The following is a 53,327-nucleotide window of genomic DNA, read 5'->3' on the forward strand; positions in this document are numbered from 1 at the left end:
AGGGCGGACGGTGCCGATCCAAACGGCGTCCTGCGCAACGCTTTGAAACTGGTGTGGGGGTGGCCCCGCCCGTAGCGTGCCGGTGATCAACGATCATCGGGAGATTTCATGCGCCTGCTTTGCGCCACCATGCCGTTTGCCCTGCTGGCCGGCACCGCTCAATCTGAAACCTACCCGGACATCCCGGAGCCGATGATCTTCGACATGGTCCGCCCGCTCGGCGCGAAGCGGGGCGAGTTGGAGGCCAATGTGCTGGCGCAGACGGGTTCGCCATTCCGCGCGTCCGAGACCGAATGGGCGCCCGAGGTCGAATATGCCTATGCCAACGGCCATGCGGTCGAACTGGAGCTGCCGTTCGATGGGCGGCGGGTGGCAGCGTACAAACTGGGCCTGCAATCGTCGCTGGGCGCTTCGGCTGACGGGCGCAGCGCGCATGGGGTGCAATATCTTGGCGTCTATCACCGCGAGACTGGCCGCTACACCAACACGCTGCTGTATCTGGCCGGGCACCGAATGAGCGAACGATGGAGCACGATGAACATGATCGGGCTGGACGACATTCGACCCGACGGCGGGGAGGGCAGCAACGCGCTGCTGCTGAACCATGCCTTATTCTATGATGCCAAGCCGGGCACGGTGCTGGGCGCGGAACTGAACGTTGCGGGTGGTGCCGAACGCAGCGTGAAGCTTAGCCCGCAGGTGCACCAGCAGGTGTCGCCGTCCGCCAATCTGCAATTTTCGATCGGGGTCGAGAAGCTGCGCGAACAGCGCGCGCGCCCGACGGCCGGACTGCGCGTCGTTCGCGAGTTCTGACGGGAAGGGCAGGCGGGTTCAGCCCAGCCCGCCGAGCTCCATCAGCACCGCCCATTCCGCGTCGCGCACCGGCGTGACCGACAGGCGGCTCTGGCGCAGCACCTCCAGCGTGGCGAGGCGCGGTTCGGCCTTGATCGTGGCGAGCGGGACGGGGGTGGGGAGCTTCTCGATCGGACGCACCGCGACCGAGGCCCAGGTGCCGTTCTCGCCATCAGGCTTCCAGGCGCGGGTGATCTCCATCACCCCGACAGCCGCTTTCTCCTTGTTGGAATGGTAGAAGATCGCGCGGTCGCCGGGGGTCATCTCCTTCAGGAAATTGCGCGCGGTATAGTTGCGGATGCCGTCCCACTCTGTCTCGCCATCGCGGATCAGATGATCCCAGCCGTAAACATCGGGTTCGGACCGCAACAACCAGAAACGCATCAATCACTCCATAAACAAAAGATGAACACACCATTCCGGGTGGGTTCAGCGCGACTCGGCCATAACATTGAACACGCTCACGGTATCGTGCGTTTACACCCTCAGAGCGGACCGAGCGTTTTGTATGAGGAGGTTCGAGATGAATGGATTTTTGATGAAGGCAGGACTGGGGTCGGCGCTCGCCGCGTCGGCGCTTGCCACTGCTACCCCGGCCACGGCGCAACGCTGGCATCGCGGCTATGATCGCGGCGGCGACGCGGCGGCCGGCGCGCTGATCGGCGGCGTGATCGGCCTCGGCCTTGGCGCGGCGATCGCGTCGAGCAACCGCGGCCCCTATTACGGTTATCGGGGCGGGTATCGCGGCTACAATGGCTATGACGGCTATTATCCGCGCAACTATTACAATCCCAATCGCCGGGCTTGGCGCGGACCGCGCTGTTTCCAGCAGTGGCGGTGGGATCCCTATTACGGCCAGCAGGTGCCGGTGCGCGTCTGCCGCTGAGCGGCTGACGGGCCGACGACGAGGTCACGCAGGGGGCGGCGCGGGAGACTCGATCTTCCGCGCCGCTTTTTTTGTGTTTTGCGCAGCGCGGCGATCGGTTAGGCGCGCAGGCCATGACCGACACACCGCCAGACCATCTCTCGATCGACCCTTCCAGCCCCTATTTCGACCAGCCGACGCTGGAGCGGGGCATCGGCATCCGGTTCAAGGGTGTCGAGCGGAACGACGTGGAGGAATATTCCATCTCCGAGGGGTGGATCCGCGTGGCGCTGGGCAAGAAGGTCGATCGGCGTGGGCGGCCACTGACGATCAAGCTGACCGGCCCGGTGGAGGCGTATTTCCAGCGGCCTGCGGACAACGAGGGCGACGATAGCGCCGACGAGGCGGGCGGCGACGAATAAGCGGGTCCGGCAGCGTGCCTGAGGTGCGCTGGTCTTCCGAAGTAGCCACATGAAAACGCGCCGCCGGAATGATCCGACGGCGCGTTGTTGTTTGCGATCGCTGCAGACGTGGCCGCAGCGGATGCCGTTAGGCGGCGAGGCCGATCCGGGCCTTGGCCGCGTTATACTCGCGCTCCATGCGATCGATCCGGTCGGCGACCGACTCGACCTTTTGCACCGCGCCGATGCCCTGGCCCGAGCCCCAGATGTCGCGCCATGCCTTGGCTTTGGCCGGCTCACCATTGGAGTTCTGGCCGAAGTTCATGGTCTTGTAGTCGCCCTCGGGCAGATTGTCGGGGTCCAGCCCGGCCGCGACGATCGAGCCGCGCAGGTAGTTGCCGTGCACGCCGGTGAAGAGGTTGGAATAGACGATGTCGGAGGCGCGGCCCTCGACGATGCCGTTCTTGTATCCCTCGTCGGCATTCGCTTCCTCGGTGGCGATGAAGGGCGAGCCGATATAGGCGAAATCGGCGCCCATCGCCTGCGCGGCGAGCACGGCGTCGCCGGTGGCGATCGACCCCGACAGCGCGACGGGGCCGTCGAACCACTGACGGATCTCGCTGATAAGCGCGAAGGGCGACAGGCGACCGGCGTGACCGCCTGCACCGGCTGCGACGGGGATCAGGCCATCGGCGCCCTTTTCGATCGCCTTGCGTGCGAAGCGATCGTCGATCACGTCGTGCATGGTGATGCCGCCCCAATTGTGGACGGCCTGGTTGAGCTCCTCACGCGCGCCGAGCGAGGTAATGGTGATCGGCACCTGCCACTTTTCACAGGTGGCGAGGTCCGCGTCGAGGCGATCGTTCGACTTGTGGACGATCTGGTTGACGGCGAAGGGGGCGGCGGGGCGATCGGGATTGTCGCGGTTGTGCGCTGCCAGTTCCTCGGTGATCCGGTGCAGCCACTCGTCCAGCAATCCCTGCGGACGGGCATTGAGCGCCGGGAAGGAGCCGACCACGCCCGCCTTGCATTGCGCAATGACGAGATCCGGGCCGGAAATGATGAACAGCGGCGAGCCGATAACCGGCAGGCGCAAGCGGGACAGGATGGCTGGCACTGACATAAGGATTGTTATGTCGGGTGAGTAATCACCTGTCCAGCACCTGCGCAGCCTCAGTCGACGCGCTTCAGACCGGTGGCGGCGGCGCGGCCGTTTTCGACATAATGCGCGGCCGATATCTTCAGCCCCGCGACGGCCCGGTCGTCGAGTTCGCGCACCGCCTTGGCGGGGCTGCCGACGATGAGGCTGCGCGGCGGAAAGGTCTTGCCCTCGGTCACCAAAGCGTTCGCGCCGATGATGCAATCGTCGGGAATGTGCGCGCGATTGAGGATCGTCGCCCCCATGCCGATGAGCACGCGGTTGCCGATGGTGCAGCCGTGCAGGATCGCGTGGTGCCCGATGGTGCAGTCCTCGCCGACGGTCAGCGGCGAATCGGGATCGGAATGGAGCATCGCGCCCTCCTGTATGTTGCTGCGCGCGCCGATCGGGATGGTAGTGTTGTCGCCGCGGATCACCGCGCCGAACCAGACGCTGGTGTCCTCCGCGAGCCGCACGTCGCCGACCACATCGGCGCTCGGCGCGACCCAGGCGGTGTCGTGACAGGTGGGGCGCTGGCCCTTGAACTCGTAGAGCGGCATCTTTCTCTCCTGTACCATCCTCGGACACTCGGGCCGCAGCCTCTTTCAGGCTGGTGCCAAATCGTAAACGCGGCGTTAACCATGTCACCATGCAACGACGCTTCATCACCGCCGAGCCGGCTCGCCATCCCATCCGCCGCACGCTGGTTCAGGCCGAGGCGAAGGCGAAGCGCGGGGACGACCAAGATCTTAAGTTGTTCGTGCTGAGCTTCACCGCCTTTTTCGTGTGCTTCTACACCATGATCGCCTGATTGGCCTGAAGGACCGCTCAGTCGCAGGCGCGATGCAGGCGCTGCGCGATCCAGGCTGAAACGAGGCACATGCCGGCGACGAGCAGCAGCAACTGACTGGCCGTTGCGCCGAGCGCCGTGATGCCGGCAACCGCGGCCGAACCGATCGTCATCGCGCCGGCGTTCACCACGTTGTTCGCGGCCACCGTGCGCGCGGTCTGATCCTTGGGCACGGTGGTGGTGAGAAAGGCGTAGAGCGGCACCACGAACATGCCGCCGAAGATCGCGACGAACATCAGCGTCAGCAGCACCAGCGGCGCGCCGGGATGGCGGACGAATGCGGCGATATTGTAGAGCGTGCCGGCGGGTGCGGCGTCCCAGCGGTTGGCGACGAACCAGAAGGCGAGCACCGCCGCGCCCATCGCGATGACCGATGCGGGCGAATAGCGCGCGGAAATATGGCCGCGCAGCATGAGATTGATCACCACCGATCCGATCGCCACGCCGATCGAGAAGATCGCCAGCACGAGGCTGGCGACGCTCGCGTCGGCGGTGAGGACGTTCTTTACCAACGGTGGGAAGATCACGACGAGCACCGAGCCGATCGTCCAGAAGAAGCTGATCGCACAGATCGCCAGGAACAGCCGCGGGATGTGCATGGTGCCGGCGACGAGGCGCCAGGAGGCGCGCAGCGGATTGTAATCGAGCTTCAGCGGCGGACCGAGCCGCGGGGCGGCGGGGACCATGCGCGCGCTCATATAGCCGAGCGCGGCAACCAGGAACGTCAGCGCCGCGATCAGCGGGATCGATTCGTAGATGAAACCGGCGAGGATCGTACCGAGCAGGATCGACAGGTACGTGCCGGCCTCGACCAGCCCGGTGCCGCCGAGCACGTCCCCGTCATCCAGATGCTGGGGCAGGATGGCGTATTTGATCGGGCTGAAGAAGGTGGAGTGGATGCCGAGGCCGACGACCGCGCCGAGCATCATCACAATCGGCAGCGTGACCTGACCGGTGCGTGCCAGCAGCAAGCCGCCGCAGCCCAGCGCCATGATGCCGAACTCGACGATCTTCACCACGCGGATGATCCGCGCCTTGTCCATCGTGTCGGCCAATTGGCCCGACAGCGCGGACAGCAGAAAGAAGGGGAGAATGAAAAGCGCGGCGGCGAGCGCGTTGAAGAAGCTTTCCTGCTGCTCACTCTGGAAGATCTCGTAGGTCGCGAAGAGGACCATCGAGGTCTTGAACAGATTGTCGTTGAAGGCGCCGAGGAATTGCGTGACGAAAAGCGGCAGAAAGCGCCGGCGTTTCAGAAGCCCGAGGGCGTTGATCATGGCAGGAAGTCGCCCGGCTGTGGCACAATGAGGGTTGCGCATAGCCCCTGCCCGGCGCCGATGCCAAGCCCGGCAGGCTTGCGTCACCGCCCTAGCAGGCTAAGTCACCATCTGTGCTGACCTTGCCCAACCTGCTGACCCTGTCGCGAATCGTCGCGGTTCCCGCGCTTGTCGCGCTGCTCTGGTGGCCGACGTGGCAGGTGGGCTTCGCGATCGCCTTCGTGCTGTACTGCCTGATGGGCATCACCGATTATTTCGACGGCTATCTGGCGCGGGCGCAGGGCGCGGTGTCGCGGCTGGGCGTGTTTCTCGATCCGATCGCCGACAAGATCATGGTGGCGGCCGTGATCCTGATGCTGGTCGGCACGCGACACAACGACAGCGCGGTGATTACCGGCGTGCACATCATCGCGGCGCTGATCATCCTGTTGCGCGAGATCGCCGTATCGGGGCTGCGCGAGTTTCTCGCCGGATTGCAGGTATCGCTGCCGGTGTCGAAGCTGGCCAAGTGGAAGACGACGTTGCAGCTCGTCTCGCTCGGCGCGCTGATCCTGGCGGGCGCGCTGCCGGCCTATGCCTTCGTGAAGGTGACCGGGCTGGTCTCTTTATGGGGTGCGGCGGTGCTGACGGTGATCACCGGGTGGGATTATCTGCGCGTCGGCCTGAGGCACATGGACTGATGGCGGTGCGCATTCTTTATTTCGCGTGGGTGCGCGAGCAGATCGGCGTTGCGGAAGAGGACGTGAACCTGCCCGCGACCGTCGAAACGGTCGGCGCGCTGATCGATTGGCTGTCCGCGCGATCCGATCGCCATGCCGAGGCACTGGCCAGCCGAGAGCGGCTGCGCGCCGCGGTGGACGAAGCGTTCGTGCCGCTGAGCGCGCCGATCGCCGGTGCGCGCGAGATCGCGATCTTCCCGCCGGTGACGGGCGGATGATCCGCATCCTCGTGAGCGACGCGCCAATCGATCTTGGTGAAGAGATGCGGCTGGCGGGTGACGATGGCGCGCTGGCCACCTTTACCGGCACGGTGCGTGCCGATGATGGCGTCAGCGAGCTGATGCTGGAGCATTATCCGGGCGCGACGGAGCGCGCGCTTCAAGCGCTGGCGGAGGAGGCGACAGGGCGCTGGTCGCTGTCGCGCGCGACGATCGTGCATCGCGTCGGCGCGATGGTGCCGGGCGACCGCATCGTGTTCGTCGCTGCCGGCGCCGCGCATCGGCAGGCGGCGCTGGATGCCTGCGCCTTCCTGATCGACCGGCTGAAGACCGATGCGCCGTTCTGGAAGCGCGAGCAGGTCGGCGGCCAGCACCGCTGGGTCGAGCGGCGCGACAGCGACGACGCCTCGGCCGCAAAGTGGCAGCACTGACCGCCGAGCCGGTTCCTGAGCTGAACGTTACGCCAGGCGCGGGATCATCACGCCGTTGATGACGTGGAACACGCCGTTCGCCTGCTGCACGTCGGGCGTTTCGATATAGCTTGTATTGCCGTGCGTATCGGTGAGCGCGACCGCGGCACCATCCTTTCGCGCGAGCAGCGGCGCACCGTCGATGGTGGACAGATGCGCGACGCCGCCGCTGCGATCGATGCGCGCGCGCAGATCCGCCAGCGTGATGCTGCCGCGCACGACATGGTAATTGACCAGGCGGTTCAGGGTGTCGCGATTGGCGGGCTGCAGCAGCTGATCGACGGCGCCGGGCGACATGCGGCCGAACGCTTCGTCATTGGGCGCGAAGACGGTGACCGGGCCGGCGGCCGCGAGTGAGCGGCCGGCGTCGCTCGCGCCGAGCGCGCGGGACAAGGCGCGCAAATTGGGTGCCGCAGCGACGTTTGCGGCGATCGTCCGATTGCCGAGCATGCGGGCACCGGCGAGGTGGGGATTGATCGCGGTCGCGGCTTGGGCGGCCAACAGAGCCGAGTTCGTCGCGACCGGCGTCGCCGGTGCGGCCTGGGATGGGATCGCAGTCGGTGCCTGCGCGAGCGGGGACATGCCGCTCGGCTGCGACGCACATGCCGTCAACAAGGCGCCGAGAACAAAGGCGGGGACGAGATGTCGCTTGTTCATGAACCACTTACTCCGGTTCCATATTCAAAGCTCGAACGCCCCGCCGGCGGAGAGGTTGCCGTAAAATGCATCGCGGCGCCTTTCGTCCGATGCGCAGCCTCGCTAGGCACCATGGCATGATTGATGATCCGCTCGGCCCGCTCGATCCCGATTTCGCCGCCTCGTTCAAACGCGACGACAAGCGGCCGCCCTGCCAGCTTTACCTCGTATCGCCACTTGAAGTCGCAGGCGGCTTTCCCGACCGGCTGGCGCGCGCGCTGGATGCCGGATCGGTGGCGGCGTTCCAGTTCCGCGTGAAGGACGTGAGCCAGCATGAGGCGGCGCGATTGGCCGAGCCGTTGCAGCGGATCTGCGCCGACCGCGACGTGGCGTTCATCGTCAACGACAGCATCTCGCTCGCCAAGCGGCTGGGGGCGGACGGCGTTCACCTGGGGCAGGACGATGGCGACCCGCGCGAGGCGCGGGCGGCGCTGGGGCCGGAGGCGCAGGTCGGCGTGACGTGTCATGACAGCCGCCATTTCGCGATGGAGGCCGGCGAGGCGGGCGCGGACTATGTCGCGTTCGGCAGTTTCTATCCGACCACGACGAAGACGGTGAAGCACCGGCCCGAGCCGGTAATCCTGTCATGGTGGTCGTCGCTGTTCGAGCTGCCCTGCGTGGCGATCGGCGGCATCACGCCGGCCAATGCGGCGCCGCTAGTGGCGGCAGGGGCGGACTTCATCGCGGTTTCCGGTGCGGTCTGGCAGGGCGACGAAGCGGCGGCGGTTCGCGCCTTTGCGGCCGTGCTCGGCTGAGGGCGGTGGCGGCGGGCAGACGCAGGGCCGCCGGATGACGCGGCTGGGCGGGACGATCCTGGCGCTGATCGTGCTGGCGGTGATCGGCTTTGCGTCCATGCTCTCCTTCGGGCCCAGCGCGCCGCGGCGTGTCGCCAGGGAGGAGGTGACCGATATTGGACCGGTTCAGCCGCCGCCGTCGAGCCGCGTGCTGATGATCCCGGTTGCCGGGGTCCCGGCCGGTCAGCTGGTCGATACCTGGGGACAATCGCGGGCGGGCGGTGCGCGCAGCCATGAGGCGATCGACATCATGGCGCCGGGCAATACGCCGGTGGTCGCCGCGGGGCGCGGCACGATCGAGAAGCTGTTCCACAGCGAGGCCGGCGGCATCACGCTGTACGTGCGCTCGCCTGACCGACGGTGGAGCCATTATTATGCGCATCTCGCCGGCTATGCGCCCGGCATTCACGAGGGGCAGAAGGTGGAGCGCGGCACGTTGCTGGGCTTTGTCGGCGACACGGGCAACGCCGGCGCGGGCAACACGCACCTGCATTTCGGGGTCAGCCGGATGACGCCCGATGCGCGATGGCACGAGGGCGTGCCGATCAACCCGTACCCACTGCTTGCCGGAAAGCGCAAGGTTCGTTAGGGCGACCCCCTTCCAGTTCAACACTGCCGTTTGCCCCTGAGCTGGTCGAAGCCCGCCCTGCATGCCTGTATGCTCAGGTTCCGATGCTCGGCGCAGCTCTCCGCATGGGGGAGCCGGCCTTCGACACGCTCAGCCCGAACGGCGAATGGGCCTATACAGTCATGAAGATCAGCGGCGTCGATATCCGTCCGGGCAATATCATCGAATATGAAGGCGGCATCTGGCGCGCCGTGAAGATCCAGCACACCCAGCCCGGCAAGGGCGGCGCGTACATGCAGGTGGAGCTGAAGAACCTGCGCGACGGGCGCAAGAACAACGTGCGCTTCCGCTCGGCCGAGACGGTGGAGCGCGTGCGGCTCGACACCAAGGATTTCCAGTTCCTGTTCGCCGAGGGCGAGAGCCTCGTCTTCATGGACAAGGAAACCTACGACCAGGTGACGCTGCCGCGCGACCTGCTGGGCGATGCCGCCGCGTTCCTACAGGACGGCATGGACGTGGTGATGGAGCTTTATGAGGAAGAAGCCATCAGCGTGCAGCTGCCCGACACGATCGAAGCGACGATCGTCGAGGCCGACGCGGTGGTGAAGGGGCAGACCGCCTCGTCCAGCTACAAGCCCGCCGTGCTCGACAATGGCGTGCGCGTGATGGTGCCGCCGCATATCGCCAGCGGCACCCGGATCGTGGTGGACGTGTACGAGCAGACCTACGTGCGCCGCGCCGACTGATCCTCCATGCCGCTCTCCAACGCGGGAGCGGCGACCGGGCGCAGCGGGGTCGAGAGAGGACCCGGCGCCGCGGTTGAGTGAACTTTCCCTCTCTTCGGCCCTCTTGCTCGCACCGGTGAGAGGGAAAAGGTTTTTGCAATGCCATCCCATTCCGGTCTCTTCACGATCATCGAACGCGCCGCCCGCAAGGCGGCGCCGCGCCTGCGCCGTGACTTCAACGAGGTCCAGCAGCTGCAGGTGAGCCGCAAGGGGCCGGCCGACTTCGTGTCGATGGCGGACCAGCGCGCCGAGCAGACGCTGTTCGAGGAACTGTCCAAGGCGCGGCCGGACTGGGGTTTCCTGATGGAGGAGCGCGGCGAGGTGGCCGGCGATCCGTCCAAGCCGCGGTTCATCATCGATCCGCTCGATGGCACGACCAACTTCCTGCACGGTATTCCGCACTTCGCGATCTCGATCGCGGTCGAGGAGCCGATGCCCAACGGCAAGCGCGAGATCACCACGGCGCTGGTGTATCAGCCGCTGACCGACGAGAGCTTCTGGGCGGAAAAGGGCCGCGGTGCGTGGCTGCAGGATCAGCGGCTGCGCGTGTCGTCACGCCGCGAGCTGACCGAATCGGTGATCGCGACCGGTATTCCCTTCATGGGTCATGGGGATTTTGCCGAGTGGACGCGCATCTTTGGCGCGATCGCACCCCAGGTGGCGGGCATCCGGCGGCTTGGATCAGCGGCGCTCGACCTTGCCTGGGTCGCGGCCGGCCGGTTCGATGGCTATTGGGAATCCAAGCTGAACCTGTGGGACGCGGCGGCGGGGCTGCTGCTGGTCAAGGAAGCCGGCGGCTTCGTGACGGATTTCCGCGGCGGCGACCGGTCGTTCGATCGCAGCGAATATCTGGCGGCAGCCGACGGCCTGCATTCCAAGCTGCACAAGCTGCTGGCCGGGGCGCTGCGCTAAGACGCGTGCGCCGTCGCCGGCGAATGCCTGGCGGGCGCTGCGCTAAGACGCGTGCGCCGTCGCCGGCGAATGCCTGGCGATCAGAAGGTGTAGACGAGCGAGGCGCGGCTGGTCGTGTCGGTGGAGACGCGGCCGATCGGCGGCTCGCTTTCGTATTGCACGGTGTAGCTGAACTGCGCCTTCAGCGGGCCGACCAGCTTGGCGGCGAGCGCAGTCGTGCTGCTGACGGTGGAATTGTACCGCTGGAGATAGGCCGAGGCATCCTGACTGAGCGACAGGCCGGAAAACAGCTTCAGATCGAGATCGACGCTGCCGCGCGCCGCAATGCTGCTCTCGATCGTCGCATCGGTGAACTGGGTGTGACGGAAGGCGGGACCAAGCTCGAGGTTCAGCGTTACCGCGGGCGTTTGCACCGCGCTGTAGCCGGCACCGGCCGAGGCCGAATAGCGATCCGAATAGCCGAAGAAGCGGTCGCTTTCATATTGCAGCGCGCCGTAGACGTATTTGCGCGAGTCGATCTTCCAGTTGGGCTCGTACGCCGCGAGATAATGTTCGCGCGTGGTGATGCCGAGGCTGCGCTGGAAATCGACCTGGCCGCGCAGCTTGTGCCGCCACTCCAGCCCTTCGCGCGTCAGATCGAGAATGCCGGTGACGCCGGCGGTTTGCGTGTTGCCGGTGTTGACGAACCCGCCGACCTCGACGCGGCCGGTCCACAGATCGGTCCAGCCGGCGCGCACGATCCGCGCCTCGCGATCCTTCGCGCGAACCGCGCGCCAAGCGTTGGCGATCCGCAGGACCGAATCGCCGCTCGCCGGATCGGCGGCGCGGGCATATTTGACGATCGTCGCAACCTCGCTCTCGTTGCCCGAGGCGATCGCGGCGTCGAGCATCGCGCGGATCGGCGGCGGGATGACGATCTGCTCTTCGTCATCCGGCATCGCGCCATCGATAGTCGGGCTGGAGGCGGCGAGGAGGAGTGCAAGGATCACCGCCGAGCGCTACCGAAGGCAGCGCGGCAGGTGAAGGAGCCGCGGATGGATCGTGGCTCAGCCGAGATGAGCGGAGAAGGCGGCGAGCACCTCTTCGTACAGCGCGCGCTTGAACGTCACGATCAGCGTCGTGAGATCCTGCGGGTCGGCCCAGCGCCACGCGCGAAATTCGGGATGCGCGGTTTCGATCCGGACGTCCTCGTCCTGCCCCAGAAAGCGGAACAGGAACCAGCGCTGAGTCTGACCGCGGTATTTGCCGCCCCAGACCTTGCCGATCAGTTCGGGCGGCAGGTCATAAGTGAACTCGCCTGGCGCTTCGGCAACCAGCTCTACCTTGTCGGGGGAGATGCCGGTTTCCTCGCCAAGCTCGCGCACCGCCGTATCGAGCGGCGCCTCGCCGGGATCGATCCCGCCCTGCGGCATCTGCCACGCCTCCAGCGTCGAATCGAGCCGCTGGCCGACGAATACCTGCCCCTGCCGGTTCAGGAGCATGACGCCGACGCAAGGGCGATAGGGCAGGTGGGCGGGGTCGGTCATCTCAATCCTTTGCAGGCGGGGTGTGATGGGCCAGCACTTCATAGGCCATCACCGCGGTGGCGACGGCGGCGTTGAGGCTATCCGCCTTGCCCAGCATCGGCATCTTTACCAGCAGATCGCATTCGGCCTCCATCTCGGCAGGCAGTCCCTGCGCCTCGTTGCCGGTGAGGAGGAACGTCGGCGCGGCATAGGGCGCGGTGCGATAATGGTTCTCGGTGCGAAGGCTGAGGCCGACGAGCTGGCCAGGGCCCGAGCGCAGCCACGGCAGGAATGCCTCCCAGTTGGTCCGCACGATCGGCATGGTGAACAATGCGCCCATGCTGGCGCGCACCGACTCGGTGGAGAACGGGTCGACGCAATCGCCGACAAGGATCAGCCCGCCCGCACCGACCGCGTCGCCGGTGCGCAGGATGGTGCCGAGGTTGCCGGGATCGCGCAGCCGCTCGGCGACCAGCCAAATCGGGCTGCGCGTGCGGTCGAGCGTCGCGAGATCGGTGTCGAAGACCGCAAAGGCGCCGACCACCGACTGCGGATTGTCCTTGCCCGACAGCTTGGAAAGGATCGCCTCGCTGGTTTCGATCACTTCGCCGCCGGCCGCTTCGACATCGTGCGTCAGGGCGAGAACGAGCGGGTGCTGGGCGCTGGCCTGGGCGTAGAACAGGAACTGCGGCAAGCGACCGGTCTCGCGCGCCTCCGTCAGAATGCGCAGCCCCTCGGCGAGGAACATGCCTTCTTCGCGCCGGTGCCGCTTGTCGCGCAGCGCCTGGATGCGTTTGACCAGCGGGTTTGAATAAGCCGTAATGAGACGAGGCATTGGCTGCGATCGGCCCTCAATCCTCGCCGAACTTGTCTTCGACAAGCGCGCACATGACGTCCACCACCGAGGCCGCGTTTTCACCCTCGGCGCTGATGGTGATCGTATCGCCCTTGGCCGCGCCCAGCATCATCAACCCCATGATCGACGTGCCGGTGACGGTGGAGCCGCCCTTCGCCACCTGAACGGTGATCGGCTGCTGCGTGGCGAGGGTCACGAACTTCGCGCTAGCGCGGGCATGCAGACCGCGGCGGTTGGTGATCAGCACATCGCGGCTGGCGCTCACGCAGCGGCCTCGCCGACGCCAAGCACCTCGGAGGCGACGGAAATATATTTGCGGCCGGCCTCGCGCGCGGCGGCAACCGCGGCGGCGACGCCCATCTTGCGACGGGCCGATTCCAGACGGATCAGCATGGGCAGGTTGATACCGGCGATCACCTCGACCCGCCCGCGTTCCATCAGCGAAATGGCGAGATTGGACGGTGTGCCGCCGAACAGATCGGTAAGGACGATGACGCCGCGGCCGCTATCAACCTCGGCAATGGCGGCGCGAATATCGGCGCGGCGCGCCTCCATGTCGTCATCCGGGCCGATCGCCACGGTGAGCACCTGCTTTTGCGGGCCGACGACATGCTCCATCGCCGTTACAAACTCATCGGCCAAGCGGCCATGCGTCACGAGCACCAGCCCGATCATCTGCGTCATTATTCCGTTCATTGCCCGTCAGGCCGTCCCTCGAGCCGTTCTTGCTGCACTGCCGCAAGATCACGATGGGTGACCGTGGGCGAAAATGCCGCATCGCGCAACCGTGCTGCGATCCGCTCCGCGACATGAACCGACCGGTGTCTCCCACCGGTACAGCCGATCGCTATGTTTATATATGATTTTCCCTCCGCCCGATAGCGCGGAAGGAGGAGCAGGAGCAGATCCTCGATGCGGCTGACCGCGGGCTCATAGGCGGGATCCTCCGCAACATAGGCGGCGACATCGGCGTCCTTGCCGGTGCCGGGGCGGAGCTGGGGCACCCAATGCGGATTGCGCAGGAAGCGCATGTCGAACACCAGATCCGCGTCTTGGGGCAGGCCGCGCGAAAAGCCGAAGGACATGACCGATATCGCCGGATCGCTGAGCCCGGGCTGCGCAAAGATCCGACGGATGTGCTGCGCGAGATCGGCGCTGCTGAAATGACTGGTATCGATGAGGCGCGATGCGCCGCGACGCAGCGGCTCCAGCAACTCACGCTCCTGCGCAATGCCTTCGCGCGCAGGGCGATCAAGCGCCAGCGGATGACGGCGCCGTGTCTCGTCATACCGTCGGGCAAGCTCCTCCGTCGCGCAGTCTAGAAACAAGGCATCGACATTGCGGCGGCCGGCGGCATGCAGGCGATCGATCTGGCGCACGATCGCGGCGGCGTCGAAATCGCGGGTCATGGAGCCGATGCCGATCGCCAGCGGGCGCGATGTGCCGGCCTGCGCGGGTGCTGCCTCGGTATGCAGCAGGCGATCGAGGAGGCTGAGCGGCAGATTGTCCACCACCTCCCAGCCGAGATCCTCCAGCGTCTTCAGCACGGTGGATTTGCCCGCGCCCGACATGCCGGTGACGAGCAGGATTTCAGGCGGCGAGTTCATGGCAAATCATGCCTCAGCGCATGCTCGATCACAAGCGGCGCGGATGGAGGAAAGGGATCGAGCGTCAGCGTTCGGATCGGTATGTCGAGGAAGCGTTCGGTCTGCCGCTCGGGCATGCGGTCGACCGCCGGCCGCAGATAGACTGCAAGCGCAACCGCGACATCAGCGACATGCGGGAGGGCGATGATGCCCAATCCGCGCACCTCGATCTTGCCGGCGATCGTCGATGGTGCGCGGGCGATCAGCAGCGCGCCCGATGGCGCAAGCTGGGTGTAATCGTCCGACACCAGGACGGCGCCGCGATCGATGAGGCGCAGCGCCAGATCGGACTTGCCCGCGCCGGAGGGACCGAGCAGCATCACCGCGCGACCATCGATCGCGATCGTGGACGCGTGGATGATCTGCGTCGCCGCCACGTCAGCGCGCCGATGCCAGCGGGAGCTGCACCACGAAGCGTGCGCCGCTCAGGCGATCCTCGCGCGATTCGACGCGGATCGTGCCGCCATGCGCCTCCACGATGGTGCGCGCGATGGCGAGGCCAAGGCCGGAATGCTGGCCAAAGCCTTCGCTGCTCGGGCGCACGGAATGGAAGCGGCGGAAGATCGCGTCGCGCTCCTCTTCGGGCACGCCGGGACCTTCGTCCTCGAAGCGCAATTCCAGCCTGTCGGCCATGTCCTGCGCCGCGATCGAGACGAGACCGTCATCGGGCGAGAACGAGACGGCGTTGTCGATCAGGTTTTCGAATACGCGTTCGAGGCGCGTTCCTTCGCCGAGGATAACGGCGGCGCTGCCGATATCTTCGTCGAAGCGCAGTCGTATGCCGCGCTCCACGCCGCGATGCTCGCGCTGGGCGAGAAGACCGCAGAGCATGGCGGCGGCGTCGACCGGCTCGAAATTGGCGCGACTGAGCTGCGCGTCGATCCGCGAGGCATCGGAGATGTCGCTGATGAGGCGATCGAGCCGATGGACGTCGTCGCGCACGATGGCGAGCAGGCGCTCCTGCAACGCGGGATCGCGCACGCTGCCGAGACCATCCACAGCGGAACGCAGCGAGGCGAGCGGATTCTTCAATTCATGCGTGACGTCAGCGGCGAAGGCCTCGGTAGCGTCGATGCGGTCGCGCAGCGCCAGGCTCATGTCCGACAAGGCGCGGGCCAGCATGCCGATCTCGTCAGCGCGTTCGGGAAGGCGCGGCACCACGACCTCGCGCGCACGGCCGAGGCGGACGCGCACTGCGGCGCGCGCAAGGCGGCGGAGCGGTCGGACGATCGTGCGGGCGAGGAAGAGCGAAAGAAAGATCGAGACCAATGTGACGACCAGGAGGACGACGCTCAGGCGGAACCGCTCGACGCGCACGGTCTGCGTGATGTCGCGGGCGTTCACCGTCGTCATGACGGCAGCGGGGCGGCCGGGAATACGCGCAGCGGCGGTGATTACCGGCGTGCGATCGGGCGCGCGCCAGACGGTGGCGGAGGGATAGCCGGTGAGGGCGATGCGCACGTCGGTCCATGTCCGGCCATCCGCCTTTTCACGGTAAAGGGGCGGGCGTTTCGCGCCGACAACCGTGTCGATGCCCGCATCAAGAAAGCGTGCGACCCACTGTCCGGTGCCGTCCTTGTCCGGATCCCGCAGGACGAAGTTGCGCTCGCCCAGCGCGCGGCTGTCGAGCAGGAGGGGACCGTCGGCGGCGTAGATGCGCAGGCGCCCGCCGGTGTCGCGGGCGAGCTGGCGGATCAGCGGCTCCTGCTGGTCCGGCCCTGCCACGCTCAATCCCTCGGCGATCAAGCGCGCCTCGCGCATCGCCTGCTGCGTGCGGCTGTCGAGGATGCGCGCGCGATAGCTGTCGAGATAGAAGAACCCGCCAGCCAGCAGCAGCAGCGCGAAGATGTTGACCGCAAGGATGCGCCGGGTGAGCGAGACGCGACCCGACCAGCGCAGCGCAAGGTCGTTGGAGTCACTCCTCGGAGAATCGGTATCCGGCGCCATACAGGGTCTCGATGGCGTCAAAGGTGGGGTCCACCTGACGGAATTTGCGGCGCACGCGCTTGATGTGGGAATCGATCGTGCGATCGTCGACGTAGATGTCGTCCTGATAGGCGGCATCCATCAACTGATTGCGCGTCTTCACGATGCCGGGGCGCTGCGCGAGCGTTTCCACGATCAGGAATTCGGTGACGGTCAGCGTGACGGGCTCGCCGTTCCAGGTGACGCGGTGGCGCGCCGGGTCCATCGAGAGCCGCCCGCGATCGATCACCGGGGCGCTTTCCGAGGCGCCGGCATCGGGCGCCTGCGCCAGTTCCGCCCGGCGCAGGATGGCGCGGATGCGCGCGATTAGCAGCCGCTGGCTGAACGGCTTGGCGATATAATCGTCCGCGCCCATGGCGAGGCCGAGTGCCTCGTCGAGTTCGTCATCCTTGCTGGTGAGAAAGATGACCGGCATCTGGCTGCGTTCGCGCAGGCGCCGCAGCAGCTCGAGCCCGTCCATCCGCGGCATCTTGATATCGAAGATCGCGAGATCGGGCGGATTGTCGACCAGCGCCTTCAGCGCGGTTTCCCCATCGGCGTAGAGCCGCGTGAGAAACCCTTCCGCCTGAAGCGCGATCGACACGGAGGTGAGGATGTTGCGATCGTCATCAACGAGCGCGATCGTTGCCGTCATGCCGCCCGCGTTAGGACAAACGGTGCGCGCGCTCAATGCCGGCAGCGACGAAGCGCCGGGGCGGAACCTAGTGCGGCGGTCGTCATTGGGGCGGCATGAGCCTTGACTGGAGCCAATGGGACGTGCCCGACGCGGTCGCGAATGCAGCGATCGTGCTTGGCGCGGTGATCGTCGCGCTTGTCGTGCACGCGTTGTTCATGGCGATCGCACGGCGGCTGGCCGGGCGCACGCCGGACTCGGTCGATGACGCTGCGGTGGCGCTGTCCAAGCGCCCGTTGCGGTGGGTGGCGGTGGCAGTAGCGCTGGCGGTGGCGCGACGCTTTCTTATCCTGCCCGGCTGGGCGGACGATCTGTGGAAGGTTGCGGCCGGCTTCATCGTGCCGGGGCTGATCGGCTGGCTGATCGTCACCGTGGTGCAGGTGTACATACGCGCGATCGAGCTGCGCTACGATATCGCGGTCGCCGACAATCTGCGCGCGCGCAGCCGGCGGACGCGCGTGGCGATCCTTGGCCGGATCATGATCATCGGCGTGTCGCTGATGACGATCGCGCTGATGCTGCTCTCGATCCCCAGCATTCGCAGCGTGGGCATCACGCTGATGGCGTCGGCGGGCCTCGCGGGTCTGGCGGTGGGTGCGGCGGCGCAGCCGGCGTTGAAGAACCTGATCGCTGGCGTCCAGCTCGCCTTTACCGAGCCGATCCGCATCGACGACGTGCTGATCGTCGATGGCGAATGGGGCAAGGTGGAGGAGATCCGGCTCACCTATGTCGTGATCGCACTGTGGGACGAGCGGCGGCTGGTGGTACCGGTGTCGCGCTTCCTCGACACGCCGTTTCAGAACTGGACGCGCAACACCAGCAAGCTGCTGGGCAGCGCGTTCTTCTGGCTCGACCCCACAACCGACGTGCCGCGGCTACGCGCCAAGTACGAGGAGATCGTGCGCGCCAGCCCGCTGTGGGACGGGCGCGCGTTCGTGCTGCAGGTGACCGACACGAAGCCAGATGCGATCGAGGTGCGCGTGCTCGCGACGGCCAAGGATGCCGCCACGACGTTCGATCTCAGGTGCGAGATCCGCGAGGCGTTGCTGGCGTTCATCCGCGACGAGATGCCGGAGGCTTTGCCCAAGCGCAGGCTGGCGACCGTACCGGTCGCGCTCAATCACCCAGAAGCCGCAGCATCGGTTTGAACTACAGCGGCTCGACGCTGACGATGCCGCCGACGACGGCGGTGATCCGCATCCGCGCACCAGCTGGCGCATCAGGTCCGGCAGCGGGCCAGGCGCCGTCGCCGATCTGCACGCGGCCGCGACCGCCGACGATCGGGTCGGCCACGGTGACGGTTTCGCCAACCAGCCGACGCGCACGATCGTTGAGCAGCGGATCGTCGGTGTCGACCGGATAATCGACATACCAGCGCCGGCCGATCAGCACCGCCACCGTGCTCCACATGGCAAAGGCGCCTAGCTGCGCGGCGACGGGCAGCTCGGGCAGCACGAAAGTGGCGGCGGCGACGATGGCGGCGGCGATCCCGAGAAAGATCAGGAAAACGCCTGGTACGACCAGCTCCGCGCCGGCAAGCAGGACGGCCGCGATCAGCCACAGGCTCGCATCGCTCATCGCCAGCCCGCCGATGGTCATTGTCGCGGCTCACGGGGGACCGTCGGCACGCTGGGCTTGGCGCGGGGGGCAGCGCCCGGCGCTTCATCGCCGAACGTTGCCTTGGCGAGCTCTCCGATGCCGCCCAATGTTCCGATCAGCTGCGTCGCCTCGACCGGGAAGAGGATCGTCTTGGCATTGGGGCTGGTGGCGAACTTGCCGACTGCTTCGACATATTTCTGCGCGATGAAGTAATTGAGGCTCTGCGTCCCGCCATGCTCGATCGCGGCGGAGACGACCTGGCTCGCCTTTGCCTCCGCCTCGGCGGCGCGCTCGCGTGCCTCGGCATCGCGGAAGGCGGATTCGCGGCGGCCCTCGGCCTCCAGGATACGCGCCTGCTTCTGCCCCTCGGCGCGCAGGATTTCCGACGCGCGCGCGCCCTCCGCGTCGAGGATATTGGCGCGCTTTTCTCGTTCAGCCTTCATCTGTCGGCCCATGGCGTTGACGATATCGGCGGGCGGGCGGATGTCCTTGATCTCGACTCGCGTGATCTTGACGCCCCACGGCGTGGTGGCGTGATCGACCACGCTGAGGAGGCGCGCGTTGATCTCGTCGCGTTTCGACAGCGTCTCGTCGAGGTCCATCGAGCCCATCACGGTGCGCAGGTTCGTGGTGGTGAGCTGCAGGAGCGCGACATACAGGTCCGACACTTCGTAGGCGGCCTTGGCAGCGTCCAACACCTGGAAGAAGACCACGCCATCGGTGGAGATCATCGCATTATCCTTGGTGATGATCTCCTGCCCCGGAATGTCGATCACCTGCTCCATCATGTTCACGCGCCGACCGACGCGATAGAAGAAGGCGGGATAGAAGTTGAAACCGGGCGTCGCGGTGCGGGTGTAGCGGCCGAAATGCTCGATCGTATATTGGTGGCCCTGCCGGACGATCTTGATGCTGGCCAACAGATAGAGCAGCACCACGCCCAGAAGCAGCGCAGCCGTGACGAGTGCCATTGTCGTTCATCCCCACCAAGTTCGCGCCAGCTTAGCAGGGCGAGGCATGAGGGCCTAGCGGATCGTCGCCGCCGCGGTTACATGGGCCGCCACTCCCGCGCGACACGGAAACGGCACTTCATGGATATTCGGCTCGGCCTCACCTTCGACGACGTTCTTCTGGTACCCGCGGCATCGGAGGTCTTGCCGAGCGAAGCGGATACGCGGACGCGCGTGACGCGTGACATCTCGCTCAACATCCCGGTGCTGTCGTCGGCGATGGACACGGTGACGGAAGCCGACATGGCGATCGTGATGGCGCAGCTGGGCGGAATGGGCGTGCTGCACCGCAACCTGACCGTCGAGGAACAGGTCGCCGCCGTGCGCCAGGTGAAGCGCTTCGAGAGCGGGATGGTGGTCAATCCGATCACCATCACGCCGAGCGCGACGCTGGCGCAGGCGCAGGCGATAATGGCGCAGCACCGGATCAGCGGCATTCCCGTGGTGGAGACGAACGGCAAGCTGGTCGGCATCCTGACCAACCGCGACGTGCGCTTTGCCGAAAATCCGATGCAGCCGGTGTCCGAGCTGATGACGCGCGACAATCTGGCCACCGTGCGCGTCGGGGTGAGCCAGGAGGAAGCGCGACGGTCGCTGCACCAGCGCCGGATCGAGAAGCTGATCGTCGTCGACGACGATTACCGCTGCGTCGGCCTGATCACCGTGAAGGACATCGAAAAGGCGGTGACCTATCCCGATGCGACCAAGGATGCGGCCGGCCGGCTACGCGTCGCGGCGGCAACGACGGTGGGCGACAAGGGCTTCGATCGAACCGAGGCACTGGTCGATGCGGAATGCGACCTGATCGTAATCGACACCGCGCACGGGCATAATCGCGACGTGGCGCGCGCGGTGGAGCGGGTGAAGAAGCTGTCCAACTCGGTCCAGGTGGTTGCCGGCAACGTTGCCACCGGCGCGGCGACCCGCGCGCTGATCGACGCGGGAGCCGATGGGATCAAGGTCGGCATCGGGCCGGGCTCGATCTGCACCACGCGCGTGGTGGCGGGCGTGGGCGTGCCGCAGCTGACGGCGGTGATGGATTGCGCCGCGGCGGCGGCCGACAGCGGCGTGCCGGTGATCGCCGATGGCGGCCTGCGCACCTCGGGCGATCTCGCCAAGGCGCTGGCCGCTGGCGCATCGACCTGCATGGTGGGGTCGCTGCTCGCGGGGACGGAAGAGGCGCCGGGCGAGACGTTCATCTATCAGGGGCGGGCGTACAAATCCTATCGCGGGATGGGCAGCGTCGGCGCGATGGGGCGCGGCTCGGCGGACCGCTATTTCCAGGGCGAGATCAAGGATCAGCTGAAGCTGGTGCCCGAAGGGATCGAGGGGCAGGTGCCGTTCAAGGGGCCGGCGCGCGACGTGATCCATCAACTGGTCGGCGGCATCAAGGCGGCGATGGGCTACACCGGATCGGCGACGTTGGCGGACCTGCGCGAGCGGGCGGATTTCGTCCGCATCACGGGGGCGGGGCTGAAGGAAAGCCACGTGCACGACGTGACGATCACGCGCGAAGCGCCGAACTATCCGACGCGCTGACGCCCGATGAAACCGGCCGCACGCACGCAGGCGGCGATCGAGCTGCTCGACGCGATCATCGCCGCCGCACGCGAGGGCGGGGCGGCGGCGGACACGCTGATCGCGCGCTATTTCTCGACGCGCCGCTATGCCGGGTCGAAGGACCGCCGGGCGGTGCGTGAGCTGGTTTATGCCGCCATCCGGCAGTGCGGCGAAGTGCCGGCGAGCGGGCGGGCAGCGATGCTGTTGCTGGCGCAGGACGACGCCGAGCTGGCGGCGCGGTTCGACGGGTCGGCGCATGGGCCGGCGCCGGTGCCGGCCGGGGAAGAGCCGGCCGCGGCTGGCGTGGTGCCGGCCTGGCTGGAGCGCAAATTGGCCGAGTCCGGGTTGGACGCGGCCACTTGGCCGGCGCTGGTCGATCGGGCGCCGCTGGACGTTCGCCTGCGCCGCGATGTTGCCGCTTCGACGCTGCAGGAGGTGGTGCCGGAGGCTGTGCCGATCGCCGGGCTGGTGCATGGCTGGCGTCTGCCGGCGGGCACCGACGTGGCGCCGCTTGCCGGCGCGGCTGAGGTGCAGGATGCCGGCAGCCAGGCGGTGTCGCTGGCGGCGGCGGTGCGGCCGGGGATGACCGTGGTCGACCTGTGCGCGGGGGCGGGCGGCAAGACGCTGGCACTCGGTGACGCGATGGAAGGACAGGGGCGGATCGTCGCGTGCGACGTGGATCGCGCGCGGCTGTCGCGGCTGGCGCCGCGGGCCGAGAAGGCGAATCTGCATATCGTTGAAACGCGCCTGCTCGATCCCAATCGGGAGGCGGCGGCGCTGGCGGACCTGAATGGCGCGGCGGACGTCGTGTTCGTCGATGCGCCGTGTTCGGGCACCGGCACCTGGCGGCGCAACCCGGAGGCACGCTGGCGGCTGACGCCGGCGCGATTGGACCGGCTGGTTGCGACGCAGGCGCATGTGCTGGGCGTTGCCGCGCCGCTGGTGCGGCCAGGCGGTACGCTCGTTTACGTGGTCTGCTCGCTGCTCGATGCGGAGGGCAAGGATCAGGTGGCGCGCTTCCTCGCGGATCATCCGGGCTGGCAGGCGAGCGCGCCGGCGATGCCGATGGGAACGAAGCATGGGGATGGCGTGCGCCTGACCCCGGCGCATGACCATAGCGACGGTTTTTTCGTCGCTTGCCTCTCGGCGCCGTGCTAATCCGGCCTTGCCGTGCCCAAGCTGGAGCCCTTGATGCGTTATACGTCAGTCGCCGTTGCCGCCGCCCTTGCGATGGTTTCGATCTCGACTTCGCTCCACGGCCAACGCCCCGACGACCAGATCGACGCCAAGTCGCTCGCCTTGCTGCAACAGGGCAAGGCCGCACGCGCGGCGGGCAATGCGGACGGTGCGATCGGGCTGCTCGAATCCGCGGCCGCGGTCGATCCGCGCAACCGGCAGGCGTTCATCGAAATGGCGGAGATTTCCGAGCGCCAGGGCCTGCCGGGCAAGGCGATCCGCCTGTACCGCGAGGCGTTGCTGCTGGAGCCGAACGATATCGAGGCGCTGAGCGGGCAGGGTCAGGCGCTGGTAATCAAGGGCGCAGTGGCGCGGGCCAAGGAGAACCTCGCGAAGGTCAAGGCGCTGTGCAAGACGACCTGTCCGCAGGCGACCACGCTGGCGGCGAGCATCGCCAAGGGGCCGCCGGTTTCGACGGCACAAGTGACGCCGCCCACGTCGGTGCCGGCGAAGAACTGAAACGCAGTTCGCTGATCGGCCTGGTGTTTACGGCGGTGACATCGGGCTTACTTGACTTGGTAGGGGACAGGGTCGGCTCTCGCACCGCTGCTCGCCAATGCTTTCCCACTTGGGCGCCAGCCATCGCCGAGGCCCCGCTTAGACTTGAGCCGCTTGGCTGGACCGCCGTCGCAAGTACCTGATTACGAAACGACGCTTTATGTGGCGCTATCGCACTTTGGCGGTGAACTGCCGCGGTGCAGCGTTCCTGCGCACCCCTGCTCGCGAATGCTTTATTAACTAGGCCCCGACCTTAGCCTGGGCGGCGAATGTCGCTAGGTGGCCGAATTCAAACCAGCGCGTACCGAGGCGCCGAGCACGTTACCTTAGCCGCCGTCGGGAATGCTCAGGCGGCGGGCCAGCGCGACGAATTCGGCCACGCTGACGGTTTCCGCGCGCCGGGTAGGGTCGATCCCTTCGGCTTCGAGCGCGGCGAGCGCGCCGGGCAGGCTGCGCAGGCTTTGGCGCAGCATCTTGCGGCGCTGGCCGAAAGCGGCGGCGGTGAGTGCCTCCAGCTTGGCGAGCTTCACGCCCTCGGGCGCTTCGCCCGGTACGATGTGGACGACGGCCGACATCACCTTGGGCGGCGGGGTGAAGGCCGAGCGATGGACGGGCATGGCGATCCGCGGCGTACTGCGCCATTGCGCGAGCACGGCGAGCCGGCCGTACGCGTCGGTGCCCGGGGCGGCGACGATGCGATCGGCGACCTCGCGCTGGAACATCAGCGTCAGCGATTGCCACCACGGCAGCCACGGCGCGGAAAGCCAGCCGACGAGCAAGGCGGTGCCGACGTTATACGGCAGGTTGGCGGCGATGTGCGGCTTGCCGCCGAACAGGGGCTGCGGGTCGATCGCCAGAGCATCGCCCTCGATCACCTTCAGCTGATCGGGATACGTTTCGCCGAGTTCGGCGAGCGCCGGAATGCAGCGCCGGTCACGCTCGATTGCCGTGACCCGAGCGCCGGCGGCGAGCAGCGCGCGCGTGAGGCCACCGGGACCGGGCCCGACCTCCAGCACCTCGGCACCGTCCAGATCGCCGGGGATGCGGGCGATGCGGCCGAGGAGTTGCGCATCGAACAGGAAGTTCTGGCCGAGCGCCTTGGAGGCGCTGAGGCCGTGCCGCGCGATGACGTCGCGCAGCGGCGGCAGCTCCGTCACAGGTGCGGGCAAGCGGCGCGATGCGCGGCGGCGCTGGCCGCCATGGCGATCGCCGCCATCATCGCGCCAGGCTCCGCGCGGTCCTGCCCGGCGAGCCCGAATGCGGTGCCGTGATCGGGCGATGTGCGCACCACCGGCAGGCCAAGCGTGATGTTCACCCCGTCGTCGAAGTGCAGCGCCTTCAACGGAATCAGCGCCTGATCGTGGTAGCAGCAGAGCGCGGCATCATATTGCGCGCGTGCGCGCTGGTGGAACATGGTGTCGGCGGCGAACGGGCCGGTGATGTCGATGCCCTCCTCACGCAGCAGGGCGACCGCTGGTTCGAGCACCTCGATCTCCTCGCGGCCCAGCGCGCCGGACTCGCCGGCATGCGGATTGAAGCCGGCGACGGCGAGCCGCGGCTCCGCGATGCCGAAGTTGCGGCGCAGACCACGCACGGTTGCGCGCGCCTTGGCCGCGACCATGTCGATCGTCAGCAGCGAGGACACTTGCGCCAAGGGCACGTGCGTCGTCATCGGCACGACCCGCAGCGACGGACCGGCGAGCATCATCACCGAATTGTCGCGCGACACGCCGAACCGTTCGGCAACGAACTCGGTCTGGCCGGGATGGTTGAAGCCGATGCCGTAAAGCTGCGCCTTCGACACCGGCCCGGTGACAAGCGCGGCGGCGGCACCCGATCGGGCGAGCCCCACGGCAAGCTCCAGCGAATGTAGCGCGCAGCGGGCGCCATCGGCGTCGGGCTGACCGGGCACGATCTCCCCGCCATCCTCCACGGTGAGGACGGGCAGGGCGGAGCCGAACGCGTCGGCGACCTCGCGAAGATCGGTGATGGGCGCGACGGGGCCGTCCCACACACGCGTGATCGCGCGTGCGTCACCGACGGCGAAGAACGGCGGCAGCTCGGCGGCTTCGCGCCCGGCCCAGGCCTTGGCGATCACTTCGGGGCCGATGCCGGCGGGGTCGCCCATGGAGACGGCAAGAGGAGTCACGACCGGGATCTCAGCGATACTCCACGATCGCGTCGCGCCGCAGATCGCGCAGCGCCTGCTGCGCGCGCAGGTTGACGCGCTGCTGCTCCAGCTGGTTCTGGATCTGCTCCGTCCCCGGCAGCTGCGCGGTGCTGGTATCGTCCCGGCCGCACAGGACCAGCGTGCGTACGCCTTCTTCGGGATTGCCGAAGGGCGGGCTGGCCTGACCGACCTGAAGGTTCAGCATGATCTCCTGCAGTGGCGCGGGAAGATCGCGGATGCGGATGGCGTCGTTCTGCACCACCTCGGCGTTGATGGTCGAGGCGACGCGCTCGACCGAGCCGCAGCCCTGCAGCTTGTTGATCGTGCTGGCGAACTCGGCGGTGCGCTGGCTCGCCTGCGCCTGCGTGGTGCCGCGCGGGAACTTGATCGTCATCTGCTTCAGGCTCAACCGCGCATCGCGCGGATTGGCGGTGAGCACCTGACGCTTGTCGACCAGATACAGGATCGAGAAGCCGCCGGGGACGGGGACCGGGCCGACGACCTGACCGACCTGCATCTGCGATGCGGCTTCGGCGAGCTCCGGCGGGATCTGCGCACCGCGCACCCAGCCCAGATCGCCGTTGACGCCGCGGGTCGACGCCTCGGAGAAGTTGCGGGCGAAATATCCGAAGGGCGCCTGGCCCTTCTGGATCTCGCCGATCAGCTGACGCGCCGCGCCATAGACCTGCTCGGTGCGGTCGGGCGTGGCAGAGAGATAGATTTCGTTGAGGTGATATTCGTCGGTGCCCTTGGCAGCCTCAAGCCGGTCGAGGATGGCCTTCACCTCTTCCTCGCCGACATTGACAAACGGCTCGACGCGGCGGCGCAGATAGCGCTGCCATGCCAGCTCACCCTCGATCTGACGACGGATCGACCGCTCGGACGAGCCCTGCTGGCGCAGAAACGTGCGGAACTGATCGGGCGTTTGCTTGAAGTTGCTGGCGATGCGATCGAAGCTCTGGTTCAGCTCGGCATCGGTAATGGTGATGTCGGCCGTCTTCGCCTGCTGGATCTGGAGCACCTCGTCGATCAGCTGCCGCAGCACCTGGAGGCGCAGACGGTCGATCTCCTCGGGCGGCAGCTGCGTGTTGTTAGCCGCAAGGATCAGCGCGACGCGCTGGTCGACGTCCGTGCGGGTGAGCACGTTGTCGTTCACGATCGCGGTCGCCTTGCGGACGTTCGGATCGACCTTGCCGAAGATCTCGAGGTTCTGCGGAATGTTCAGCCCGGTGTTATCCGGCAGCGACTGATCGTTCACGGTTGCCGGCCCGGCCTGCTGACCGGTGGCGGCACCTGCCGCGGCCAGTGCCAGCGCCACGCCCGCGATGCGGCCAAACCGCAGCGCCTTGTTGCCCATCGTCGTCACTCGTTCCGGAATCCCATGTTGCGCGCCGTTGGTGGCGACACGGCTCTGCATTTTTCTAGCTGAACCGGGGCTTAGCGCCCGAGGTTCTTCAACGCCAGCGTCAACAGGAAGCTGCTGCCGCGGCGCGCGTCGCCGGTGGTGCGATAGTCCTGCCGCCAGGTGACGCCGAGCGTGAGGCAATCGTCCTCATATTGCACGCCGAGCCGGTGACGGATCGGATCAAAGCCGTCCGACAGCGAGAAGACATCGTCGGTCCGGTCGGTCAGGTCGATCAGCCCGGAGGCAAAGGCGGACCAGAAGCGGGCGAATTGCACGCGGCCGCCAACCCGGATCTCCTCGCGATCCTGCAGATCCTCTAGCTGGTCGATGTCGCGGTTCAGGCGCAGATAGCCGACAAGCAGATAGGTCGCACGGGAACCAACCGTCGCATCGATCTCGTTGCGGCGCACGGCCAGGCTGTTCTTGTCCAGCCGATAGCGGTGGGTGAGCGAGACAAAATCGCGGAAGCGCACGGTGGTGCGGCCGACGATGTCCGAGAAGCGATCGCTGAGCCCGGTGCCCGAGGGGAAGATCGTCTCGCGATTGTCGAGGCGGTAGCTCTGCCCGATGTTGGTGGCGATGCTGAGCCCCGGCAGATCGAGGCCGTAATCGAGACCATAGGTGGCGCGCGATGAATCCTCCCAGCGGTCGTAGCCGGCGAAGCGATTGAGCGCGAAGAGGTTCGAATCCTCAAGGTCGATCGCGCGGGCGTCCTCGTTGGGCAGGTCGAGGTTCTCGATCTTGGGCGAGGCGACGATCTGAAGCCGCGGGGTGATGCGCTGCGTGCCGCCGAACAGCTCGCCGACGAAGGGCCAGCGCACATCCACCGCAACCGCGCCGATCGCGCGCGAATGGAAGCCTTCCAATCCGCGATACCGCACCACGTTGGTCGCGGCGGTATCGTCGGTGTTATAGGCGTCGGCGCGGGCGAAGGCGGTGAAGGTGACTTCCTGGCCCCAGTTCGTCAGGCGGCGCAGATCCCAGCGCGCGCTGGCAAAGGCGCGCTGCGTGTCCTGCCCTGCCTTGCGGCCGAGCGCGAGCGTGTTGAGCTGGAACTGCACAGTGCCGCCGAGCAGGTCTTCCTTCATGCGGCGACGATAGTCGAGTTCGGGCAGGGCGACGGGCTGAAGACCCTGCCGCTCGCCCACGCGCAGCGTCTGGGTGGCCCAACCGGCGAGCGAGAAATAGCTGTCGCGATCGATCCGCTCGAGCGCGAACGTCGTGCGCAGGCGATCGGCGCGCGAGATGTCGTAGCGGCGCAGGAACGTGCGGTCGGTGGTGAGGCGCAGCGAGCCGGACAGGCTCCAGTTCTCGTCGAGCTGGAAACGGCCGACGCCATCGAGATAACCGCGGAAGGCGCGCTCGGTGGAGGAGGCAAAGCCGCTCGACAGATCGTCGCTGCGGCGGCTGGCGGTGCCGTAGCCGGTGATGCTGAACGCGCCGAGCTCGTTCAAATGCTCGTAATTGGCCTGCAGCATCGGCAGCACGTCCGAATAGACGTGCGGCGTTACCGTCAGCTTGCGGTTGGGCGCGAGCCGGAAGAGATAGGGGGTGGCGACCTCGAAGCCGTTCACCCGATCGTAGCGCACGCTGGGCGACAGGAGCCCGCTGGCGGTGCCCTCGCCGATCGGGTGGGAGAATTTTGGGAGCGGGATGGAGGGAAGGCCGAACAGGTGGACCTGGCCGCCGGTGTAATAGACCCGCTCGCGATCGGGCCGGTACGTCACCTTCACCGCCGTGACCTTCCACGTCGGCTCCTTCGGACAGCCATCCGAATCGACCACCGAACAGGCGGTATAGGCCGCGCGGTCTAGCGAGATGGTGCCATCCTCGTAGCGGGTGCCGCGATCGGCGGCGAGCCGCCCGCCGCGGTCCAGCACGACCAGCATGTTGTCGACTAGACCGTCTTTCAGCGAATCAGTCAGCTCGATCTGATCGCCATAGGCCGTGTCGCCCTGCGGATTGGTGACGGCGATGTTACCGGTGGCGATCACTTTGCCGGTTTTGCGGTTCCACACCACCTTGTCCGCGCGCAGCCGCTCGCCGGCGCGGAACATGCGCACGTCGCTCGTCGCGGTGACGATGTCCTGCTCGTAATCATATTCGAGCATGCCGGCGCTGAAGTTGATCTGATCCTCTGCTGCCGCGCCTGGCGGCGGCGCAGCGGGTGCTTCGGGTAGGGGCGGTGCAACCGGACGATCCTGGAGATCCTGCGCGGCGGCAACGCCCGGCAGGCCGAGCAGCAGGGCCGCAGAAAACGCGCAACCGGACAGAAGGTCGAGACGCGTCACTCGCTTACTCGCAAAGCTTGAACCCCTTTTCGCCGCCTGGTGCCGGCTTGATCATCGGCCCTATCCATCGACGCGGCGGGGCGCAACGCTTTGCCTCCGGCGGCCGGACACCCTATCTGCAGCCCGAAACAAGAGGAATAGCCATGAACGTGACCTTTGCCGCCAATCGTCCTGCGGAAACGCCGGTGCTCGCGCTGCCGGTGACCAAGGCCGGTGCCGCCGCCATTGCGCCGGCTGGCCTGGACGAATCGGCCCGCGCCATCGTTGCCGCCGCTGCAGCAGGGCAAAGGTTCAAGGGTGAGGCGGGCAGCGTGGCGGAGGCCTATGTCGCAGCGGGGAAGGGCGCGAGCCGAATCCTGCTGCTTGGCGTGGGCGAGGGTGACGACGCGAGCTACGAGCGGGCGGGCGGCGCGCTGACGGCGAAGCTGCTCACCTCCGGCGTGAAGGCAGCGACCGTCGACCTGACCGGCAGCGGCGCCGATGCCTCGGCCGCAGCGCGGCTGGGCGCGGCGATCGCGCAGCGGGCATGGCGCTTCGATGAGTATCGCACCAAGCTGGCGGACGATGCCAAGCCGTCGTTCACGGACGTGACGATCGTCGGCGCGCCGGCCGACACCGATGCCGCGTGGAACGCGCGCAACGCGGTGACGCAAGGGCTCGCGCTCACCAAGACGCTGGTGACGCTGCCGCCGAACATTCTTTACCCGGAAAGCTTTGTCGAGATCGTCACCAAGGCGACCGAGGGGCTCGGCCTCGAGGTGATCGTGCTGGATGAGCCGGCGATGCGCGAGCTGGGCATGGGCGCGCTGCTGGGTGTATCGCAGGGCTCGCGGCGCGAGGCACGCATCCTGGCGCTGAAGTGGAACGGCGCGGGTGCGGGCGATCCGGCGCTGGCGCTGGTCGGCAAGGGCGTGACGTTCGACACGGGCGGCATCTCGATCAAGCCGGCCGCCGGCATGGAAGACATGAAGTGGGACATGGGCGGCGCGGGCGCGGTCGCCGGCGCGATGAAGACGCTCGCCATGCGCAAGGCCAAGGCGAACGTGATCGGCGTGATGGGGTTGGTCGAGAACATGCCGGACGGCAATGCACAGCGGCCGGGCGACGTGGTGACCTCCATGTCCGGCCAAACGATCGAGGTGATCAACACCGATGCCGAGGGGCGCCTGGTGCTGTGCGATTGCGTCACCTGGGTGCAGCGGACGCACAAGGTGAAGACGATCGTCGACCTCGCCACGCTGACCGGCGCGATGATCGTCAGCCTGGGCAACGAGATGGGCGGCCTGTTCGCCAATGACGATGGCCTGGCGGACCAGCTGCTCGCGGCGAGCAAGGCAAGCGGCGACCAGTTGTGGCGCTTCCCGATGGGGCCAGGCTACGACAAGCTGATCGACAGCCCGATCGCCGACATGAAGAACGTCGGCCCGCGCGGCGGCGGCTCGATCACCGCGGCGCAGTTCATCAAGCGCTTCGTCGACGAGGGCGTGCGCTGGGCGCACCTGGACGTCGCAGGCATGGTGTGGTCCGACAAGGACGGCCCGACCTGGGGCAAGGGCGCGACCGGCTATGGCGTGCGGCTGCTGGACTCGTTCGTCGCAAGCAACTTCGAAGGCTGATGCAGGTCGATTTCTATCACCTGACGCAGATGCCGATCGAGCGCGCGCTGCCGCGGATCGCGGAGCGCGTGCTTGCCGGTGGCGAGCGATTGTTGATCGTGGGCGCGGATGAGGCGCAGCGCACCGCGATCGACCGCCTGCTGTGGGACTATGCGGCGGACAGCTTCCTGCCGCATGCCTGCGCCGGTGCGGGCGATGACGGCGCGCAGCCGATCCTGATCGCGGGCGAGGTGAACGCGGCCAACGGCGCGCGCCACGTCGCGCTGATCGATGGCGAGTGGCGCGAGGCGACGCTGAAATTCGACCGCGCCTTTCACTTCTTCGACGACGAGCGGATCGAGGAAGCACGAACGGCGTGGCGCTCGCTGGCCGGGCACGACGGCATCGAGCGACGCTATTGGAAGCAGAATGAGGATGGGCGATGGGAGCAGGCGGCCTGATCGCTGCAACGATCAGGCGGCCGAGCCGACCGCGATCGTGGCAGCGCACGCCACCAGCGCCATGAGGCTCGGATAAAAGGTCAGCCCAAAACCATACGCCCGTGCGGCCGCTCCCCGCCGGTAGCCGATCCAGAACAGCAGCCGGCCGACGCCGAACAGGCAGACCAGCGCGACGATCGACATGCGTGCTTGCGAGAAGGTCGCGGCGACGATGAGGTGAGCGCCGATGGCGAGCATCGCCTGCTCAAGCGTGTTTTGCAGGATCGCGCGTGCCTCACGCACCTTTTCCGACGCGCGCGCGACACTGCTGCCGGCTATGTCCTGCGCCGAAAAGAAGCGCATCCGGGCGACATTCGCGATGCCCGCTGCCAACCATAGAATTACAAAGGCGTCCGCTCGGATGGTGAAGGCCACGCGCTGTGTAAAGGGGATCGGTCCGAGCGCCCGATCCGCCCCCACCCCAAAGGCAATGACGACGATTGCCGTCACGAGCGCGGCGCCCATGCCCCATGCGACGCGACGCTGCTCCCGTTCGAACTCGCCAACGCTCATGTTGCGGCCCCATCGCGAATTGCAAGCAAAGGGACTCCCGCCAACCAGTACACCCTGCTTACGACTGATAGCTGGGTAGTTGCGCTGCCCGCATCCCCCCGCTAACGGCCCCGCAGTTTCCAGCATTCCCAACACAGGAGCAAGCGACCATCATGGCCGCCAATCGTACCTTTTCGATCATCAAGCCCGATGCGACCCGTCGCAACCTGACCGGCGCCGTCACCAAGATGCTGGAGGAAGCCGGCCTGCGCGTCGTCGCATCCAAGCGCATCCAGATGACCAAGGAGCAGGCCGAGGGCTTTTACGCCGTCCACAAGGAGCGTCCGTTCTTCAACGACCTCGTCTCCTTCATGATCTCCGGCCCGGTGGTCGTGCAGGTGCTGGAAGGCGAGAACGCCGTGCAGCGCAACCGCGACATCATGGGCGCGACGAACCCCGAGAACGCCGACGCCGGCACGATCCGCAAGGAACTGGCCGAATCGATCGAGGCGAACTCGGTGCATGGTTCGGACTCGGACGAGAATGCGGCGATCGAAATCGCCTATTTCTTCAAGCCCGAAGAGATCGTCGGCTGATCCGATGACGCAAGACTGGCGGCTGCGCCGGGCCACCGCGGCGGATGCGCCGGCGGTGGCGATGGTGGCCGCCGCCAGCTTTCTTGAAACCTTTGCCGGCATCCTGCCCGGCGAAGATGTCGTGGCGCATTGCGCACGCAACAGCTCGCCGGCGAGGTTCGCCGGCTGGGCGGATGACGCGGCCAGCGTCGTCACCCTTGCGGAACATCCCGTGGGGCACGCGCCGGTCGGCTATTCGCTGCTGACTCGCCCCGATCTGCCGATCGAGCCGCTGGATGGCGATATCGAGTTGCGCCGCATCTACGCGCTGTCGGTGACGCGCGGGACGGGGCTGGGGCATCGGCTGATGGCGTTGGCGCTTGAGGATGCGGCGGCGCTGGGCGGCAAGCGACTGCTGCTGGGCGTGCTGGGTACCAACAAGCGGGCACGGGACTTCTACGAGCGCGAAGGCTTTACCCTAGCGGGCACGCGGCGCTTCAACGTCGGCGCCGGCTGGTACGACGACGTGATCTACGCGCGGGCGCTCTGACGCCGCATTTCGGCCGACCATAGCGCGTCGATCCGTTTGCGATCGCCCTTCTGCTCGCGCACCCGCACCGCCTCGATCGTGAGGCTGCGACCTCCGACAAGGCGGCCATGCGTCCGCCAGACGATCTCCACGATCCCGCGCCCTTCACGCGGGCTGTCGCCGACCATGTAGCGCGTGGTCACGAGGAGGGGCAGGCGCCCCTCGCGATCGTCTGCGCCGCCATCGGTCGCCTTCAGCACCGCCGCGGCAAACCAATCCTTGTCGATCCGCGCGGTGGCCGGTGCTTGCCGCTCGATGCCGAGCGCAGAAGGGAAATCGATCGCGGTGTCGATCAGCTCGTGCTGCGCATCCGACAGGCGGATTTCGCTGCCGCCGCGCGCAAGATCGGCATCCAGATTGAGCCTTACCTTGGCGGCGCCGGCTGCGGCACTTGCCGCGGCACGCTCCTGCGCGGCCTGGCGTTTGTCGCTCCAGTTGAGGCCAAGCGTCAGCGCGCCGACGACCAGGCCGAGCACCGCCACCATCTCGGGCAAGGTGATCAGGCGTCGGCGGCTCTTCGGCGCGTCGCTCACCGGCCGCCCGCTTCCAGCAGGCGGCGGGGCGCGGCGAGTTCCCAACTGACGGCGATCCGATCGGCGACATGGTCCCAATCGGTGTCGGGCGCAGCGACTCGGATCGCGATCCAGCCGGACGACCCCAGATAGGCAGGCTTGTAGTAAAGGTCCGGGTCCGCCTCGATCAGCATGGTCTGTTCCTCGGCGCCGGTGGTTTTCAGCAGAACCGCCGTCTCGCCGTCGCCGTGGTGATCGTGCCAGAAATAGGCAAAGAACTTGCCGTTTTCGATGTGAAAGCCCGGCGCCCCGTGGGAGGGGCGCTCGGCGGCTTCCGGAAGAGCCAAAGCGATCGACCGGACGCAATCGAGCGCATCGGCGGGGGTATTTACCTGTTCAGCCATTCGGCCAGAACGCGCGGATACAAACGATGCTCCTCGGCGAGCACGCGCGCGGCGAGGCTTTCCGCAGTGTCGCCTGCCAGGATCGGCACCTCTGCCTGGCCGAGCACCTCGCCGCCATCCAGCTCTTCCGTCACCAGGTGAACCGAGCAGCCAGCCGCCTCGTCTCCGGCGGCGATCGCGCGGGCGTGCGTGTCCAGCCCCTTGTACTTCGGCAGGAGCGAGGGATGGATGTTGACGATCCGCTCGCGCCAGCGCGCGACGAACTCGTCCGAGAGGAGGCGCATATAGCCGGCGAGCGCGAGATATTCCGCGCCGGCCGCGCGCAATGCGGCATCGAGCGCGGCCTCGTACGTGGCCTTGCCGACATCCTTGGGCGAGAGCGCAAAGGTCGCGATGCCATGCTCCAGCGCCCAGGAAAGGCCGGGCGCGCTCGGGCGATCCGAGGCGACGACCACCACCTCGTAGGCCGATCCTGCACCGGCGACGAGCGACTGCATGTTCGATCCCCGGCCGGAGATCAGAATGCCAAGCTTTACCGTCATTGGTGGTGCGTGGCGGTCCAGGGTGCGCGGGCGCTCCAGGTTTCGGCGCTGCCGGTAACGGTGCAACCCCGCTCGCCGGCCTCGATCGCACCGATGCGGAACACCTGCTCGCCCGCAGCTGACAGATCTGCCGCGACTGCCTCGGCCTGATCGGCAGCGACGATCACCGCCATGCCGATGCCGCAGTTGAAGGTGCGCGCCATCTCCTCCGGCTCGATCGCGCCCTGCGCTTGCAGGAACGCCATAAGGCGCGGCTGCGCCCAGGCGTCCGCATCGATGCGCGCGTGCGTGCCGGCGGGCAGGACACGGGGAATGTTCTCGAGCAGGCCGCCGCCGGTGATATGCGCCAGACCCTTGATCCGGCCGGCGGTGACGAGCGGCAGGAGGCTCTTCACGTAGATGCGAGTCGGCGCCATCAGCGCCTCGATCAGGAGAACGTCGGAATCGAACAGCGCGGGGCGGTCGAGCCGCCAGCCCTTGTCTGCAGCAAGGCGGCGCACGAGCGAAAAGCCGTTGGAGTGCACGCCTGAGGAGGCGAGACCAAGGACCACGTCACCGGTGCTGATCTGCGCGCCCGTCAGCACGCGGTCCCGCTCAACCGCACCCACGCAGAAGCCGGCGAGGTCATAGTCGCCATCGGCATACATGCCTGGCATTTCCGCGGTTTCGCCGCCGATCAGCGCGCAGCCGGCGATGCGACAGCCCTCTGCGATGGAGGCGATCACGCGCTCCGCCACCGCGGCGTCGAGCTTGCCCGAGGCATAATAATCCAGGAAAAACAGCGGCTCGGCGCCCTGGACGATCAGATCGTTGGCGCACATCGCGACGAGATCGATGCCGACGCCGTCGTGCCGGTCGTGCTCGATCGCGAGTTTCAGCTTGGTGCCGACGCCGTCGTTCGCCGCGACCAGCAACGGATCGGTGAAGCCCGCCGCCTTCAGATCGAAGAAGCCGCCGAAGCCGCCAAGGTCGGCGTCAGCGCCCTTGCGCCGCGTCGCGCGCGCCAAGGGCGCAATCGCCCGAACCAGTGCATTGCCCGCCGCGATCGACACGCCGGCCTGCTCGTAAGTGTACCCGCTTTCGCTCATGCGACAGCCGCCTAGCCACAACGCGCTTGGATTTCCACGCCTGCTTCGCCAAAAGACGCCGGCTTATGCGTCTGAAGCCCTTGTTCCTCGTTCCTGCCGCCGCAGCCCTTGTGCTCGGTGCGGCAGTCAGCATCGCCCAGATCGAGGGCGGCGGCCGAGGCGTGGCCCCGGTCGACAGCTCCAGCGACTATGAAGTGTCGGGTCTAAGTGTCGATGTGGCGGCCAAGGATGCCGACGCTGCGCGGCTCGGCGGATGGCGACTGGCGCAGCGCAAGGCGTGGCTTGAGCTGTCCCGCCGGCTTGGTGTGGGGAAGGGGCTGGTCGCCGACTCGACGCTCGATTCGATCGTCACCGGCATCGTCGTCGAGAATGAGCAGATCGGGCCGAAGCGCTATGTCGCGCGGCTGGGCGTCTTGTTCGACCGCAATCGCACCGGCGCGCTGCTTGGCATTTCGAACTATGTGATGCGATCGCCGCCGATGGTGGTGATTCCCGTGGTCTGGTCCGGCGGCGTGGCGACGGCGTTCGAGCAGCGTACCTTGTGGCAGGAAGCCTGGGCTCGCTATCGCACCGGCGGCAGCGCGATCGATTACATCCGCCCGATCGGCAGCGGCCCCGATCCGCTGCTGCTGAACCTGGGGCAGACGCAGCGGCCCGGGCGCGGCTGGTGGCGGGCGGTGCTGAACCAATATGGCGGCACCGACGTGCTGATCCCGACGGTGAAGCTATACCGGCAATGGCCCGGCGGCCCGGTAATCGCGGTGTTCCAGGCGCGGCAGGGGCCGGACAATAAGCTGCTATCGCAATTCACCCTGCGCGTCAGCAGCACCAGCGGCATTCCCAAGCTGCTCGATGCCGGTGTGAAGCGGCTCGATGAGACCTATCAGCAGGCGCTGCGCGCGGGCTATCTGCGCAGCGATCCCGGCCTGTCCTACGTGCCGCCAAGCGAGATGCCGGTCGAGGACGACACACCCGACGAGAGCGGCGAAACCGTGGTCATCGACACGCCGACGATCCCGGCAATATCGGTGTCGGTGCAGTTCGACACGCCGGGCGTCGCGGCGGTGAGCGCTGGCGAGGCGGCGGTGCGCGCGGTGCCGGGCGTCAGGGCGGCGACCACCAGCAGCCTGGCGCTGGGCGGGCTGTCGGTGATGTCCGTCACCTTCGCCGGACCGCCCGAAGCGCTGAAGGCGGGGCTGGAAGCGCGTGGGTGGCAGGTATTCGGATCGGGCACCACCATCCGCATCCGCCGCGCACCGCAACTGCTGCCGCCCGACCTTGCCCCCGACAATGCCACTGCGGGATGACGGCCGCACGATGAGCCAGATCGCGCTTCCGCTGGTCTGGCCCGCCGATCCGCGCGACGACGAGTTCCTGGTTTCCCCGTCCAACGAGCGCGCGGCCCATATGCTGGATCGCTGGGCGACGTGGCCTGTGATGACCTGCCTGCTGGTGGGGCCGCGCAAGTCGGGGCGCAGCCTGATTGCGCGCATCTTTGCGGCGAAAAGCGGCGGCGCGATCATCGACGATGCGGCCGCCCGGCCGGAGGAGGAGCTGTTTCATGCATGGAACCGCGCACAGGAGATGCGCCGCCCGCTGCTGATGGTGGCGGATGTGGCGCCGCCCGCTTGGGGCGTCGACCTGCCCGATCTTCGATCGCGGCTGGCGGCCACGCCCGTGGCGGAGATCGGACCACCCGACGATGCCTTGATGCGTGCGCTGCTGGAACGCGAATTCGCGCGTCGCAACCTGGATGCGCGGCCCGAGCTGATCGACTGGCTGCTGGCCCGAATCGAGCGCAGTCATGTGGCCGTCATACGCTGCGTCGATGCGCTGGATCAGGAGGTGATGGAACGTCGCAAGCGCCTGTCCATTCCCTTGGCACGAACAGCGCTCGCCACCACGGCGCTGCTGACGATACCGCCGGAGCCATGATGAACCGATCCGTCCGCCAAGCGCGCCTCGACAGTGATGACGATCCCTTCGAAGAGCGGGGCACCGACCGGTATTTCAACCGGGAACTGTCCTGGCTGGCGTTCAATCGGCGGGTGCTGGAGGAGGCGTGCAACCCGGCGCATCCGCTGCTGGAGCGGCTGCGCTTCCTATCGATCTCGGGATCGAACCTCGACGAATTCTTTATGGTTCGCGTCGCCGGGCTGAAGGGGCAGCAACTGCTCGACGTGGAGGCGCGCTCGGCCGATGGGCTGACCCCGTCGCAGCAGCTCGGCGCGATCACCGCGCAAGCCGATGCCCTGCTCGCCAGCCAGGAAGAGGTGTGGCAGCAGATCCGCGACGAGCTTGGCGAATCGGCGATCCAGGTGTTCGGGTCGAGCCGGATCGATGCGATGCTCACCGCCAAAGAGGTGGCGTGGCTGGAGACACATTTCCGCGAGCAGATCTTTCCGGTGATCACGCCGCAGGCGCTCGATCCCGCGCATCCGTTTCCGTTCATGCCCAACAAGGGGCTGGCGGTGATGTTCGACCTGATCCGGATTTCCGACGAGGAGCCGATTCGCGAACTCGTCATGGTGCCGAGCAGCATGGCGCGCTTCGTACGGCTGCCGGACAGCCCGGCCCGCTACGTGGCGGTGGAATCGATCATCAAGCGCTTTTCCGCCATCCTCTTTCCGGGATATCGCGTGGAGGGAGCGGCCGAGTTTCGCGTGCTGCGCGATAGCGATATCGAGATCGAGGAAGAGGCGGAGGATCTGGTCCGCTACTTCGCCAATGCGATCAAGCGTCGGCGCCGCGGGCGGGTGATCCGGCTGGAGCTGGAAATCGGCATGCCCGATTCGCTGGCCAAGGTGCTGCGCGGCGAGCTCGGCGAGCAGGCGCTGGTGACCGAAACAGGATCGTTCCTGGGCATCGGCGATCTCGACCAGATCGTCGAGGAAGATCGACCGGACCTGAAGTTCGTCCCCTTCACCCCGCGCTTTCCCGAGCGAATTCGGGAGTTTGGCGGCGATTGCTTTGCCGCGATCAGCGCCAAGGACATTATCGTCCATCACCCGTACGAGACATTCGATGTCGTGCTGGCCTTTCTCAAGCAAGCCGCAAACGACCCCGACGTGGTGGCGATCAAGCAGACGCTGTACCGCGCGGGCAAGCAATCGGCGGTGATCAACGCGCTGATCCAAGCGGCGGAGGCGGGGAAATCGGTGACGGCGGTCGTCGAGCTGAAGGCGCGGTTCGATGAGGAGCAGAATCTGCTGTGGGCATCCGCGCTGGAACGGGCTGGCGTGCAGGTGGTGTACGGCTTCATCGACTGGAAGACCCATGCCAAGGTTTCCATGGTGGTGCGCCGCGAGGCCGGGCAGTTTCGCACCTACTGCCATTTCGGCACGGGCAATTACCACCCGATCACCGCCAAGATCTACACCGACCTCAGCTTCTTCACCGCCGATCCGGCGGCGGGGCGCGATGCGGCGCGGATGTTCAACTACATCACCGGCTATGTCGAGCCGGAGAATATGGAAGGGCTGGTCCTTTCGCCCCGATCGCTCCGGTCGCGGCTGATCGAGGAGATCGAGGCGGAGATCCAGCACGCCCGTGCCGGCCGCCCGGCGACGATCTGGGCCAAGATGAACAGCCTGGTCGACCCGGCGATCATCGAGAAATTGTACGAGGCCAGCAGCGCCGGGGTGGAGATCGACCTCGTTATCCGCGGCATCTGTTGCCTGCGCCCGCGCATCCCCGGGCTGTCGGAGAACATTCGCGTCAAATCGATCGTCGGTCGCTTCCTGGAGCACAGCCGGATCGCGGTGTTCGGCAACGGCGCGGCGCTGCCGAACGACGATGCGCGGATCTATATTTCGTCGGCCGACTGGATGCCGCGCAATTTTGACCGCCGTGTGGAATACATGCTGCCGTTGAAGAGCGGCACGGTGCACGATCAGGTGCTCGACCAGGTGATGGTGGCCAATCTGATCGACACCGAACAAAGCTGGGATCTCTATGCCGATGGTTCATACAAGCGGACACCATTTGGCGACAAACCGTTCAATCTCCATCGGTATTTCATGACCAACCCATCGCTGTCCGGCCGCGGTGCCGCGCTGGCGGAGGGTGGCGCCGTGCCCAAATTGTCGCTGCGAGGCTGAGCGGGTGGAGGGCAGACGCACCGCGATCATCGACATCGGCTCCAATTCGATCCGACTGGTCGTTTATCAGGGGCCGGCGCGATTGCCGGCGACGCTGTTCAACGAAAAGGTGCTGGCAGGGCTTGGCCGCAGCCTGGCGCAAACCGGCACGATCGACGCCGATGCCATGGCACTTGCCGGTGCCGCGCTGCGACGGTTTGGCGCGCTGATCAAGGAAATGGCGTGTGACGAGGTGCGCACGGTCGCAACCGCGGCGGTGCGCGATGCGGCGAACGGCGATGAACTGATCCGGCTGGCGGCCAACCTGGGGCTATCAGTCGAGCTGTTGTCGGGCGCGCAGGAAGCGCAGGCGGCCGGGTTGGGCGTGCTTTCCGCGATCCCGGAAGCGAACGGCATCGTCGGAGACCTGGGCGGGGGCAGCCTGGAGCTGATTCGCGTCGCCAACGGGCGCGGCCATGAACAGGCGTCGTTCCCGCTCGGCGTGCTGCGGCTGGGTTCGCTCGGGGGCAAGGGCGGCATGGCGCGGCGGGTGGAACGCATCCTTGCGGACGCGGGCTGGGCTGGTGTGGGTCGCGGCAAGCCCTTGTATCTGGTGGGCGGATCGTGGCGATCGCTGGCGAGGGTCGACATTCACGATCGCGGTTATCCGCTGCCCATCCTCCATGGCTATGCCATGCCGGCGAACCGGATCGAGCTGCTGCGGCGCAAGCTGCCGACGATGGACAAGGCGCAGTTCAAGGCGGTGCCGCATCTTTCGGGCGGACGGGTGCCGACGCTGTGCGCCGCCGCCGATCTGCTTGGTGCCCTGTTGCCGGTGTTAGGGTGTTCCGGGACGATTGTTTCCGCCTTCGGGCTGCGCGAGGGATTGCTTTACGACAGGCTCTCGCCTGCAACGGCTGCGCTCGATCCGCTGGTCGTTGCCGCGCGTGACGAAGGGCAGCTGCTGGGACGCTTTCCCGAGCATGGCGATCTGCTGAACACCTGGATCGCGCCGCTGTTCGACGGCGAACCGGCAAGCGACGCGCGCCTCCGTCATGCCGCCTGTCTGCTGGCCGACACGAGCTGGCGCGCCAATCCGGAATTCCGCGTCGAGCTGGGGATCGAGACCGCATTGCACGGCAATTGGGTGGGCATCGACGGGCGCGGCCGGGCGATGGTGGCGGTTGCGCTGGCGGCAAGCCTGGGTGGGCAGCCGCCCTATGCACCGCCGATCCCGCTGCTGGCGTCAGCAGAGGATATCGCAACGGCCACGAGCTGGGGCCTGGCGATCCGGCTCGCGCAGCGCCTCTCGGGCGGGGTGGCAGGTCCGCTTCACCGCACCGCCATCCGCCGTTGCCACGACGGCATCGACCTGACGTTCGACAACGGCGATCTGGCGCTCAGCGGCGAAGCGGTGGAAAAGCGGCTAAAGGCGCTGGCCGGAGCGCTGGCCCTGCCGGCGCGCCTGACGCAGCGCCGGTAGCACGCTCAGCCGCAGGAGAGCTTGACGATCGTGCCGCCGGCATCGGTTTCGATGTTCAGGCGATCGGCACGATAATCCATCGTGACCGGCGAACCGCTTTCGTACGTGCGGACAAGCGCCGCCCCGGCGCGCTGCTTTGCCGCCGCCTGCACCGTCGTGGCCGACTTGCCGAGCAGGTCCTGAACGGCTGCGGCATTGCATGCCGCGGGAGCCGGGGTAGCAGATGTGGCGTCATCCATGGTGGTGCACCCTGCGAGCATTACCGCCGCCGCGACGATCGCCTTCATGCGAGATCCTCCGTTCGAGTCATTTTCAGCTTTCCGTCGCGTACGCCGAAGCCGAGACGTCCTTCTACCAGATCGAGCGCGTCACGCCCGAACTGATCGAAACGCCATCCGGTGAGGATCGCGAGCCCGTCACGCTGACCGGCGGCGAGCGCCTCCAGCTCCTCGCTGCGCGCGAGCAGGCGCGCCGCAACGTCGATATCACGGGCGCGGATCTTCAGGAGCAGCTTGAGCAGGTCGGCGACCAGCGCGCCGTCCTTGCCCAGGCCGGGCTTGCGATCCTCACGCGGCGGCAGCTCGTCGCCGGAGAGTGGCTGCGCGCCTTCAATGGCCGCAAGCAGCCGCTTGCCGATGTCATTCGATGCCCAGGTCGCGGACAGGCCGCGCACCTTGGCGAGATCGGCCTGTTTGCGCGGCGGGTGGCCGGCGAGGTCGGCGATGGTTTCGTCCTTGACGATGCGGCCGCGGGGCAGGTCCTTCGACCGCGCTTCTTCCTCGCGCCAGCGCGCGATTGCCTTGAGGCGGCCCAGCACCTCCGGGCGACGACCCGAAATGCGCACCCGCTTCCAAGCAAGATCGGGATCGTTGGCGTAATTGGCAGGATCGGAGATGCGCTCCATCTCCTGATCGAGCCATGCGCCGCGCCCCGTCTTCTTCAGCCGTTCCAGCATGCGCGGGAAGATCTTCGACAGGTGGGTCACGTCGCCGATCGCGTAATCGACCTGCCGCTGATCGAGCGGGCGGCGCGACCAATCAGTGAAGCGAGCGCCCTTGTCGACGGTAACGCCCAGCCAGCTGTCGACCAGGTTGGAATAGCCGATCTGTTCGCCCTGGCCGAGCGCCATCGCGGCAACCTGGGTATCGAACATGGGATAGGGGGTCTTGCCGGTGAGATTGTAGATGATCTCGATATCCTGCCCACCGGCGTGGAAGACCTTCAGCACATCCTCATTGTTGACCAAAAGATCGAGGAGCGGCTGCATATCGAGGCCGGGCGCCTTGGGATCGATCGCTGCGGCTTCCTCCGTATCGGCGATCTGGATCAGGCACAGCTCAGGCCAATAGGTGTTTTCGCGCATGAACTCGGTGTCGACGCAGACAAAGGGTGCGTCGGCGAGGCGGGCGCACAGATTGGCGAGCGCGGCGCTGTCGGTGATAAGCGGGTGAACATGCATAAGCCGCGCCCCATAGACCCGCGCGCGCGGGTTGACAAAGAGGGGATGGAAGGGGAGGGCGCGGGCCATCCAAAACTACCACCCCGGTGAAGGCCGGGGCCTGGCATCGGAGCGTCCGGTGACTGGACCCCGGCCTTCACCGGGGTGGTGCGGAAATGAGATGACACACACAATGCACGCTTACCGTTCGCACACTTGCGCCGCGCTGACCGCCGCCGACGTCGGCGCCGATGTTCGCCTGTCCGGCTGGATCCATCGCAAGCGCGATCACGGCGGCGTGCTGTTCGTCGACCTGCGCGATCACTACGGCATCACGCAGATCGTGGCGGACAGCGATTCGCCGGCGCTGCCCATGCTGGAAAGCCTGCGCGTCGAATCGGTCATCACGATCGACGGCGTGGTGAAGGCGCGGTCGGAGGCGACGGTGAACCCGAACCTCTCCACCGGCGAGATCGAGGTATTCGCGCGCGGCGTGACGGTGCAGAGCCAGGCGCAGGAACTGCCGATGCCGGTGGCCGGCGAGCAGGATTATCCGGAGGATATCCGCCTGCGCTACCGCTTCCTCGACCTGCGTCGCGAGAAGCTGCACGCCAACATCATGCTGCGCTCGAAGGTGATTTCCTCGATCCGCAGCCGCATGGTCGACCAGGGCTTTACCGAATTCCAGACGCCGATCCTGACCGCCTCGTCGCCCGAGGGCGCCCGCGACTATCTGGTGCCGAGCCGCGTCCATCCCGGTAAATTCTATGCGCTGCCGCAGGCACCGCAGATGTTCAAGCAGCTGCTGATGGTCGCCGGCTTCGACCGCTATTTCCAGATCGCGCCGTGCTTCCGCGACGAGGACGCGCGGGCGGATCGCTCGCCGGGCGAGTTCTACCAGCTCGATTTCGAGATGAGCTACGTCACGCAGGAAGACGTGTTCGCCGCGATCGAGCCGGTGCTGCACGGCGTGTTCGAGGAATTCGCCGACTGGCAGGGCAAGGGCCGCACCGTCTCGCCGCTGCCGTTCAAGCGCATCCCGTACCGCGAATCGATGCTGAAGTACGGCAACGACAAGCCCGACCTGCGCAATCCGATCGTGATCTCGGACGTGTCCGGCTATTTCTCCGGCTCCGGCTTCGGCCGCTTCGCCTCGATCGTCGAGGCCGGCGACGTGGTCCGCGCGATCCCGGCGCCGAACACCGCGGACAAGAGCCGCAAGTTCTTCGACGACATGAACGCATGGGCACAGAGCGAAGGCTTCGCCGGGCTCGGCTATGCCACGCGCAAGGGCGGTGAGTTCGGTGGGCCGATCGCCAAGAACCATGGCGATGTCGGCATGCGCGAGCTGGCCGAAGCGCTTGGCCTAGGCCCGGATGACGGCGTGTTCTTCGCCGCGGGCAAGGAAGCGCAGGCCGCGAAGCTCGCCGGCCTGGCGCGCACCCGCGTCGCCGAGCAGCTCGACCTTATCGACAAGAGCCGATTCGAGTTCTGCTGGATCGTCGATTTCCCGATGTTCGAATATGACGAGGACGCCAAGAAGGTCGACTTCAGCCACAATCCGTTTTCGATGCCGCAGGGCGAAATGGAGGCGCTAGAGACCAAGGATCCGCTCGATATCCTCGCCTATCAGTATGACATCGTCTGCAACGGCATCGAGCTGTCGTCTGGTGCGATCCGGAACCATCGCCCGGAGATCATGTACAAGGCGTTCGAGATCGCCGGCTACAGCCAGCAGGATGTCGACACCAACTTCGCCGGCATGATCAACGCGTTCAAGTTCGGCGCGCCGCCGCACGGGGGCTCGGCGCCGGGCATCGACCGGATCGTCATGCTGCTCGCCGACGAGCCGAACATCCGCGAGGTGATCGTGTTCCCGATGACGCAAAAGGCGGAGGATCTGATGATGGGTGCGCCGAACTTCGCCACGGCGAAGCAGCTGCGCGAGCTCAACATCCGCGTGACGGCCGAGCAGCCGAAGGACGTGACCAAGGCGGTCGCGCCCGACGCGGGCTGACGCCGCCGGGAACCGGGCGGCGGCACGTGCGCTAAGCTATTATGTCGCTTACCGCATCGCGCGCCGCCTTGCTCCACGTTGCCCTTCAAGACCTGCGCGCCGGCAAGCAATTACTGATCGAACGATTGTCGCCGCTGGCGGAAGCCACGGCGAGCACGCCGCTACGCAAGGTGATCGAGCGGGATCAGGCGAACGCCCGGCGTCATGCGGCACGGCTGGACGACATCGCCGACCTTGAGGGCGCGCCCTCCAATCTGTGGATGAGCGGCATCATGGACGACGCCGATCGCGACGCGTGCAGCCACCAGCGCGGCAGCATCCGCGACACGGCGCTGATCGGCGCGCTGCGCAAGGCCAAGTCCGCGGAACTCGTGTCGATCGAGACGGCCATGGCGCTGGCGGGCAGCGAGGCGCCCGAGATGTTGCCCAGCCTGTCGGCGAACCACGCCGAGGACCGCGCGACCGAAACGAAGCTGGCACGCCTTCTTGGCACCATCGGGGGCCAGCTTCCGGTATCGTGAGCGCGGCGGTGTGTGGGCACCGCCGCACATTCGATGCTACCGCGCCGGTGCGAACGTGCCGTCGTCGTCCATGACCCACAGCACGCCTTCCTTGATCGAGAACCACGCGCCGCGCAGCTTCAGCCGTCCGGCCGCTTCGGCTTCCTGCACGAACGGGAAGCTGCGCAAATTGGTGATGCTGACGCGTACCGTTTCCAGCTCGAGCGCGCGTACGGCGGCGTCGCCCGCGCCGTGCTCTTCCGTCACACGATCGCGCGCGGTGTCGAGCAGGTCGATCCAATGCGCAATGAACCCGCCTTCGCCGGGATCGGCCTGCGCGAACTGCTGCGTCAGCGCTGCCTGGACGCCGCCGCACATGCCGTGGCCCATCACAACGACTTCCTCGACCTTGAGCTGCGTCACCGCAAACTCAAGCGCAGCGGACACGCCGTGCCGCCCGCCGCCGGTTTCGAACGGCGGGACCAGATTGGCGACGTTGCGCACCACGAAGATCTCGCCCGGCGACGTATCGAAGACAGTGGCGGGATCGGCGCGGCTGTCGGAACAGGCGATCACCATAACTTTAGGCGATTGCCCCTCGGCCAGCGTCGCCCAGCGATCGCGCTGCTCGGCCCAGCCATGTTCGCGAAAGCGGCCGTAGCCGGCGACGAGATCGGAAAAGTCGGTCATGCCAGCTTCCATACCGCGTTGTTTCGCGCTGCGGCAGTCGCTATCTCGCGCTCAAGATGAATGAGATGACACCGCTCGCCCGTCCCGAACGCATCCGCAAGCCGGACTGGATCCGCGTAAAAGCGCCGACTTCGGTCGGCTTTGCCGAAACCAAGCAGCTGATGCGCCGGCTGAACCTCGCCACCGTGTGCGAGGAAGCGGCCTGCCCGAACATCGGCGAATGCTGGACCAAAAAGCACGCCACGGTGATGATCCTTGGCGATACCTGCACGCGGGCCTGCGCCTTCTGCAACGTCAAGACGGGCATGCCGCGCGCGGTTGATCCGCTGGAGCCGGAGCATGTCGCGGTGGCGGCGGCGGAAATGGGGCTGCAGCACATCGTCATCACCTCGGTCGATCGCGACGATCTGCCCGATGGCGGCGCGGCGCAGTTCGTAAAGGTGATCGAGGCGCTGCGGCGGAACACGCCGACGACGACGATCGAGATCCTGACGCCGGATTTCCGCAACAAGACGCAGGCTGCGGTCGAATCGATCGTGGCGGCGCGGCCCGATGTCTACAATCACAATCTCGAAACCGTCCCGCGGCTGTATCCGACGATACGGCCGGGCGCGCGCTATTATGCCTCGCTCCGCCTGCTGGAGAGCGTGAAGCGGCACGATCCGTCGATCTTCACCAAGTCGGGGGTGATGCTCGGGCTGGGCGAAGAGCGGCTGGAGGTGCACCAGGTGATGGACGACATGCGCTCGGCCGACATCGACTTCCTCACCATGGGCCAATATCTCCAGCCCACGCCGCGCCACGCGAAGGTCGCCGATTTCGTCACCCCCAAGGCATTTGACGCGTATGCCGCAATCGCGCGGGCCAAGGGTTTCCTGCTGGTCGCATCGTCGCCGCTGACGCGATCGAGCTACCATGCCGGTGACGATTTCGCGAAGCTGCGCGCTGCCCGTGAGGCTCAGCTTGCCAAAGCATAGCGAAACGCGGGCGATGCCCTACACGCCCGAGCAGATGTTCGATCTGGTCGCGGACGTGAAATCCTATCAGGACTTCCTGCCGTGGGTCATCGCCATGCGCGTCCGCAAGGATGAGCCGGGCGAGACGCTCGCCGACATGATCGTCGGCTTCAAGGGTCTGCGCGAGACCTTCACCTCACGCGTGGAAAAGCAGCGGCCCGACCGTATTCATGTCGAATATATCGAGGGGCCGCTGAAGTACCTGCACAACGACTGGCGTTTTCGCCCCGATGCCAACGGCTGCCTGGTCGACTTCTCGGTCGACTTTCAGTTCAAGAACCGCATGTTCGAGATGCTGGCGGGGCAGGTGTTCACCATGGCGCTGCGCAAGATGATCGGCGCATTCGAGGAGCGCGCCCGCAAGCTTTATGGCGCCGACGGTTCGTCGGGCGGCATCAACAAGTCAAGCGCGCACAACGCGGCCTGAAGGCGGATACCGGCACGGCCGAGGTCGCCGAAATTACGGCGGTCTGCCACGACGTTCGCCGGATCGCCGCCCTTTTCGGCACGAGCAAAAACGACCGTGCCGACGGGTTTCTTCTCGGTGCCGCCGCCCGGACCGGCGATACCGGTGATTGCCACCGCGACATCGGCGCCGGTCACCTCCAGCGCGCCTTGCGCCATGCTCCAGGCAGTCGCGATCGACACCGCGCCGAACGTTTCGAGCACGTCGCTGGATACGTGGAGGAGGCCCATCTTGGCGTCGTTCGCATAGCTGACGATGGCTGCTTCGAGCACGTCGGACGAGCCGGCGACTTCGGTCAACGCGGCGGCAACCAGACCACCGGTGCAGCTTTCGGCCACCGCGACGCGGCGACCTGCCGCGCGATTCGCCACGATCACGCGGGTGGCGGACTCGACCAGTTCAGCGGGAAGTAGGCTGTCGCTCATCGCCGTGCCGCCGGGCAGACGGGAAGATCGGGAACGTCCCGCACCGATGCGGTGCCGCGCGCCTTCTCGGCCTTCAGGTGCTGCAGCCCCGCGACGATGATGCCGGCGGTGTTGCGCGCCGGGAGCGGCTCCAACAGGGTCGCCATTCGGTCGATCGTGCCGCAATCGCTCGGCTGCACGCGGCCGACGACCATCGGCGCAATAAGCGAGGTGATGAGCGGCCGCGCAAGCTCCGATTGCAGCAGCAGCATGGACACGCGCGGATCGCTCAGTTTGGCGATCGCGTCACGCGCGACCGGCCAGGCGCGATCGGCTTCGGCGGTGTAGCGCGCGATAAAGGGACCGGACGTGCGGCGAACCAGGCTTGTAGCGGGCAGGGTGGTGCAGACGCGGCCGGTTTCGCGAATGATGTCGGGCAGGGCGACGAGCGTCACCGCCTCCGCCTCCTGCGTGGTGAGGCAGGGTGTCTGCGCGAGCGCACCGCCCGGCAGGCCAATCAACGCGAGGGCGGCCAGCCAGCGGGTCATGCGCGCGCTGCCGGCAGGCGAATGGTAGCCGCCGCTTGAGTGGCGATGCCTTCGCCCCGGCCGGTAAAGCCGAGCCGCTCGGTTGTTGTTGCCTTCACGCTAACGCGATCGGTCGAGAGGCCAAGAAGTTCCGCGACGCGGGTGCGGATCGCCTCGCGATGCGGGCCGATCTTGGGTGCTTCGCAGATGATGGTGAGGTCCACGAAGGTGATCTGGCCGCCCTTCGCGGCGACAAGGTTCGCCGCGTGTTGCAGGAACTGGTCGGAGGCAGCGCCGCGCCACTGCGGGTCGCTGGGCGGGAAATGCAGGCCGATGTCACCGGCGGCGATCGTGCCCAACAATGCGTCGGTAAGCGCGTGGAGCGCGACATCGGCATCGCTGTGACCCGAGAGACCTTGCATGTGCGGGATGTTGATGCCGCCCAGCCAGAGCTCTTCGCCGTCCGCGAGACGATGCACGTCGAAGCCGGTCGCGGTGCGCGTTTCCCAGCCGACCCGTGCCTCGGCGGCGGCGATGTCACCGGCCCATGTCACTTTTTCCAGCATCGGATCGCCCTGCACCAGTGCGACCGATCCGCCAAGCGCGCGCACCATCTGCGCATCATCGGTCGGCTCATCGCCCGACCAGTCCGCATGCGCCCGGCGCAGGATCTCATCGCGAAATGCCTGCGGCGTCTGCACGCGCGACAGCCCGGCGCGCGGCACGTTGGTGCCGTCGGCGGCGACCAGGGTGTCGGCGACGGGCAGCACGGGCACCGCACCGTCGGCTGTTTCCAGCGCGGACAGGAGATGATCCACGACCTGTTCGGAGACAAACGGCCGCGCCGCATCGTGGATCAGGATGCGATCGGCCGCACCGATCGCTCGGATGCCGAGCGCGACCGATTGCCGCCGCGTGGCCCCACCGATGGTGAAGCGCGCGCCGGGCAGGGCAGAGTCGAGGAGCGCCTGATGTCCTTCGCCAATAACCACGAACACTTCATCGATCGCGGGATCCGCGGAGAGGGCAGCATGACTCCAGGCGAGCATCGGCCTGCCGGCGAGCAAGGCGTATTGCTTGGGCAGCGAGCCGCCCATGCGCTCACCCGTGCCGGCGGCCACGATCAAGGCAACGGTCTTCATCGCCGCGCCCGTAGCGGGATCGCGCGTGCCTTGCCAGCGCTGCCGTCATCGCTTACCTGCCTGTTTTTCAGGCAAACGAATTGATGCGTACGCTCGCCCCCATCCAGATTGGCCCTGTTCGGATCGACGAACCGGTGGTCCTTGCGCCGATGACCGGCGTGACCGACCAGCCGTTCCGCACGCTGGTGCGCCGCTATGGCTCCGGCCTCAACGTCACGGAGATGATCGCCAGCCAGGCGGCGATCCGCGAAACGCGGCAGTCGATCCAGAAGGCGGCGTGGCATCTTTCGGAAGAGCCGGTTTCCATGCAGCTGGTCGGCTGCACGCCCTATGAGATGGCCGAGGCGGCCAAGCTCGCCGAGGAGAAGGGCGCGGCGATCATCGACATCAACATGGGCTGCCCGGTGCGCAAGGTGACGAGCGGCGATGCGGGCTCCGCCCTGATGCGCGACCTGAAGAACGCCGGCGCGATCATTGACGCGGTGGTGAAAGCGGTGGTGGCGCCGGTTACGGTCAAGATGCGCATGGGCTGGTGCCATGACAGCCTGAACGCACCCGAGCTGGCGCGGATCGCCGAGGATCTGGGCGCCAAGATGGTGACGGTGCACGGCCGCACCCGCAACCAGATGTACAAGGGCTCGGCCGACTGGCGGTTCGTGCGTCAGGTCAAGGAGGCCGTCACCCTGCCGGTTATCGTCAATGGCGACATCTGCTCGGTCGCGGACGCGGAAGCGGCGCTGGATCAGTCGGGTGCGGACGGCGTGATGGTGGGTCGCGGCGCTTATGGCCGGCCGTGGTTGCTGGGCCAGGTGATGGATGCGCTCGGCGGTCGCCCGGTGCGGCCGGACCCGTCTCTGGACGAACAATATCATGTGATCGTCGAACATTACGAGGCGATGCTGAGCCATTATGGCACGATGACGGGTGTCAACATGGCGCGCAAGCACATCGGCTGGTACACCAAGGGCATTCATGGTTCGGCCGAGTTCCGCAATGCGGTAAACAAGGAAGCCGATGCCGAGGTGGTCCTTTCCATGCTCGCCGATTTCTACGCCCCATATCGGAGCCGTGCGGCAGCCTGATGCTGAGCCGTCGAGGCCCGGAGGCGGCGGAACTGCTAGGCGCGCTGCCGGTCGCGCTGATGGTCGTGGATGAAGACGGCCATATCGCCCAGGCAAACGCCGAGTGCGAATTGCTGCTGAACCAATCAGAGCGCGCAATGCGCGGGCGATCGGTCGGGGACGTGCTGGCGCTGCCCGAAGAAGCGGTAGGGCAGGACGGGCGCGCCTTTACCGCCTTCGACCTGGCGCTGGAGACGGCGCGGGGGCAGCGCTTGCGGGTAGATCTGGCCGCGGTCGAGCTTCCCGACCACCCCGGCTGGCGCATGATCACGCTGCACAATGCGGCAAGCTCCCGTCGGCTTGGCGTGTCGGCCGATCGCGCGGCGGCAGCCCGATCGGCGGTCGGCGCGGCGGCGATGCTGGCGCATGAGATCAAGAATCCGCTGTCGAGCATCCGCGGCGCGGCGCAGCTGATCGCCGACGGAGTGGACGCGCAGGCGATGACGAGGCTGGTGATCGACGAGGTGGATCGTATCGCGGCGCTGATCGATCGGATGGAGGATTTCACCGACACCCGCCCGTTGGCGGTCGAGCCGCTCAACATCTATCCGCTGCTTGCCCACGCGCGTGATGCGGCACAGGCGGGCTTTGCGCGCGATGTCGTTATCGAAGAACGGTTCGATCCCTCGTTGCCGCTGGTGCAGGCGAACCGCGACGCGCTGCTGCAGGTGCTGATCAACCTGATGAAGAATGCCGCCGTCGCACTGGGCGATCGCGGCGAACGGCGAATCCGGCTCACCACCTCCTACCGCCACGGGATGTCGATCGCGCCGGCGCCGGGCCGGCCGCGCTTGCCGCTGCCGATCGAGATTTGCGTGATCGATACCGGTCCCGGCGCACCGGAGGACATCGCCGAGCATCTGTTCGACCCGTTCGTGTCCAGCCGCCCGGAGGGGAAAGGGCTGGGGCTGGCACTGGTCGACAAGCTGGTGCGCGACATGGGGGGTATCGTGCAATATTCGCGCGAAGGCACGCCCAACGAAACCGTGTTCCGGATCCTTCTGCCGCGCGCGCCCAAGCGATGAGCGACGGCAATGTCCTGCTGGTCGACGACGATGATGCAATCCGCACGGTCGTGGCGCACGCGCTGCGCCGGGCAGGGTATCGGGTGCGGACAGCGGCGTGCGTTGCCGACCTCGATCGTGAGTTGCAGCTCGGCTTGCCCGACGTACTGCTGACCGACGTGGTGCTGCCCGATGGCGACGGGATCGAGATTGCCGCGCGGCTGCACGCCACCGCTCCGGACGTGCCGGTGATCGTCCTGTCGGCCCGCAACACCTTGACCACCGCCGTTCGAGCGACCGAGGCGGGCGCTTACGACTATCTGCCCAAGCCGTTCGACCTCGACATTCTGACCAAGACGGTTGCGGCGGCGCTCGGCCGCAAGGGCGTGAAGCTCCCGGCGCAAACGGACGACGAAGATCGCAGCCTGCCCCTGATCGGGCGATCGCCCGCGATGCAGGAGGTGTATCGCGTGATCGCCCGGGTCGTCTCGAACGATCTGACTGTGTTGGTGTCGGGCGAGTCCGGGACGGGCAAGGAGCTGGTTGCGCGGGCGATCCACGATCTGGGACATCGCCGGGCGGCTCCCTTCGTCGCGATCAACATGGCCGCGATCCCGCGCGAGCTGATCGAGGCCGAATTGTTCGGCCATGAGCGTGGCGCCTTCACCGGCGCGGCACAGCGGACGGCGGGGCGCTTCGAGCAGGCGGCCGGCGGTACGCTGTTTCTCGACGAAATCGGGGACATGCCGATCGAGGCGCAGACGCGGCTGCTGCGCGTGCTCCAGTCCGGCGAGTTCACCACCGTTGGCGGTGCCCGGACGATCAGGGCCGATGTGCGGATCGTCGCGGCGACCAATCGCGCGCTGCAGCAGGCGGTTGCCGACGGACATTTCCGCGAAGACCTGTTCTATCGCCTGAACGTCGTACCGATCGCGCTGCCGGCGTTGCGCGAGCGGCGCGGCGACATCGCGATGCTGGCGCGCCATTTCCTGGAACGCGCGGGCGAAGCGGGCCTGCCGCGCAAGGTGCTCGATGAGGGCGCGGTTCGCGCGCTGGAACAGCACGATTGGCCTGGCAACGTGCGTCAGCTGGAAAATCTGATGCGGCGCCTGGCCGCGCTGTTACGCGACGACCGGATTTCGGCAGACGAGATCGTCGCCATGCTCGATGTCGGGCAGTCGCCGCCATGCCAGGCACCCGACTTGGGTTTGGATGCGGCGGTTCGCCAGTTTCTCGATCGACTTGCACGATCGGAACCCGCCGTGCTGGACGATGGCACGCTCTACGATCGGTTGCTCGCAGAGGTGGAACGGCCGCTGATCGAGGCGATGCTGGCGCGTCATGGCGGCAATCAGTTGCGAGCGGCGCGCGCCATCGGCCTGAACCGCAACACGCTGCGCAAACGGCTCGACATGCTTGGAATCGATCCCATGGCGCGACCGCCTGCACGCGAGCTACGGTGAACGCCGCGATTATGTGTTTTCTCTGCAACACTCTTGTTGTAGCCTTGCCTTGATGACTGCCGCCACGGCACCGCTGGACGACCCCACCGCCGCGCCGCAGCGCCTGACGGTGACGCCCGCCATGGAGTTGGGCGTTTTGGGCATCGCGGTCGCGATCGCGGTGGCGACCTATTTTGTTATCGCGCACACCGGCCGGCCCGAGGGGCTGATCGCACCGGGCATCATCGCGCTGCTTCTGGTGGCCAATCTGGTGCCGGGCGTTGGGCTGATGATGCTGCTTGGCCGGCGGATCGCACGGCGCCGCGCAGCACGATCGCCGGTTGGTGGGGAAGGGCGGCTGCATGTGCGGCTTGTGGCGCTGTTCTCCAGCGTCGCTGCGGTGCCGATGGTGCTGGTGACAATCGCGGCGTCGCTGCTGTTCCAATATGGCGTGCAATTCTGGTATTCCGACCGCGCTCGTGGCGTGTTCGAGAACGCCACGTCGCTGACGCGCACGTCCTACAATCAGATCCTGCAGCGGTGGGAAGAAGCCACCGTCACCATGGCGACGGACGTGAGCCGCGAGCTGGACGAGCGGCCGATCGACGACCCGCAGTTCGGCGCCTTTCTTTTTCAGCAAACCTATTTCCGCAGCCTGTCCGAGGCGCTGCTGTTCCAGATTTCCGCCGGTGGCGAGCTCCAGACGCTGGCCTTCGTCAATCCG

General features: G+C 66.9%; 63 protein-coding genes (2 of these 63 only partly in view). 32 read left to right on the forward strand and 31 right to left on the reverse strand.

Annotated elements, in window-relative coordinates:
- Positions 1–46, forward strand: the end of a protein-coding gene (locus SPDO_RS04225; protein ID WP_088366136.1) for an oxidoreductase. It extends 1,007 nt beyond the left edge of the window; only the last 46 of its 1,053 coding nucleotides appear in the window; its start codon lies beyond the left edge, outside the window; it ends in the stop codon at positions 44–46.
- A gap of 62 nt (positions 47–108) precedes the next feature.
- The gene (locus SPDO_RS04230; protein WP_245829093.1) at positions 109–813 is read left to right on the forward strand and encodes a hypothetical protein; all 705 of its coding nucleotides are present in this window, start codon (positions 109–111) and stop codon (positions 811–813) included.
- An 18-nt stretch (positions 814–831) separates the two neighbouring features.
- On the opposite strand, the gene SPDO_RS04235 is transcribed toward SPDO_RS04230, so the two are convergent.
- Positions 832–1,236 carry an EVE domain-containing protein gene (locus tag SPDO_RS04235; protein ID WP_088366137.1) on the reverse strand — a complete coding sequence of 135 codons (405 nt, stop codon included), beginning with the start codon at positions 1,234–1,236 and terminating at the stop codon, positions 832–834.
- A gap of 154 nt (positions 1,237–1,390) precedes the next feature.
- On the opposite strand from SPDO_RS04235, the gene SPDO_RS04240 reads away from it, so the two are divergent.
- Together SPDO_RS04240 and SPDO_RS04245 are read left to right on the forward strand one after the other, a co-directional pair.
- Positions 1,391–1,738 (forward strand): hypothetical protein, encoded by a 348-nt coding sequence (locus SPDO_RS04240; protein ID WP_342746651.1) that lies wholly within the window; start codon positions 1,391–1,393, stop codon positions 1,736–1,738.
- Between the two features lie 113 nt (positions 1,739–1,851).
- Positions 1,852–2,139, forward strand: a complete 288-nt coding sequence (locus SPDO_RS04245) for a DUF3297 family protein (protein WP_088366139.1) — start codon at positions 1,852–1,854, stop codon at positions 2,137–2,139.
- A 127-nt stretch (positions 2,140–2,266) separates the two neighbouring features.
- Here SPDO_RS04245 and SPDO_RS04250 read toward each other — a convergent pair whose 3' ends face one another.
- Together SPDO_RS04250 and SPDO_RS04255 are read right to left on the reverse strand one after the other, a co-directional pair.
- Positions 2,267–3,241 (reverse strand): NAD(P)H-dependent flavin oxidoreductase, encoded by a 975-nt coding sequence (locus SPDO_RS04250; RefSeq protein WP_088366140.1) that lies wholly within the window; start codon positions 3,239–3,241, stop codon positions 2,267–2,269.
- Positions 3,242–3,291: 50 nt separating this feature from the next.
- On the reverse strand, positions 3,292–3,816 hold the full coding sequence (locus SPDO_RS04255) for a gamma carbonic anhydrase family protein (protein WP_088366141.1): 525 nt from the start codon (positions 3,814–3,816) through the stop codon (positions 3,292–3,294).
- A gap of 89 nt (positions 3,817–3,905) precedes the next feature.
- On the opposite strand from SPDO_RS04255, the gene SPDO_RS16910 reads away from it, so the two are divergent.
- Positions 3,906–4,067, forward strand: a complete 162-nt coding sequence (locus SPDO_RS16910; RefSeq protein WP_169716235.1) for a hypothetical protein — start codon at positions 3,906–3,908, stop codon at positions 4,065–4,067.
- A gap of 17 nt (positions 4,068–4,084) precedes the next feature.
- Here the strand turns inward: SPDO_RS16910 and SPDO_RS04260 are convergent, their stop codons facing one another.
- On the reverse strand, positions 4,085–5,380 hold the full coding sequence (locus tag SPDO_RS04260) for an MFS transporter (RefSeq protein ID WP_088366142.1): 1,296 nt from the start codon (positions 5,378–5,380) through the stop codon (positions 4,085–4,087).
- Positions 5,381–5,493: 113 nt separating this feature from the next.
- On the opposite strand from SPDO_RS04260, the gene pgsA reads away from it, so the two are divergent.
- Genes pgsA through SPDO_RS04275 form a run of 3 tightly spaced genes read left to right on the forward strand, consistent with a single transcriptional unit; the run spans position 5,494 to position 6,748 of the window.
- The gene (gene pgsA, locus SPDO_RS04265; RefSeq protein WP_088366143.1) at positions 5,494–6,060 is read left to right on the forward strand and encodes a CDP-diacylglycerol--glycerol-3-phosphate 3-phosphatidyltransferase; all 567 of its coding nucleotides are present in this window, start codon (positions 5,494–5,496) and stop codon (positions 6,058–6,060) included.
- Positions 6,060–6,317: a molybdopterin converting factor subunit 1 gene (moaD, locus tag SPDO_RS04270; RefSeq protein ID WP_088366144.1), complete on the forward strand. Its 258-nt coding sequence runs from the start codon at positions 6,060–6,062 to the stop codon at positions 6,315–6,317. Before pgsA ends, moaD begins: the two co-directional genes overlap by 1 nt.
- On the forward strand, positions 6,314–6,748 hold the full coding sequence (locus SPDO_RS04275; RefSeq protein WP_088366145.1) for a molybdenum cofactor biosynthesis protein MoaE: 435 nt from the start codon (positions 6,314–6,316) through the stop codon (positions 6,746–6,748). Before moaD ends, SPDO_RS04275 begins: the two co-directional genes overlap by 4 nt.
- Positions 6,749–6,775: 27 nt before the next feature.
- On the opposite strand, the gene SPDO_RS04280 is transcribed toward SPDO_RS04275, so the two are convergent.
- Positions 6,776–7,444 (reverse strand): fasciclin domain-containing protein, encoded by a 669-nt coding sequence (locus tag SPDO_RS04280; RefSeq protein WP_088366146.1) that lies wholly within the window; start codon positions 7,442–7,444, stop codon positions 6,776–6,778.
- 116 nt (positions 7,445–7,560) lie between these two features.
- Between SPDO_RS04280 and thiE the strand changes: the two genes are divergently transcribed.
- The 4 genes from thiE (at position 7,561) to SPDO_RS04300 (ending at position 10,542) form a co-directional block, all read left to right on the forward strand.
- Positions 7,561–8,238, forward strand: coding sequence for a thiamine phosphate synthase (gene thiE / locus SPDO_RS04285; RefSeq protein ID WP_088366147.1), 678 nt, complete (start codon positions 7,561–7,563; stop codon positions 8,236–8,238).
- 34 nt (positions 8,239–8,272) lie between these two features.
- Positions 8,273–8,866, forward strand: coding sequence for a M23 family metallopeptidase (locus SPDO_RS04290; protein ID WP_088366379.1), 594 nt, complete (start codon positions 8,273–8,275; stop codon positions 8,864–8,866).
- 161 nt (positions 8,867–9,027) lie between these two features.
- Positions 9,028–9,591, forward strand: coding sequence for an elongation factor P (gene efp / locus SPDO_RS04295; RefSeq protein ID WP_088366380.1), 564 nt, complete (start codon positions 9,028–9,030; stop codon positions 9,589–9,591).
- A gap of 138 nt (positions 9,592–9,729) precedes the next feature.
- Positions 9,730–10,542 carry an inositol monophosphatase family protein gene (locus SPDO_RS04300; RefSeq protein WP_088366148.1) on the forward strand — a complete coding sequence of 271 codons (813 nt, stop codon included), beginning with the start codon at positions 9,730–9,732 and terminating at the stop codon, positions 10,540–10,542.
- 80 nt (positions 10,543–10,622) lie between these two features.
- Here the strand turns inward: SPDO_RS04300 and SPDO_RS04305 are convergent, their stop codons facing one another.
- Genes SPDO_RS04305 through SPDO_RS04345 form a run of 9 tightly spaced genes read right to left on the reverse strand, consistent with a single transcriptional unit; the run spans position 10,623 to position 17,169 of the window.
- Complete coding sequence (locus SPDO_RS04305) at positions 10,623–11,531, reverse strand: DUF481 domain-containing protein (RefSeq protein WP_245829096.1); 909 nt, start codon at positions 11,529–11,531, stop codon at positions 10,623–10,625.
- A 57-nt stretch (positions 11,532–11,588) separates the two neighbouring features.
- Positions 11,589–12,068, reverse strand: coding sequence for an RNA pyrophosphohydrolase (locus SPDO_RS04310; RefSeq protein ID WP_088366149.1), 480 nt, complete (start codon positions 12,066–12,068; stop codon positions 11,589–11,591).
- A 1-nt stretch (position 12,069) separates the two neighbouring features.
- Positions 12,070–12,882 carry a TrmH family RNA methyltransferase gene (locus SPDO_RS04315; RefSeq protein ID WP_088366150.1) on the reverse strand — a complete coding sequence of 271 codons (813 nt, stop codon included), beginning with the start codon at positions 12,880–12,882 and terminating at the stop codon, positions 12,070–12,072.
- A 16-nt stretch (positions 12,883–12,898) separates the two neighbouring features.
- Positions 12,899–13,168 carry an HPr family phosphocarrier protein gene (locus SPDO_RS04320; RefSeq protein WP_088366151.1) on the reverse strand — a complete coding sequence of 90 codons (270 nt, stop codon included), beginning with the start codon at positions 13,166–13,168 and terminating at the stop codon, positions 12,899–12,901.
- The gene (locus tag SPDO_RS04325) at positions 13,165–13,578 is read right to left on the reverse strand and encodes a PTS sugar transporter subunit IIA (protein ID WP_088366382.1); all 414 of its coding nucleotides are present in this window, start codon (positions 13,576–13,578) and stop codon (positions 13,165–13,167) included. The genes SPDO_RS04320 and SPDO_RS04325 overlap by 4 nt, the downstream gene beginning before the upstream one ends.
- Before the next feature lie 17 nt (positions 13,579–13,595).
- Entirely contained in the window at positions 13,596–14,510 is a 915-nt protein-coding gene (gene rapZ, locus SPDO_RS04330) for an RNase adapter RapZ (protein WP_088366152.1), read from the reverse strand.
- Positions 14,507–14,926 (reverse strand): HPr kinase/phosphorylase, encoded by a 420-nt coding sequence (locus tag SPDO_RS04335; protein ID WP_281252552.1) that lies wholly within the window; start codon positions 14,924–14,926, stop codon positions 14,507–14,509. The genes rapZ and SPDO_RS04335 overlap by 4 nt, the downstream gene beginning before the upstream one ends.
- A gap of 1 nt (position 14,927) precedes the next feature.
- Positions 14,928–16,496: a sensor histidine kinase gene (locus SPDO_RS04340; RefSeq protein ID WP_088366153.1), complete on the reverse strand. Its 1,569-nt coding sequence runs from the start codon at positions 16,494–16,496 to the stop codon at positions 14,928–14,930.
- On the reverse strand, positions 16,465–17,169 hold the full coding sequence (locus SPDO_RS04345; RefSeq protein WP_088366154.1) for a response regulator transcription factor: 705 nt from the start codon (positions 17,167–17,169) through the stop codon (positions 16,465–16,467). The genes SPDO_RS04340 and SPDO_RS04345 overlap by 32 nt, the downstream gene beginning before the upstream one ends.
- Positions 17,170–17,264: 95 nt before the next feature.
- On the opposite strand from SPDO_RS04345, the gene SPDO_RS04350 reads away from it, so the two are divergent.
- Positions 17,265–18,356, forward strand: a complete 1,092-nt coding sequence (locus tag SPDO_RS04350) for a mechanosensitive ion channel family protein (RefSeq protein WP_088366155.1) — start codon at positions 17,265–17,267, stop codon at positions 18,354–18,356.
- Position 18,357: 1 nt separating this feature from the next.
- Here SPDO_RS04350 and SPDO_RS04355 read toward each other — a convergent pair whose 3' ends face one another.
- Positions 18,358–18,807, reverse strand: a complete 450-nt coding sequence (locus SPDO_RS04355) for an NfeD family protein (protein ID WP_088366156.1) — start codon at positions 18,805–18,807, stop codon at positions 18,358–18,360.
- Entirely contained in the window at positions 18,804–19,778 is a 975-nt protein-coding gene (locus tag SPDO_RS04360; protein WP_088366157.1) for an SPFH domain-containing protein, read from the reverse strand. The genes SPDO_RS04355 and SPDO_RS04360 overlap by 4 nt, the downstream gene beginning before the upstream one ends.
- Positions 19,779–19,898: 120 nt before the next feature.
- Between SPDO_RS04360 and guaB the strand changes: the two genes are divergently transcribed.
- The 3 genes from guaB to SPDO_RS04375 are packed head-to-tail and all read left to right on the forward strand — an operon-like array spanning position 19,899 to position 23,072.
- Positions 19,899–21,356: an IMP dehydrogenase gene (gene guaB, locus SPDO_RS04365; protein WP_088366384.1), complete on the forward strand. Its 1,458-nt coding sequence runs from the start codon at positions 19,899–19,901 to the stop codon at positions 21,354–21,356.
- 6 nt (positions 21,357–21,362) lie between these two features.
- Positions 21,363–22,535 carry an RsmB/NOP family class I SAM-dependent RNA methyltransferase gene (locus SPDO_RS04370; protein ID WP_088366158.1) on the forward strand — a complete coding sequence of 391 codons (1,173 nt, stop codon included), beginning with the start codon at positions 21,363–21,365 and terminating at the stop codon, positions 22,533–22,535.
- A 33-nt stretch (positions 22,536–22,568) separates the two neighbouring features.
- Complete coding sequence (locus tag SPDO_RS04375) at positions 22,569–23,072, forward strand: tetratricopeptide repeat protein (protein ID WP_088366385.1); 504 nt, start codon at positions 22,569–22,571, stop codon at positions 23,070–23,072.
- A 365-nt stretch (positions 23,073–23,437) separates the two neighbouring features.
- Here the strand turns inward: SPDO_RS04375 and rsmA are convergent, their stop codons facing one another.
- From rsmA to SPDO_RS04395, 4 genes are read right to left on the reverse strand one after another with little or no spacing between them, the layout of a single operon-like run.
- Positions 23,438–24,268, reverse strand: a complete 831-nt coding sequence (gene rsmA / locus SPDO_RS04380; protein ID WP_088366159.1) for a 16S rRNA (adenine(1518)-N(6)/adenine(1519)-N(6))-dimethyltransferase RsmA — start codon at positions 24,266–24,268, stop codon at positions 23,438–23,440.
- Entirely contained in the window at positions 24,265–25,260 is a 996-nt protein-coding gene (gene pdxA / locus SPDO_RS04385; RefSeq protein WP_425441919.1) for a 4-hydroxythreonine-4-phosphate dehydrogenase PdxA, read from the reverse strand. The genes rsmA and pdxA overlap by 4 nt, the downstream gene beginning before the upstream one ends.
- A 10-nt stretch (positions 25,261–25,270) precedes the next feature.
- On the reverse strand, positions 25,271–26,698 hold the full coding sequence (locus SPDO_RS04390; protein ID WP_245829099.1) for a peptidylprolyl isomerase: 1,428 nt from the start codon (positions 26,696–26,698) through the stop codon (positions 25,271–25,273).
- 20 nt (positions 26,699–26,718) lie between these two features.
- Positions 26,719–28,977 carry an LPS-assembly protein LptD gene (locus SPDO_RS04395; protein ID WP_088366162.1) on the reverse strand — a complete coding sequence of 753 codons (2,259 nt, stop codon included), beginning with the start codon at positions 28,975–28,977 and terminating at the stop codon, positions 26,719–26,721.
- Positions 28,978–29,120: 143 nt separating this feature from the next.
- On the opposite strand from SPDO_RS04395, the gene SPDO_RS04400 reads away from it, so the two are divergent.
- The gene (locus tag SPDO_RS04400) at positions 29,121–30,593 is read left to right on the forward strand and encodes a leucyl aminopeptidase (protein ID WP_088366163.1); all 1,473 of its coding nucleotides are present in this window, start codon (positions 29,121–29,123) and stop codon (positions 30,591–30,593) included.
- A complete protein-coding gene (locus tag SPDO_RS04405) occupies positions 30,593–31,033 on the forward strand; it encodes a DNA polymerase III subunit chi (protein WP_088366164.1) in 441 nt (146 codons plus the stop codon). The genes SPDO_RS04400 and SPDO_RS04405 overlap by 1 nt, the downstream gene beginning before the upstream one ends.
- Before the next feature lie 12 nt (positions 31,034–31,045).
- Here the strand turns inward: SPDO_RS04405 and SPDO_RS04410 are convergent, their stop codons facing one another.
- On the reverse strand, positions 31,046–31,711 hold the full coding sequence (locus tag SPDO_RS04410) for an MAPEG family protein (RefSeq protein WP_245829102.1): 666 nt from the start codon (positions 31,709–31,711) through the stop codon (positions 31,046–31,048).
- Between the two features lie 26 nt (positions 31,712–31,737).
- On the opposite strand from SPDO_RS04410, the gene ndk reads away from it, so the two are divergent.
- Together ndk and SPDO_RS04420 are read left to right on the forward strand one after the other, a co-directional pair.
- A complete protein-coding gene (gene ndk / locus SPDO_RS04415) occupies positions 31,738–32,160 on the forward strand; it encodes a nucleoside-diphosphate kinase (RefSeq protein ID WP_088366166.1) in 423 nt (140 codons plus the stop codon).
- Between the two features lie 4 nt (positions 32,161–32,164).
- The gene (locus SPDO_RS04420) at positions 32,165–32,689 is read left to right on the forward strand and encodes a GNAT family N-acetyltransferase (protein ID WP_088366167.1); all 525 of its coding nucleotides are present in this window, start codon (positions 32,165–32,167) and stop codon (positions 32,687–32,689) included.
- Here SPDO_RS04420 and SPDO_RS04425 read toward each other — a convergent pair.
- The 4 genes from SPDO_RS04425 to purM are packed head-to-tail and all read right to left on the reverse strand — an operon-like array spanning position 32,671 to position 35,274.
- Positions 32,671–33,261: a hypothetical protein gene (locus SPDO_RS04425; protein ID WP_088366168.1), complete on the reverse strand. Its 591-nt coding sequence runs from the start codon at positions 33,259–33,261 to the stop codon at positions 32,671–32,673. The two genes, SPDO_RS04420 and SPDO_RS04425, sit on opposite strands and share 19 nt — an antisense overlap.
- Positions 33,258–33,644 (reverse strand): MmcQ/YjbR family DNA-binding protein, encoded by a 387-nt coding sequence (locus tag SPDO_RS04430; RefSeq protein WP_088366169.1) that lies wholly within the window; start codon positions 33,642–33,644, stop codon positions 33,258–33,260. Before SPDO_RS04430 ends, SPDO_RS04425 begins: the two co-directional genes overlap by 4 nt.
- On the reverse strand, positions 33,629–34,186 hold the full coding sequence (gene purN, locus SPDO_RS04435; RefSeq protein WP_088366170.1) for a phosphoribosylglycinamide formyltransferase: 558 nt from the start codon (positions 34,184–34,186) through the stop codon (positions 33,629–33,631). Before purN ends, SPDO_RS04430 begins: the two co-directional genes overlap by 16 nt.
- Positions 34,183–35,274: a phosphoribosylformylglycinamidine cyclo-ligase gene (purM, locus tag SPDO_RS04440; protein WP_088366171.1), complete on the reverse strand. Its 1,092-nt coding sequence runs from the start codon at positions 35,272–35,274 to the stop codon at positions 34,183–34,185. The genes purN and purM overlap by 4 nt, the downstream gene beginning before the upstream one ends.
- 65 nt (positions 35,275–35,339) lie before the next feature.
- On the opposite strand from purM, the gene SPDO_RS04445 reads away from it, so the two are divergent.
- The 4 genes from SPDO_RS04445 to SPDO_RS04460 are packed head-to-tail and all read left to right on the forward strand — an operon-like array spanning position 35,340 to position 40,836.
- Positions 35,340–36,581, forward strand: a complete 1,242-nt coding sequence (locus tag SPDO_RS04445; protein WP_088366172.1) for a hypothetical protein — start codon at positions 35,340–35,342, stop codon at positions 36,579–36,581.
- A 10-nt stretch (positions 36,582–36,591) separates the two neighbouring features.
- Positions 36,592–37,209 (forward strand): HdaA/DnaA family protein, encoded by a 618-nt coding sequence (locus SPDO_RS04450; protein ID WP_088366386.1) that lies wholly within the window; start codon positions 36,592–36,594, stop codon positions 37,207–37,209.
- Positions 37,209–39,374, forward strand: coding sequence for an RNA degradosome polyphosphate kinase (locus SPDO_RS04455; RefSeq protein WP_088366173.1), 2,166 nt, complete (start codon positions 37,209–37,211; stop codon positions 39,372–39,374). Before SPDO_RS04450 ends, SPDO_RS04455 begins: the two co-directional genes overlap by 1 nt.
- A gap of 4 nt (positions 39,375–39,378) precedes the next feature.
- Positions 39,379–40,836: a Ppx/GppA family phosphatase gene (locus SPDO_RS04460; protein WP_245829103.1), complete on the forward strand. Its 1,458-nt coding sequence runs from the start codon at positions 39,379–39,381 to the stop codon at positions 40,834–40,836.
- A 5-nt stretch (positions 40,837–40,841) separates the two neighbouring features.
- Here SPDO_RS04460 and SPDO_RS04465 read toward each other — a convergent pair whose 3' ends face one another.
- Entirely contained in the window at positions 40,842–41,123 is a 282-nt protein-coding gene (locus SPDO_RS04465; protein WP_088366175.1) for an I78 family peptidase inhibitor, read from the reverse strand.
- Entirely contained in the window at positions 41,120–42,295 is a 1,176-nt protein-coding gene (rnd, locus tag SPDO_RS04470) for a ribonuclease D (RefSeq protein WP_088366387.1), read from the reverse strand. Before rnd ends, SPDO_RS04465 begins: the two co-directional genes overlap by 4 nt.
- Before the next feature lie 172 nt (positions 42,296–42,467).
- Here rnd and aspS point away from each other — a divergent pair, with 172 nt between their 5' ends.
- Together aspS and SPDO_RS04480 are read left to right on the forward strand one after the other, a co-directional pair.
- Positions 42,468–44,291, forward strand: a complete 1,824-nt coding sequence (gene aspS, locus SPDO_RS04475) for an aspartate--tRNA ligase (RefSeq protein WP_088366176.1) — start codon at positions 42,468–42,470, stop codon at positions 44,289–44,291.
- Between the two features lie 41 nt (positions 44,292–44,332).
- Positions 44,333–44,812, forward strand: coding sequence for a DUF892 family protein (locus SPDO_RS04480; RefSeq protein ID WP_088366177.1), 480 nt, complete (start codon positions 44,333–44,335; stop codon positions 44,810–44,812).
- Positions 44,813–44,848: 36 nt separating this feature from the next.
- Here the strand turns inward: SPDO_RS04480 and SPDO_RS04485 are convergent, their stop codons facing one another.
- Positions 44,849–45,481: a carbonic anhydrase gene (locus SPDO_RS04485; protein WP_088366178.1), complete on the reverse strand. Its 633-nt coding sequence runs from the start codon at positions 45,479–45,481 to the stop codon at positions 44,849–44,851.
- Positions 45,482–45,537: 56 nt separating this feature from the next.
- On the opposite strand from SPDO_RS04485, the gene lipA reads away from it, so the two are divergent.
- Complete coding sequence (gene lipA / locus SPDO_RS04490; RefSeq protein WP_088366179.1) at positions 45,538–46,458, forward strand: lipoyl synthase; 921 nt, start codon at positions 45,538–45,540, stop codon at positions 46,456–46,458.
- The gene (locus tag SPDO_RS04495; protein ID WP_088366180.1) at positions 46,445–46,924 is read left to right on the forward strand and encodes a type II toxin-antitoxin system RatA family toxin; all 480 of its coding nucleotides are present in this window, start codon (positions 46,445–46,447) and stop codon (positions 46,922–46,924) included. The genes lipA and SPDO_RS04495 overlap by 14 nt, the downstream gene beginning before the upstream one ends.
- Here the strand turns inward: SPDO_RS04495 and SPDO_RS04500 are convergent.
- The 3 genes from SPDO_RS04500 to SPDO_RS04510 are packed head-to-tail and all read right to left on the reverse strand — an operon-like array spanning position 46,864 to position 49,036.
- Positions 46,864–47,388, reverse strand: a complete 525-nt coding sequence (locus tag SPDO_RS04500; protein WP_088366181.1) for a CinA family protein — start codon at positions 47,386–47,388, stop codon at positions 46,864–46,866. The two genes, SPDO_RS04495 and SPDO_RS04500, sit on opposite strands and share 61 nt — an antisense overlap.
- Positions 47,385–47,915 (reverse strand): hypothetical protein, encoded by a 531-nt coding sequence (locus SPDO_RS04505; RefSeq protein ID WP_088366182.1) that lies wholly within the window; start codon positions 47,913–47,915, stop codon positions 47,385–47,387. Before SPDO_RS04505 ends, SPDO_RS04500 begins: the two co-directional genes overlap by 4 nt.
- On the reverse strand, positions 47,912–49,036 hold the full coding sequence (locus SPDO_RS04510) for a bifunctional 2-C-methyl-D-erythritol 4-phosphate cytidylyltransferase/2-C-methyl-D-erythritol 2,4-cyclodiphosphate synthase (protein WP_088366183.1): 1,125 nt from the start codon (positions 49,034–49,036) through the stop codon (positions 47,912–47,914). The genes SPDO_RS04505 and SPDO_RS04510 overlap by 4 nt, the downstream gene beginning before the upstream one ends.
- Before the next feature lie 83 nt (positions 49,037–49,119).
- Here SPDO_RS04510 and dusB point away from each other — a divergent pair, with 83 nt between their 5' ends.
- The 4 genes in view from dusB to SPDO_RS04530 are tightly spaced (at most 52 nt apart) and all read left to right on the forward strand, a layout consistent with a single transcriptional unit that may run on beyond the window.
- Positions 49,120–50,118: a tRNA dihydrouridine synthase DusB gene (dusB, locus tag SPDO_RS04515; protein ID WP_088366184.1), complete on the forward strand. Its 999-nt coding sequence runs from the start codon at positions 49,120–49,122 to the stop codon at positions 50,116–50,118.
- A complete protein-coding gene (locus SPDO_RS04520) occupies positions 50,118–51,182 on the forward strand; it encodes a two-component system sensor histidine kinase NtrB (protein WP_088366185.1) in 1,065 nt (354 codons plus the stop codon). Before dusB ends, SPDO_RS04520 begins: the two co-directional genes overlap by 1 nt.
- On the forward strand, positions 51,179–52,624 hold the full coding sequence (gene ntrC, locus SPDO_RS04525; RefSeq protein WP_088366186.1) for a nitrogen regulation protein NR(I): 1,446 nt from the start codon (positions 51,179–51,181) through the stop codon (positions 52,622–52,624). Before SPDO_RS04520 ends, ntrC begins: the two co-directional genes overlap by 4 nt.
- 52 nt (positions 52,625–52,676) lie before the next feature.
- Positions 52,677–53,327: the 5' portion of a sensor histidine kinase gene (locus SPDO_RS04530; RefSeq protein WP_088366187.1), read on the forward strand. It continues 1,587 nt past the right edge of the window; 651 of the gene's 2,238 nt are visible here — the first part of the coding sequence; its start codon is at positions 52,677–52,679; its stop codon lies off the right edge, out of view.

The organism is Sphingomonas dokdonensis (assembly GCF_002197685.1).
Classification (GTDB): domain Bacteria; phylum Pseudomonadota; class Alphaproteobacteria; order Sphingomonadales; family Sphingomonadaceae; genus Sphingomonas; species Sphingomonas dokdonensis.

Bases quoted from the DNA above. Each gene is read 5' to 3' on its own strand.
- SPDO_RS04230 (WP_245829093.1), top strand. From the start codon at position 109: ATGCGCCTGCTTTGCGCCACCATGCCGTTTGCCCTGCTGGCCGGCACC.
- SPDO_RS04235 (WP_088366137.1), bottom strand. From the start codon at position 1,236: ATGCGTTTCTGGTTGTTGCGGTCCGAACCCGATGTTTACGGCTGGGAT.
- SPDO_RS04240 (WP_342746651.1), top strand. From the start codon at position 1,391: ATGAAGGCAGGACTGGGGTCGGCGCTCGCCGCGTCGGCGCTTGCCACT.
- SPDO_RS04245 (WP_088366139.1), top strand. From the start codon at position 1,852: ATGACCGACACACCGCCAGACCATCTCTCGATCGACCCTTCCAGCCCC.
- SPDO_RS04250 (WP_088366140.1), bottom strand. From the start codon at position 3,241: ATGTCAGTGCCAGCCATCCTGTCCCGCTTGCGCCTGCCGGTTATCGGC.
- SPDO_RS04255 (WP_088366141.1), bottom strand. From the start codon at position 3,816: ATGCCGCTCTACGAGTTCAAGGGCCAGCGCCCCACCTGTCACGACACC.
- SPDO_RS16910 (WP_169716235.1), top strand. From the start codon at position 3,906: ATGCAACGACGCTTCATCACCGCCGAGCCGGCTCGCCATCCCATCCGC.
- SPDO_RS04260 (WP_088366142.1), bottom strand. From the start codon at position 5,380: ATGATCAACGCCCTCGGGCTTCTGAAACGCCGGCGCTTTCTGCCGCTT.
- moaD (WP_088366144.1), top strand. From the start codon at position 6,060: ATGGCGGTGCGCATTCTTTATTTCGCGTGGGTGCGCGAGCAGATCGGC.
- SPDO_RS04275 (WP_088366145.1), top strand. From the start codon at position 6,314: ATGATCCGCATCCTCGTGAGCGACGCGCCAATCGATCTTGGTGAAGAG.
- SPDO_RS04280 (WP_088366146.1), bottom strand. From the start codon at position 7,444: ATGAACAAGCGACATCTCGTCCCCGCCTTTGTTCTCGGCGCCTTGTTG.
- thiE (WP_088366147.1), top strand. From the start codon at position 7,561: ATGATTGATGATCCGCTCGGCCCGCTCGATCCCGATTTCGCCGCCTCG.
- SPDO_RS04290 (WP_088366379.1), top strand. From the start codon at position 8,273: ATGACGCGGCTGGGCGGGACGATCCTGGCGCTGATCGTGCTGGCGGTG.
- efp (WP_088366380.1), top strand. From the start codon at position 9,028: ATGAAGATCAGCGGCGTCGATATCCGTCCGGGCAATATCATCGAATAT.
- SPDO_RS04300 (WP_088366148.1), top strand. From the start codon at position 9,730: ATGCCATCCCATTCCGGTCTCTTCACGATCATCGAACGCGCCGCCCGC.
- SPDO_RS04310 (WP_088366149.1), bottom strand. From the start codon at position 12,068: ATGACCGACCCCGCCCACCTGCCCTATCGCCCTTGCGTCGGCGTCATG.
- SPDO_RS04315 (WP_088366150.1), bottom strand. From the start codon at position 12,882: ATGCCTCGTCTCATTACGGCTTATTCAAACCCGCTGGTCAAACGCATC.
- SPDO_RS04325 (WP_088366382.1), bottom strand. From the start codon at position 13,578: ATGATCGGGCTGGTGCTCGTGACGCATGGCCGCTTGGCCGATGAGTTT.
- rapZ (WP_088366152.1), bottom strand. From the start codon at position 14,510: ATGAACTCGCCGCCTGAAATCCTGCTCGTCACCGGCATGTCGGGCGCG.
- SPDO_RS04340 (WP_088366153.1), bottom strand. From the start codon at position 16,496: ATGGCGCCGGATACCGATTCTCCGAGGAGTGACTCCAACGACCTTGCG.
- SPDO_RS04345 (WP_088366154.1), bottom strand. From the start codon at position 17,169: ATGACGGCAACGATCGCGCTCGTTGATGACGATCGCAACATCCTCACC.
- SPDO_RS04350 (WP_088366155.1), top strand. From the start codon at position 17,265: ATGAGCCTTGACTGGAGCCAATGGGACGTGCCCGACGCGGTCGCGAAT.
- SPDO_RS04355 (WP_088366156.1), bottom strand. From the start codon at position 18,807: ATGACCATCGGCGGGCTGGCGATGAGCGATGCGAGCCTGTGGCTGATC.
- SPDO_RS04360 (WP_088366157.1), bottom strand. From the start codon at position 19,778: ATGGCACTCGTCACGGCTGCGCTGCTTCTGGGCGTGGTGCTGCTCTAT.
- guaB (WP_088366384.1), top strand. From the start codon at position 19,899: ATGGATATTCGGCTCGGCCTCACCTTCGACGACGTTCTTCTGGTACCC.
- SPDO_RS04370 (WP_088366158.1), top strand. From the start codon at position 21,363: ATGAAACCGGCCGCACGCACGCAGGCGGCGATCGAGCTGCTCGACGCG.
- SPDO_RS04375 (WP_088366385.1), top strand. From the start codon at position 22,569: ATGCGTTATACGTCAGTCGCCGTTGCCGCCGCCCTTGCGATGGTTTCG.
- SPDO_RS04390 (WP_245829099.1), bottom strand. From the start codon at position 26,698: ATGCAGAGCCGTGTCGCCACCAACGGCGCGCAACATGGGATTCCGGAA.
- SPDO_RS04400 (WP_088366163.1), top strand. From the start codon at position 29,121: ATGAACGTGACCTTTGCCGCCAATCGTCCTGCGGAAACGCCGGTGCTC.
- SPDO_RS04405 (WP_088366164.1), top strand. From the start codon at position 30,593: ATGCAGGTCGATTTCTATCACCTGACGCAGATGCCGATCGAGCGCGCG.
- SPDO_RS04410 (WP_245829102.1), bottom strand. From the start codon at position 31,711: ATGCTGGAAACTGCGGGGCCGTTAGCGGGGGGATGCGGGCAGCGCAAC.
- ndk (WP_088366166.1), top strand. From the start codon at position 31,738: ATGGCCGCCAATCGTACCTTTTCGATCATCAAGCCCGATGCGACCCGT.
- SPDO_RS04420 (WP_088366167.1), top strand. From the start codon at position 32,165: ATGACGCAAGACTGGCGGCTGCGCCGGGCCACCGCGGCGGATGCGCCG.
- SPDO_RS04430 (WP_088366169.1), bottom strand. From the start codon at position 33,644: ATGGCTGAACAGGTAAATACCCCCGCCGATGCGCTCGATTGCGTCCGG.
- purN (WP_088366170.1), bottom strand. From the start codon at position 34,186: ATGACGGTAAAGCTTGGCATTCTGATCTCCGGCCGGGGATCGAACATG.
- purM (WP_088366171.1), bottom strand. From the start codon at position 35,274: ATGAGCGAAAGCGGGTACACTTACGAGCAGGCCGGCGTGTCGATCGCG.
- SPDO_RS04445 (WP_088366172.1), top strand. From the start codon at position 35,340: ATGCGTCTGAAGCCCTTGTTCCTCGTTCCTGCCGCCGCAGCCCTTGTG.
- SPDO_RS04450 (WP_088366386.1), top strand. From the start codon at position 36,592: ATGAGCCAGATCGCGCTTCCGCTGGTCTGGCCCGCCGATCCGCGCGAC.
- SPDO_RS04455 (WP_088366173.1), top strand. From the start codon at position 37,209: ATGAACCGATCCGTCCGCCAAGCGCGCCTCGACAGTGATGACGATCCC.
- SPDO_RS04465 (WP_088366175.1), bottom strand. From the start codon at position 41,123: ATGAAGGCGATCGTCGCGGCGGCGGTAATGCTCGCAGGGTGCACCACC.
- rnd (WP_088366387.1), bottom strand. From the start codon at position 42,295: ATGCATGTTCACCCGCTTATCACCGACAGCGCCGCGCTCGCCAATCTG.
- aspS (WP_088366176.1), top strand. From the start codon at position 42,468: ATGCACGCTTACCGTTCGCACACTTGCGCCGCGCTGACCGCCGCCGAC.
- SPDO_RS04480 (WP_088366177.1), top strand. From the start codon at position 44,333: ATGTCGCTTACCGCATCGCGCGCCGCCTTGCTCCACGTTGCCCTTCAA.
- SPDO_RS04485 (WP_088366178.1), bottom strand. From the start codon at position 45,481: ATGACCGACTTTTCCGATCTCGTCGCCGGCTACGGCCGCTTTCGCGAA.
- lipA (WP_088366179.1), top strand. From the start codon at position 45,538: ATGAATGAGATGACACCGCTCGCCCGTCCCGAACGCATCCGCAAGCCG.
- SPDO_RS04500 (WP_088366181.1), bottom strand. From the start codon at position 47,388: ATGAGCGACAGCCTACTTCCCGCTGAACTGGTCGAGTCCGCCACCCGC.
- SPDO_RS04505 (WP_088366182.1), bottom strand. From the start codon at position 47,915: ATGACCCGCTGGCTGGCCGCCCTCGCGTTGATTGGCCTGCCGGGCGGT.
- SPDO_RS04510 (WP_088366183.1), bottom strand. From the start codon at position 49,036: ATGAAGACCGTTGCCTTGATCGTGGCCGCCGGCACGGGTGAGCGCATG.
- dusB (WP_088366184.1), top strand. From the start codon at position 49,120: ATGCGTACGCTCGCCCCCATCCAGATTGGCCCTGTTCGGATCGACGAA.
- SPDO_RS04520 (WP_088366185.1), top strand. From the start codon at position 50,118: ATGCTGAGCCGTCGAGGCCCGGAGGCGGCGGAACTGCTAGGCGCGCTG.
- ntrC (WP_088366186.1), top strand. From the start codon at position 51,179: ATGAGCGACGGCAATGTCCTGCTGGTCGACGACGATGATGCAATCCGC.